Annotated in this window: 49 protein-coding genes (1 of these 49 running past the window's edge); 16 read left to right on the top strand and 33 right to left on the bottom strand. The window is 66.3% G+C overall.

The features are described 5' to 3' along the window. Positions 1 to 555 carry the 3' portion of a methylglyoxal synthase gene (locus IE266_RS15365; RefSeq protein WP_189680990.1) on the top strand. The gene continues 513 nt to the left of window position 1, outside the view, so 555 of the gene's 1,068 nt are visible here — the last part of the coding sequence; the start codon falls outside the window, past its left edge; it ends in the stop codon at positions 553 to 555. A gap of 4 nt (positions 556 to 559) precedes the next feature. On the opposite strand, the gene IE266_RS15360 is transcribed toward IE266_RS15365, so the two are convergent. The 6 genes from IE266_RS15360 to IE266_RS15335 are packed head-to-tail and all read right to left on the bottom strand — an operon-like array spanning position 560 to position 6,206. After that, positions 560 to 1,408, bottom strand: coding sequence for an alpha/beta fold hydrolase (locus IE266_RS15360; protein ID WP_189680989.1), 849 nt, complete (start codon positions 1,406 to 1,408; stop codon positions 560 to 562). Next, positions 1,405 to 2,475 (bottom strand): branched-chain amino acid ABC transporter permease, encoded by a 1,071-nt coding sequence (locus IE266_RS15355; RefSeq protein ID WP_189680988.1) that lies wholly within the window; start codon positions 2,473 to 2,475, stop codon positions 1,405 to 1,407. The genes IE266_RS15360 and IE266_RS15355 overlap by 4 nt, the downstream gene beginning before the upstream one ends. Positions 2,476 to 2,485: 10 nt before the next feature. Next, positions 2,486 to 3,469 carry a branched-chain amino acid ABC transporter permease gene (locus IE266_RS15350; RefSeq protein ID WP_189680987.1) on the bottom strand — a complete coding sequence of 328 codons (984 nt, stop codon included), beginning with the start codon at positions 3,467 to 3,469 and terminating at the stop codon, positions 2,486 to 2,488. Then, complete coding sequence (locus IE266_RS15345; RefSeq protein ID WP_189680986.1) at positions 3,466 to 4,188, bottom strand: ABC transporter ATP-binding protein; 723 nt, start codon at positions 4,186 to 4,188, stop codon at positions 3,466 to 3,468. The genes IE266_RS15350 and IE266_RS15345 overlap by 4 nt, the downstream gene beginning before the upstream one ends. After that, positions 4,185 to 4,949, bottom strand: a complete 765-nt coding sequence (locus IE266_RS15340; RefSeq protein WP_189680985.1) for an ABC transporter ATP-binding protein — start codon at positions 4,947 to 4,949, stop codon at positions 4,185 to 4,187. The genes IE266_RS15345 and IE266_RS15340 overlap by 4 nt, the downstream gene beginning before the upstream one ends. A 51-nt stretch (positions 4,950 to 5,000) precedes the next feature. Further along, on the bottom strand, positions 5,001 to 6,206 hold the full coding sequence (locus tag IE266_RS15335; protein ID WP_189680984.1) for a substrate-binding domain-containing protein: 1,206 nt from the start codon (positions 6,204 to 6,206) through the stop codon (positions 5,001 to 5,003). A 93-nt stretch (positions 6,207 to 6,299) separates the two neighbouring features. On the opposite strand from IE266_RS15335, the gene IE266_RS15330 reads away from it, so the two are divergent. After that, positions 6,300 to 6,896, top strand: coding sequence for a LuxR C-terminal-related transcriptional regulator (locus IE266_RS15330; protein WP_229864158.1), 597 nt, complete (start codon positions 6,300 to 6,302; stop codon positions 6,894 to 6,896). On the opposite strand, the gene IE266_RS15325 is transcribed toward IE266_RS15330, so the two are convergent. From IE266_RS15325 to IE266_RS15310, 4 genes are read right to left on the bottom strand one after another with little or no spacing between them, the layout of a single operon-like run. Further along, a complete protein-coding gene (locus tag IE266_RS15325; protein WP_189680983.1) occupies positions 6,893 to 7,945 on the bottom strand; it encodes a 4-oxalomesaconate tautomerase in 1,053 nt (350 codons plus the stop codon). The genes IE266_RS15330 and IE266_RS15325 overlap by 4 nt on opposite strands. Before the next feature lie 12 nt (positions 7,946 to 7,957). Beyond that, on the bottom strand, positions 7,958 to 8,629 hold the full coding sequence (locus IE266_RS15320; protein ID WP_189680982.1) for a 4-carboxy-4-hydroxy-2-oxoadipate aldolase/oxaloacetate decarboxylase: 672 nt from the start codon (positions 8,627 to 8,629) through the stop codon (positions 7,958 to 7,960). A gap of 36 nt (positions 8,630 to 8,665) precedes the next feature. Further along, positions 8,666 to 9,634, bottom strand: a complete 969-nt coding sequence (locus IE266_RS15315) for a VOC family protein (protein ID WP_189680981.1) — start codon at positions 9,632 to 9,634, stop codon at positions 8,666 to 8,668. Between the two features lie 14 nt (positions 9,635 to 9,648). Then, the gene (locus tag IE266_RS15310; RefSeq protein WP_189680980.1) at positions 9,649 to 10,380 is read right to left on the bottom strand and encodes a PIG-L deacetylase family protein; all 732 of its coding nucleotides are present in this window, start codon (positions 10,378 to 10,380) and stop codon (positions 9,649 to 9,651) included. Between the two features lie 121 nt (positions 10,381 to 10,501). Between IE266_RS15310 and IE266_RS15305 the strand changes: the two genes are divergently transcribed. Next, complete coding sequence (locus IE266_RS15305; protein ID WP_189680979.1) at positions 10,502 to 11,686, top strand: LysR family transcriptional regulator; 1,185 nt, start codon at positions 10,502 to 10,504, stop codon at positions 11,684 to 11,686. 181 nt (positions 11,687 to 11,867) lie between these two features. Here the strand turns inward: IE266_RS15305 and IE266_RS15300 are convergent, their stop codons facing one another. Beyond that, entirely contained in the window at positions 11,868 to 13,379 is a 1,512-nt protein-coding gene (locus tag IE266_RS15300; RefSeq protein ID WP_189680978.1) for a YifB family Mg chelatase-like AAA ATPase, read from the bottom strand. A 144-nt stretch (positions 13,380 to 13,523) separates the two neighbouring features. On the opposite strand from IE266_RS15300, the gene IE266_RS15295 reads away from it, so the two are divergent. After that, positions 13,524 to 14,738, top strand: a complete 1,215-nt coding sequence (locus tag IE266_RS15295) for an adenylate/guanylate cyclase domain-containing protein (RefSeq protein WP_229864156.1) — start codon at positions 13,524 to 13,526, stop codon at positions 14,736 to 14,738. 95 nt (positions 14,739 to 14,833) lie between these two features. Here the strand turns inward: IE266_RS15295 and hisG are convergent, their stop codons facing one another. The 3 genes from hisG to hisS are packed head-to-tail and all read right to left on the bottom strand — an operon-like array spanning position 14,834 to position 18,149. Then, on the bottom strand, positions 14,834 to 15,541 hold the full coding sequence (gene hisG, locus IE266_RS15290; RefSeq protein ID WP_189680976.1) for an ATP phosphoribosyltransferase: 708 nt from the start codon (positions 15,539 to 15,541) through the stop codon (positions 14,834 to 14,836). Continuing rightward, a complete protein-coding gene (locus tag IE266_RS15285; protein WP_189680975.1) occupies positions 15,538 to 16,623 on the bottom strand; it encodes an ATP phosphoribosyltransferase regulatory subunit in 1,086 nt (361 codons plus the stop codon). Before IE266_RS15285 ends, hisG begins: the two co-directional genes overlap by 4 nt. Continuing rightward, positions 16,623 to 18,149, bottom strand: a complete 1,527-nt coding sequence (hisS, locus tag IE266_RS15280) for a histidine--tRNA ligase (protein ID WP_189681104.1) — start codon at positions 18,147 to 18,149, stop codon at positions 16,623 to 16,625. Before hisS ends, IE266_RS15285 begins: the two co-directional genes overlap by 1 nt. Before the next feature lie 145 nt (positions 18,150 to 18,294). Between hisS and IE266_RS15275 the strand changes: the two genes are divergently transcribed. The 3 genes from IE266_RS15275 to IE266_RS15265 are packed head-to-tail and all read left to right on the top strand — an operon-like array spanning position 18,295 to position 20,949. After that, positions 18,295 to 18,888, top strand: coding sequence for a DUF6134 family protein (locus IE266_RS15275; protein WP_189680974.1), 594 nt, complete (start codon positions 18,295 to 18,297; stop codon positions 18,886 to 18,888). A 16-nt stretch (positions 18,889 to 18,904) separates the two neighbouring features. Next, positions 18,905 to 19,582, top strand: coding sequence for a response regulator transcription factor (locus IE266_RS15270; protein ID WP_189680973.1), 678 nt, complete (start codon positions 18,905 to 18,907; stop codon positions 19,580 to 19,582). After that, positions 19,579 to 20,949, top strand: a complete 1,371-nt coding sequence (locus IE266_RS15265; protein WP_189680972.1) for an ATP-binding protein — start codon at positions 19,579 to 19,581, stop codon at positions 20,947 to 20,949. The genes IE266_RS15270 and IE266_RS15265 overlap by 4 nt, the downstream gene beginning before the upstream one ends. A gap of 15 nt (positions 20,950 to 20,964) precedes the next feature. On the opposite strand, the gene IE266_RS15260 is transcribed toward IE266_RS15265, so the two are convergent. After that, positions 20,965 to 21,768, bottom strand: coding sequence for a crotonase/enoyl-CoA hydratase family protein (locus IE266_RS15260; RefSeq protein WP_189680971.1), 804 nt, complete (start codon positions 21,766 to 21,768; stop codon positions 20,965 to 20,967). Between the two features lie 133 nt (positions 21,769 to 21,901). On the opposite strand from IE266_RS15260, the gene IE266_RS15255 reads away from it, so the two are divergent. Next, positions 21,902 to 22,096 carry a SlyX family protein gene (locus IE266_RS15255; protein ID WP_189680970.1) on the top strand — a complete coding sequence of 65 codons (195 nt, stop codon included), beginning with the start codon at positions 21,902 to 21,904 and terminating at the stop codon, positions 22,094 to 22,096. Positions 22,097 to 22,207: 111 nt separating this feature from the next. Continuing rightward, positions 22,208 to 23,593, top strand: a complete 1,386-nt coding sequence (locus IE266_RS15250) for a hypothetical protein (RefSeq protein WP_189680969.1) — start codon at positions 22,208 to 22,210, stop codon at positions 23,591 to 23,593. Between the two features lie 3 nt (positions 23,594 to 23,596). Here the strand turns inward: IE266_RS15250 and IE266_RS15245 are convergent, their stop codons facing one another. Next, complete coding sequence (locus tag IE266_RS15245; protein WP_189680968.1) at positions 23,597 to 24,889, bottom strand: NAD(P)/FAD-dependent oxidoreductase; 1,293 nt, start codon at positions 24,887 to 24,889, stop codon at positions 23,597 to 23,599. 131 nt (positions 24,890 to 25,020) lie between these two features. On the opposite strand from IE266_RS15245, the gene IE266_RS15240 reads away from it, so the two are divergent. Then, on the top strand, positions 25,021 to 25,941 hold the full coding sequence (locus tag IE266_RS15240) for a carbohydrate kinase family protein (protein WP_189680967.1): 921 nt from the start codon (positions 25,021 to 25,023) through the stop codon (positions 25,939 to 25,941). Here IE266_RS15240 and IE266_RS15235 read toward each other — a convergent pair. The 9 genes from IE266_RS15235 to IE266_RS15195 form a co-directional block, all read right to left on the bottom strand. Continuing rightward, entirely contained in the window at positions 25,933 to 27,099 is a 1,167-nt protein-coding gene (locus tag IE266_RS15235; RefSeq protein WP_189680966.1) for a pyridoxal phosphate-dependent aminotransferase, read from the bottom strand. The genes IE266_RS15240 and IE266_RS15235 overlap by 9 nt on opposite strands. 73 nt (positions 27,100 to 27,172) lie before the next feature. Continuing rightward, positions 27,173 to 27,967 (bottom strand): hypothetical protein, encoded by a 795-nt coding sequence (locus IE266_RS15230; protein ID WP_189680965.1) that lies wholly within the window; start codon positions 27,965 to 27,967, stop codon positions 27,173 to 27,175. Between the two features lie 22 nt (positions 27,968 to 27,989). Beyond that, entirely contained in the window at positions 27,990 to 28,361 is a 372-nt protein-coding gene (locus tag IE266_RS15225) for a hypothetical protein (RefSeq protein WP_189680964.1), read from the bottom strand. Between the two features lie 68 nt (positions 28,362 to 28,429). Next, positions 28,430 to 29,374 (bottom strand): dynamin family protein, encoded by a 945-nt coding sequence (locus tag IE266_RS15220; RefSeq protein ID WP_229864153.1) that lies wholly within the window; start codon positions 29,372 to 29,374, stop codon positions 28,430 to 28,432. A gap of 38 nt (positions 29,375 to 29,412) precedes the next feature. Then, entirely contained in the window at positions 29,413 to 31,470 is a 2,058-nt protein-coding gene (locus IE266_RS15215; protein ID WP_229864151.1) for a dynamin family protein, read from the bottom strand. A 138-nt stretch (positions 31,471 to 31,608) separates the two neighbouring features. Then, positions 31,609 to 32,853: a hypothetical protein gene (locus IE266_RS15210; protein WP_189680961.1), complete on the bottom strand. Its 1,245-nt coding sequence runs from the start codon at positions 32,851 to 32,853 to the stop codon at positions 31,609 to 31,611. After that, entirely contained in the window at positions 32,850 to 33,800 is a 951-nt protein-coding gene (locus tag IE266_RS15205; protein WP_189680960.1) for a PP2C family protein-serine/threonine phosphatase, read from the bottom strand. Before IE266_RS15205 ends, IE266_RS15210 begins: the two co-directional genes overlap by 4 nt. 8 nt (positions 33,801 to 33,808) lie before the next feature. Continuing rightward, positions 33,809 to 35,272: an FHA domain-containing protein gene (locus IE266_RS26905; protein ID WP_229864149.1), complete on the bottom strand. Its 1,464-nt coding sequence runs from the start codon at positions 35,270 to 35,272 to the stop codon at positions 33,809 to 33,811. Positions 35,273 to 35,283: 11 nt separating this feature from the next. Next, positions 35,284 to 36,624 carry a serine/threonine-protein kinase gene (locus IE266_RS15195; RefSeq protein WP_229864176.1) on the bottom strand — a complete coding sequence of 447 codons (1,341 nt, stop codon included), beginning with the start codon at positions 36,622 to 36,624 and terminating at the stop codon, positions 35,284 to 35,286. A 541-nt stretch (positions 36,625 to 37,165) separates the two neighbouring features. On the opposite strand from IE266_RS15195, the gene IE266_RS15190 reads away from it, so the two are divergent. The 3 genes from IE266_RS15190 (at position 37,166) to IE266_RS15180 (ending at position 40,898) form a co-directional block, all read left to right on the top strand. After that, entirely contained in the window at positions 37,166 to 38,281 is a 1,116-nt protein-coding gene (locus IE266_RS15190; protein ID WP_189680958.1) for a response regulator, read from the top strand. 210 nt (positions 38,282 to 38,491) lie between these two features. Continuing rightward, positions 38,492 to 39,865 carry a sensor histidine kinase gene (locus tag IE266_RS15185; protein WP_189680957.1) on the top strand — a complete coding sequence of 458 codons (1,374 nt, stop codon included), beginning with the start codon at positions 38,492 to 38,494 and terminating at the stop codon, positions 39,863 to 39,865. Positions 39,866 to 40,241: 376 nt separating this feature from the next. Then, on the top strand, positions 40,242 to 40,898 hold the full coding sequence (locus IE266_RS15180; RefSeq protein ID WP_229864147.1) for an acyl-homoserine-lactone synthase: 657 nt from the start codon (positions 40,242 to 40,244) through the stop codon (positions 40,896 to 40,898). Here the strand turns inward: IE266_RS15180 and IE266_RS15175 are convergent. Further along, positions 40,895 to 41,884, bottom strand: coding sequence for a C45 family autoproteolytic acyltransferase/hydrolase (locus IE266_RS15175; RefSeq protein WP_189680955.1), 990 nt, complete (start codon positions 41,882 to 41,884; stop codon positions 40,895 to 40,897). The genes IE266_RS15180 and IE266_RS15175 overlap by 4 nt on opposite strands. Positions 41,885 to 42,449: 565 nt before the next feature. On the opposite strand from IE266_RS15175, the gene IE266_RS15170 reads away from it, so the two are divergent. Further along, positions 42,450 to 43,196 carry a hypothetical protein gene (locus tag IE266_RS15170; protein ID WP_189680954.1) on the top strand — a complete coding sequence of 249 codons (747 nt, stop codon included), beginning with the start codon at positions 42,450 to 42,452 and terminating at the stop codon, positions 43,194 to 43,196. Then, positions 43,196 to 43,744, top strand: coding sequence for a type II toxin-antitoxin system VapC family toxin (locus IE266_RS15165; RefSeq protein ID WP_189680953.1), 549 nt, complete (start codon positions 43,196 to 43,198; stop codon positions 43,742 to 43,744). Before IE266_RS15170 ends, IE266_RS15165 begins: the two co-directional genes overlap by 1 nt. Before the next feature lie 526 nt (positions 43,745 to 44,270). Here IE266_RS15165 and IE266_RS15160 read toward each other — a convergent pair. From IE266_RS15160 to IE266_RS15130, 7 genes are all read right to left on the bottom strand, one after another. After that, on the bottom strand, positions 44,271 to 45,722 hold the full coding sequence (locus IE266_RS15160) for a biotin carboxylase (RefSeq protein ID WP_189680952.1): 1,452 nt from the start codon (positions 45,720 to 45,722) through the stop codon (positions 44,271 to 44,273). A gap of 22 nt (positions 45,723 to 45,744) precedes the next feature. Then, entirely contained in the window at positions 45,745 to 48,489 is a 2,745-nt protein-coding gene (locus tag IE266_RS15155; RefSeq protein WP_189680951.1) for an aminotransferase class I/II-fold pyridoxal phosphate-dependent enzyme, read from the bottom strand. 56 nt (positions 48,490 to 48,545) lie between these two features. Then, positions 48,546 to 49,499, bottom strand: coding sequence for a carbon-nitrogen hydrolase family protein (locus IE266_RS15150; protein WP_189680950.1), 954 nt, complete (start codon positions 49,497 to 49,499; stop codon positions 48,546 to 48,548). Positions 49,500 to 49,582: 83 nt separating this feature from the next. Beyond that, positions 49,583 to 50,008 carry a universal stress protein gene (locus tag IE266_RS15145; RefSeq protein WP_189680949.1) on the bottom strand — a complete coding sequence of 142 codons (426 nt, stop codon included), beginning with the start codon at positions 50,006 to 50,008 and terminating at the stop codon, positions 49,583 to 49,585. Between the two features lie 13 nt (positions 50,009 to 50,021). After that, a complete protein-coding gene (locus tag IE266_RS15140) occupies positions 50,022 to 52,763 on the bottom strand; it encodes a TRAP transporter permease (RefSeq protein WP_189680948.1) in 2,742 nt (913 codons plus the stop codon). 101 nt (positions 52,764 to 52,864) lie between these two features. Beyond that, positions 52,865 to 53,827, bottom strand: a complete 963-nt coding sequence (locus tag IE266_RS15135; RefSeq protein WP_229864145.1) for a TAXI family TRAP transporter solute-binding subunit — start codon at positions 53,825 to 53,827, stop codon at positions 52,865 to 52,867. A 205-nt stretch (positions 53,828 to 54,032) separates the two neighbouring features. After that, positions 54,033 to 54,602, bottom strand: a complete 570-nt coding sequence (locus IE266_RS15130) for a cupin domain-containing protein (protein WP_229864143.1) — start codon at positions 54,600 to 54,602, stop codon at positions 54,033 to 54,035. Positions 54,603 to 54,804: 202 nt separating this feature from the next. Here IE266_RS15130 and gabT point away from each other — a divergent pair, with 202 nt between their 5' ends. Next, positions 54,805 to 56,172, top strand: coding sequence for a 4-aminobutyrate--2-oxoglutarate transaminase (gene gabT / locus IE266_RS15125; protein ID WP_189680946.1), 1,368 nt, complete (start codon positions 54,805 to 54,807; stop codon positions 56,170 to 56,172). Positions 56,173 to 56,435: the final 263 nt, after the last annotated feature.

Here is a 56,435-nt window from a genome sequence, read left to right as displayed (position 1 = left end):
ATGGCCGGCAGCATCGACAGCGCCGCGCGGGTCGAGGCCGCCGCCCGCGCCGGGGCCACCGGTTTCACCGTCGGCACCGCAGCCCTGGCCGGCGCCTTCCCGGCCGAAGGCGAAGGCTTCGCCGCCCAGGCCCGCGCCATCCTGGCGATCACCGAACGCGCCCGAGCGCAATCCACCGCGCCCCGCCGCCTGGCGCTCGCCGCGCATGACACCCGCAAGGCGCAACTGCGCGCCTGGGTGCTGCGTCACGCAAGGGCGCTCGAAGGCCACCGCCTCGTCTGCACCGGCGGCACCGGCCGGATGATCGCCGAGGCCGCCCCCGCCCTCTCGGTCCGCCGCCTTCAGCGCGGCGCGCGCGGCGGCGACCAGCAACTCGGCGCGCTCATCGCCACCGGCGATCTCGATGCGGTGATCTTCTTCGCCGACCCGACCCTGCCCCACGGCGGCGACGCCGACCTGCAGGCGCTGACCCGCCTCGCAGTGCTGCACGACACCCCGCTCGCGCTCGGCCCCTCCGCCGCCGACATGGTCGCGGCCAGCCTGCTCGGCGGCTGAAGCCTCAGTCCCGCCCGAGGCTCACGAAGAGCCCCGCCACCAGCGCCGCGTCCTCGGTCGAGGCCAGCGCCGGCGCATGGCCGCATTCAGGGAAGACCGAGACCTCGGGCCGCGGCCCGCGTGCAACCATTCGCGCCAGCACATCCTCGGTCAGAAGATCGCTGCGCGCCCCGCGAAATACGTGGCAGGGCGTGGCGATTGCGTCCCACAGGTCCCATGCCTCCAGCGTCTCGGGCCGCCGCGCGATCATGTCGATCACCCGCGCGTCGTAATGCAGCGTCAGCTGCCCGTCGCCCTTCCGCCGCACCGAACTCTCGGCCATCCGCCGCCAGAAGCCGTCCGGCGCCGGCCCGAAGGGCAAATAGACCCGCCGCAGCCAGTCCTCGGCCTCGCTCACCCGCTCGAAGACCGGCAGGTCGGCGGCATAGGTCACGATCCGCTCCACCGCCGCCGCCGGCACCTCGGGACCGATGTCGTTGATGACCAGCGTGCGCAACCGCTCCGGCGCCTTCGCCGCCACATGCATCCCGATCAGCCCGCCCATCGAGGTGCCAAGCCAGTGTGCCCGTTCGATCCCGTAACGGTCGAGCATTTCCAGCGCCATCCGCGCATAGAAGGCCGGGTCGTATTCCACCTCCGGATTGTCCGACCAGGTCGACAGCCCGCGCCCGATGGTATCGGGGCAAAGTACGAAATACCGCCCCGCCAGCCGCACGGCGAGCTCGTCGAAATCCCGCCCGGTCCGCGCCAGCCCGTGCCAGAGCACCACAGCCTCGCCCGCCGGATCGCCCCATTCGGTGACATGCATCTCATGGCCCAGCAGGGGCAGGTAGACGCTCCGCGCTCCGCTCATGCCCCTGCCTTCCTGTCGCCCTTGTCGATGATCGTGCCGGCGATCCCCGCCGGGAAGAAATAGACCAGCAGAATGAAGATGATCCCGAGCCACAGCAGCCAGCGCTCCGGGTTCAGCAGCTCCGGCAGCAACGGCAGCTCCGCCGTCGCACCCGCCGCCACCTCCATCAGGTCGCGCAGGTAGTATTGCGCCATCACCAGCGCCGTCGCTCCGATCACCGCGCCCCACATCGTGCCCATGCCGCCGATCACCACCATCAGCAGGATGTCGATCATGATCCCGAAACTCAGCACCGTCTCCGGCCCGGTGTATTTCAGCCAGAGCGCATAGGCCGACCCCGCCAGCGCCGCCGTCACCGCCGCGATCACGAAGACCGCGGTGCGATAGGCCACGACGCGATAGCCGATGCCCTCGGCCCGCCCCTCGTTCTCGCGGATCGCCTTCAGCACGGTTCCCAGGGGCGAACCGACGATGCGCAGCATCGCCCAGAACAGCACCGCCGCGATCACGAAGACAAAGTAATAGGCCGCGAGCTTGCCGTTCATCTGCACGCCCCAGAGGCGCACCACCTTGCCGGCCTCGTCGGTGAACAGCTTGGTCGCCGGCTTGAACAGCTCGGGCACCTTGTAGGTCATCCCGTCCTCGCCCCCGGTGATCCCCGAGAGCTGCGAGGCCAGCACCAGCACCACGCTCGCCGCCGCGAGGGTAATCATCGCGAAGAAGATCGCCTTGACGCGCAGCGACAACAGCCCGATCGCCACCGCCAGCAGCGCCGTCACCACGACGCCCCCGGCGGTGCCCAGCAACACCGGCCCCCAGCCCGCGCCCATGTGCTTCAACGCAATCGCCACGCCATAGGCGCCGACGCCAAAGAACATCGTATGGGCAAACGACACGATCCCGGTATAGCCGATCAGCAGGTCATAGCTCGCCACCAGCACGATGAAGACCGCGATACGCGCCGCCACCTCGATCTGGCGCACGTCCTGGAACAGGAACGGCGCGAACAGCAGCAAGGCCCAGATCACCAGCGCGGCGGCCTTGACGGTAAGGGTGCCCTTCTTCATCGCCCGCTCCTCACTTCGCCGCCGGGGCCAGCCCGTTGGGCCGCCACAGCAGGATCGCCATCATCAGGATCATGTTCGACGCCAGCGACAGCTTGGGCGCCAGGAACCCGACATAGTTCTGCATCAGCCCGACGATGATCGCGCCCAGAAGCGTCCCCTGGATCGACCCCAACCCGCCGATGATGACGACGATGAAGACGATCACCAGGATCTCCGCACCTAGGTCCGGCGTGATCAGGGTCTGATATCCCGCCCACATCGCCCCCCCGAGCCCCGCCAGCGCCGATCCCAGCATGAACACCAGCACGAACAGCCGGTCGACCCGGAAGCCCAGCGCCTCGACCATCTCGCGGTTCTCCACCCCGGCGCGGATCAACAGGCCCATGCGGGTCCGGTTCAGCATCAGGTAGAGGCCAAGGTAGACCACCACGCCCACCGCCACCGCGAACAGCCGGTAGACCTCGATGGAACTGTCCCCGATGATCACCGCCCCCTCCAGGAAGCTCGGCCGCGGCACCGCCAAGGGCACCCCGCCCCAGGTGGCAAGGATCACCTCGTCTGCCACGATCAGCGCGCCCATGGTGATCAGGATCTGCCGCAGGTGGTCGGCGTAGACCGGCTTGACGATGACCCGCTCGAAGGCCCAGCCCGCGCCCAGCCCGAAGGCCACCGCCGCACCCAGCGCCAGCGCCAGCGCCAGCACCTCCAGCGTCAGGCTCCCCGAGGTCAGCCAGCCGCTCAGCGCCGCAAGCGTCGAAGCCGAGACGAAGGCACCGAAGCTGACAAAGGCCGAATGGCCGAAGTTCAGCACATCCATCAGCCCGAAGACCAGGCTCAGCCCCGAGGCCATGAGGAAGATCATCAGCCCCATCGACAGCCCGGCCACCGTCAGCGTCAGCCAGCTCGACGGCACGCCGATCAGCACGAAGGCGATCACCGCCAGCACAACCGGCAGCCAGAACACGCCCCCGGCCCTCGCGACTACTGCGCTCATTCGTGGTCCTCCTGAAAGGCCGACAGGCTCAGCAGCCGGTCCTGTAGATCCTTGTCCGCGTCGAAGGCGGCCATGGTACCGGTATGCACGATGCGCCCGTCGTCGATCACCGCCACGTCGCGGCCCAGCGAGCGGGCAAAGGCATAGTTCTGCTCCACCAGCAGGATCGTCGTGCTGGCCGAGATCTCGCGGAAGGCCTCGCCCATCGCGTCGACGATGGCGGGGGCCAGCCCCTTGGTCGGCTCGTCGATCAGGATCAGCGCGCGCGGCTCGATGATCGCGCGGGCCACCGAGAGCATCTGCTTCTGCCCGCCCGACAGCGCGCCCGCCGGCTTGTCCCAGAATTTCTTCAGCGCCGGGAACAGCGTATAGACCCGCTCCAGCCTGCTCGCGTCGAACTTGCCGCTGGCGGTCGCCAGCACCATGTTCTCGGCCACGGTCAGCCCGCCGAAGATGCCCATGTTCTCGGGCACGAAGGCGATGCCTCTGCGGGCGATATCCGAGGTATGCAGCCCCGAGATATCCTCGCCGCGAAACCGGACCGAGCCGGGGCTGGGCTTCCACAGCCCCATGACCGCGCGCAGCGTGGTGGTCTTGCCCGCGCCATTGCGCCCCAGCAGCACGAAGACGCCGCCTTCCTGCACCTCGAAGCTGACGCCGTGCAGGATCGAATACTGGCCGATGTCGACCGACATGTCCTTGATGGAAAGAAGGCTCATGCCGCCGCCCCCGCGTGCCCAAGGTAGACATCGCGCACGATCTGGCTCGCCATCACCTCGGCCGGCGGCCCGTCGGCCAACAGCTCGCCGTTGTGCAGCACGATGATCCGGTCCGCCAGCGCGCGCACCACGTCCATCTTGTGCTCGACCAGCAGCACGGTCTTCGAGCGGTCGGCCTTGATCCCGGCGATCAGCTCCAGCACGTCCGGCGCATGGTCGAGGCTCATGCCGGCGGTCGGCTCGTCGAACATGTAGATATCGGGCTCCATCGCCATCAGCAGCGCCACCTCCAGCTTGCGCTGGTCGCCATGCGGCAGCAGCGCCGCCTCGCGATGCGCCACCGCCTCCAGCCTGGTCGCCTCCAGGTAGCGCTCGGCCCGTGCTGTCAGCTCGGTCAGCCGCCCCACCCGCGTGAAGAAGCGCCAGCCGTCGCCGCTCTGCGCCTGCACCGCCAGCCGGATGTTCTCCAGCACGCTCAGGCGCGGGAACAGGTTGGTCAGCTGGAACGCCCGGCCGATCCCGTGCTTGGCGCGCGCCGAAGGCGCCATCCGGGTGATGTCGATGCCATCCTTCAGCACCGTCCCGGCGGTCGGCAGCAACTGGCCCGAGATCATGTTGAAGAAGGTCGTCTTGCCCGCGCCGTTCGGCCCGACGATGACGGTGAGCTCGCCGGGGCGGAAATCGACGGTGACGTCGTTGACGGCGGTATGGCCACCGAAACGGATGGTCAGCCCGCTGGTCGAGAGGGACGGTTGTGACATGGAAATGGCCCTGCACGGGTCCGGGCGCATGGCCCGGACCCGGCCCCTGGGTTAGTTCTGGTTGTTGCGGCCGACGGGAATGTCCATCTCGCTGGCCTCGATGATGCGCACCTTCTCGGGGATCGCCCATTCGACGGCGTCATCGACCTTGATCTTGAAGTGAATCATCGACTGCAGCGCCTGGTGATCCTCGGGGCGGAAGGTCATCTCGCCCTTGGGGGTGTCCCAGGTCATGCCCTCCATCGTCTTGATGAGATCGTCGGTCTCCAGCGAGGGCGACTCCTCCAGCGCCTTGACGATGGCCAGCGCCGCCGCCATGCCGCCGGCGGTGAAGAAATCCGGCGGGCTGCTGAAGCGCTTCATGTGCTCTTCGACCAGCCAGGCGTTCACTGCGTTGTCATAACCCTCGTAGTAGTAATAAATCGCGCCCTCCATGCCGGGCACCCGCTTGTAGGTCGCCAGCGCCGGCAGGATGTTCCCGCCCGTCGACAGTTCGATGCCGAAACGCGCGGGCTCCATCGCCAGCACCTTGCCCATCGGGTCGCCGCCACCGGCGAAATAGATGTAGATGACCTTGCGGCCCGGCTTGTCCTTCAGCGCGTTGAACATCCGCTCGGTCGCGGCGGTAAAGTCGGTCGCGTCCTGCGGCACGTATTCCTCGGTCACGACCTTCGCGCCCTTGGCTTCCAGCGCGGTCTTGAACGCGGCGATCCCGTCGCGGCCAAAGGCATAGTCCTGCGCCAGCGTGGCGACATAGAGGTTCTCGTCCGGCGACAGCGCCAGCGCCTGGGCCTGCGAGTCCATCGACGAATTGCGCGAGGTCTTGAACACGTAGCGGTTGCTGTCCTTGCCGGTCAGGCTGTCGGCCACCGCCGGCTCGACCATCAGGATGCGCTCGTATTCCTCGGCAATCGGCAGCAGGCCCAGCGTCACCCCCGACGAGGTGCCGCCAACCGCGATCAGCGCGCCATCGTCTCCATAGGCTTCGGCCAGCACCGCGCGGGCGACGTCCGGCTTGAACTGGGTATCTTTGAAGATCAGCTCGATCGGGTGACCCTTCACCTTCATCGTGCCCTTGGTCGCGTATTCCAGCCCCAGCTGGAACCCGGTTTCGCTCTGCTGCGAATAGACAGCGAACGAAGAGCCCGAGGTGCCATGCACCAGCGCGATCTTGATCGGATCCTCCTGCGCCACCGCCGGGGCGGCCAGGCCCATGACGAATGTGAGCGCGGCAATGCCACGTGCAATCGGTTTCATCGAATTCCCTCCCTTGTCCCGCACCGGCTTTCAACCGCGGCGGGGCTCATGTAACGTGAGTTAAGGCTGGCAGATCGGGGACTTGGTCTCAAGTTGGGCAAAACACGTATAGACGAGGCATTCGCCTCCGGAGACCTCGACAGCCTCGCGTTCGACCATGCCCCGACCGGGCTCGTCGTCACCGAAACCCGTGTCATCCGCCGCTGCAACCTCGAGTTCGAGCGCATGTTCGGCTATGACCACGGCGAACTCGACAACAAGCTCTTCAACCGGCTCTACCCCTCCGAGGAGATCTTCCAGTCGATTGGCCGGCTCGACCATACCGAGCTGATCCAGAACACCGGCTACTGGGACGAACGGGTGATGCGCCGCAAGGATGGCTCGCTGTTCTGGGTCCGCGTGCGCGGCTTCACCTTCACCCCCGAAGAGCCCCTGCGCCGCGCGGTCTGGAGCCTCGCCGACCTCTCCAGCTACCGCGTCTACCAGCCGATCACCCCGCGCGAACGCGAGGTGGCCAACCTGCTGGCCGAAGGGCTGACCACCAAGGAAATCGCCCGCGCGCTCAAGATCAGCCCGCGCACGGTCGAGGTGCACCGCGCCCGCCTGCAGAAGAAATACGGCGTCTCCAACACCACCGCGCTGGTCAACGCCTTCCTCGGCGTGCCCACCCGCCGCATCGTCAGCACCTAGTCGCGCGGGAAGACCAACCCATCGAACAGCTTGCGCGCCGTCCGCAGCGTCCCCGCCCGCAGCACCTTGCCCGCAACGTCCCGCTCCAGCACCACCTCCGCCGCCCCGGTCGGATGCTCGATCACGAAGGTATCACCCTCCGGCAGCACCGCCACCAGGGCCGCAGGCGTGCCCTCCAGCGTGCAGGCCGTCGCCACGCTCACCGCCGCAAAGACCCCGATGGTCGCATGGCAGCGATGCGGAATGAACGAGCGCGTATTGACCACGCCCCCCGCCTGCGGCGCCGAGACAAGGGTCATCTTAGGCACCGATTTCTCGCGCACGTCGCCCAGGTTCATCAGCGGCCCCGCCACCAGCCGGATCGCCTCCAGCCGCGCCTTCAGTACCGCGTCATCGTCCAGCGCCTCGCGCCCCTCGGTCCCGGTCACGCCCAGGTCGGCGGCCCGCATCACCACGCAGGGCATCCCGTTGTCGATCAGCGTGCACTCGACGCCCTCGATCACATCCACCGCCCGCCCCGTCGGCAAGAGCGACCCGCACATCGACCCGGCGACATTCTCGAACATCAGCGGCACAGGCGCATGGCTCCCCGGCACCCCGTCGATCCGCGCCGCGCCGGCATAGCTAACCCGCCCGCCCGGCGTCGCCACCAGCGCCGTCGCCACCTCGCCGGTATTGACCATGTGGATGCGCACCGGGGTCTCCTCGCCCGCCGCCGCCACCAGCCCCCGCTCGATCGCCGCCGGCCCGACCCCGGCCAGGATATTGCCGCAGCCCTGCGCGTCCGACACCAGCGCCTGGTCGACGAAGACCTGCAGGAACAGGTAATCCACATCCGCATCCGCCCGCGTCGGCGGCGCCAGCACCGCCACCTTCGAGGTCAGCGGGTCCGCCCCGCCGATCCCGTCGATCTGACGCGGGTCGGGGCTGCCCATCACCCGCAGCAGCAGATCGTCGCGCGCCGCCGCCTCGGCGGGCAGGTCACCGGCAAGGAAATAGGCCCCCTTCGAGGTGCCCCCCCGCATCCACAAGCACCGGATCCCGTCCATGCCGCGCTCTCCTCAGAGGTATTTCAGGCCCTTCTCGGCCAGCCGCGCCCGCATCGCATAAATGTCGAGCCCCAGCTCGCCCGCCGCCAGCCGCCTGCGCTTACCCTCTTCCGCCGCCATCCGCGCGCGGGCCTTCTCCAGCACCGCCGCCGCCTCGGCGCGGCGCACCACGCAGACCCCGTCGTCATCGGCGACGATCACATCCCCCGCCTCGACCAGCTCCCCGGCGCAGACCACCGGCACGTTCACGTCGCCCAGCGTCTCCTTCACCGTGCCCTGCGCGCTGATGCACTTGGACCAGACCGGGAAGCCCATCTCTGTCAGCTCGCGCACATCGCGCACGCCCGCGTCGATCACCAGCCCCCGGCAGCCCCGCGCCATGGCCGAGGTCGCCAGCAGGTCGCCGAAATAGCCGTCCGAACAGGGCGAGGTCGGCGCCAGCACCAGGATGTCCCCGGCCTGCAGCTGCTCGATTGCCACATGCAGCATCCAGTTGTCGCCCGGCGGGGCCGAGATCGTCACCGCCGACCCGGCGATGCGCGCCCCGGCCCAGATCGGCCGCATGTAGGGCGCGAGCATCCCCCTGCGCCCCTGCGCCTCGTGCACCGTGGCGACACCCGCCTCGGCCAGCCCGTCGATCACCGCGGCCTCGGCCCGCTCGATCTTCTGTATCACCACGCTCATGCGCCTCTCCTCTTTCGCTCCACCCGGACCGTAGCCCTACCGCTTGACCGGCGGCGTGCCGTGGGTGTGGAAGGTCTCGATGGTCTTCAGCCCCCAGGCCTGCCCCTTCTTGCGGTCGGCCTCGGTCCAGACGACCGGCTCCCAAGATGGATCGAGAAGCAGTCGCGCGCCGGCGTTCGCCAGCTCGATGCGGTTGCCCGCGGGCTCCCAGGCATAGAGGAAGAACGACCCCTGGATCGCGTGCTTGTGTGGCCCGGTCTCGATATGCACGCCGTTCTCCAGGTAGATGTCGGCGGCGCGCAGGATATCCTCGCGGGTGTCGGTGGCAAAGGTGACATGGTGCAGACGCCCCTTGCCGCCGCCACGCTCCTCCGAACACACCAGGTCATAGGTCTTGTTGTTGCACGAGAACCAGCAGCCCCCCATGCGCCCGTTGTCGAGCTGGATGTATTCGGTCACCCGGCTGCCCAGGCAGGTATCCACCCAGTCTTTGAAGGCGCGGACATCCTCGCCCAGCAGGTTCACGTGATCGATCCGGCGCGGGCTGATGCCCTGCGCATGATAGCGCGAAGCCAGGTTCTTCAGCGCCGAGGCATCCTCGGGCGGGGCCTTGTATTTCACCGTGTCCCAATACAGCTCGAAGACATGGCCGAAGGGATCCTCGAAGCGATAGGCCCGGCCATGCGACAGGTCGCCCTCCACCCAGCCGTGCTTGACGTAGTCGCTGGCTTCGATGGCCGCCACCCGACGCGCCAGCGCCTCGGGCGAGGCAACGCGATAACCGATATGGCCAATGCCGGTCTGCTCCGATTTCGTCAGCTTCAACGAACAGAACTCGTAGTCCTCCCAGGCGCGCAGATAGGCGCTGTCGCCCTCCCGCGCCGAAAGCTTCAGCCCGAAGACCCTGGTGAAGAAATCGAGGCTGTCCTCAAACTTGTCGGTCAGCACCTCGACATGTCCCAGGTGGGCCAGGTCGGGCTGCGGCATGGTGGGGATCTGTGCCATCACGTCCTCCTCCCTCAGAGTTCGTCAACCGTGCGCGGGAAGACCGACTGGAAGCCCTCGGCATACTTGCAGTCGCGCCCGCCCGACATGCCGCCCGAATTGCGCTTGAAATGGTTGGCCCGCTGCTGCGCCACGCGGGTGTAGTAATCCCACAGGTGCACCTGGCCGTTCATGTGCTCCATCGCCGCCCGCTTCCTGTCCCAGACCGGCGTGATGTCGAGGAAGGTATCGGGCTTCCAGCCCATCTGCTCGGTCTGATGCGGCTCGAACAGATAAAGCTGCGGCGCGCCCAGCACCTTCTCGCCCGGATTGTGCCCCCAGGCCTGCGCGATCATCCGGCACTCCAGCGCCACCTCGGTCATATACATGTGGTCGGTGTTGTAGGGGTCGTATCTCGAATGGCTCATCATGAAGTTGGGCTGCACCTTGCGGATCACGTCCACCAGCTTCATCTTGTCCTCCCGCTCCAGCTGCAGCGGGTAGTCGCCCAGGTCGAAGCAGACCAGCTCGTGCACCCCCAGCGCCTCGGCGGCGGCCTCGGCCTCGGCCCGGCGGATCGCCTTCACCTCCTCCAGCGCCTTGCCCTCCTTCCAAAGCTTGGCGCTCTCGCCGCGCTCGCCGAAGGACATGCAGGCGACGGTGACCTGATAGCCCAGCTCGGCATGCAGGGCGATGGCGCCGCCACAGCGCCAGACGAAATCGGCGGCATGGGCAGAGAGGATCAGGGCGGTCTTTTGCGAGGACATGGTCTGGCGCTCCGGCAGAGTCTGTTTCGCATTCAGATCCCATATTGCCGCCGGTTCGGCGAATTCGGAAGTGGTTTCCCGGAATAAGAAATTGCTATAGGCGTGGGCCCGGAGGCCCCCCATGCTCTCACGCAACCTGCGCCATTTCCGCGTCTTCCTCGCGGTGGCCGACCTCAAGTCGCCCACGCTCGCGGCCGACCGCTGCCACGTCACCCAGCCCGCCGTGACCCAGGCTCTCGGCAAGCTGGAACGCGAGGCCGGCGGCGCGCTCTTCGACCGCACCCGGCAGGGCTTCTTCCTCACCCCCCGCGGCGAGGTCTTTGAAACCCGCATCCGCCGCGCGATAGACCGGCTCGACGCCGCCCTGGCCGAAATCGCCCCCCGCCTCACCCTCACCGCCTCGGCGGCGCAGCTCCAGGCGATGATCGCCGTCTCCGAGGCGCAGACCTTCTCGCTCGCCGCCCGCACCCTCGGCATCGCCCAGCCCACCGTGCACCGCGCCGTCACCCGGCTGGAAAAGGACGCCGCCCGCCCGCTGTTCGACCGGGTCTCCTTCGGCCTAGCCGCCACCCGCGCCTGCCGCGCGCTGGTCCAGGCCGCCCGGCTCGCCTTCTCCGAGGTCGAACAGGCCGAGGCCGAGCTTGCCGCCTTCGACGGCCGCGAAGTGGGCCGCATCGTCGTCGGCGCCCTGCCGCTGTCGCGCTCGGTCGTGCTGCCCGAGGCGCTGGCCCGCTTCCGCGCCGCCCGCCCGCGCCAGCCCGTCACTATCCTCGACGGCCCCTATACCGAAATGCTGTCCGGCTTAAGGCGCGGCGATATCGACGTCATCCTCGGCGCCCTGCGCGACCCGCTGCCGGCCGAGGACGTCGAACAGGAACCGCTGTTCCGCGACCGCCTCACCATCCTCGCCCGCCCCGGCCATCCGCTGCTCTCCGCCCCGACGATCTCGCTCGAATCCATGGCCCGCCAGCCCTGGACCGTGCCCCGCCACGGCACCCCCTCGCGCGACCAGTTCGACGCACTCTTCACCTCCCACGGCCTACCCCACCCCGAGAGCGTGCTCGAATGCGGCTCCATCCTGCTTATGCGCGAATTGCTCTCGCGCGGCGACCTGCTCGGCTGCATCTCGGAACGCCAGGCCGCCGCCGAGATCGACAAGGGCCTGCTGGCCCGCCTCGAAATCCCCTTCGAGTGGCCCGCCCGCGCCATCGGCCTCAGCTATCGGACCGGCTGGATCCCCACCACCGCCCAGCGCCTGCTGCTCGACATGATCCGCGCAGCCGCGGTCGAACTCACACCGCTATAGCCTGCATTGGGCTAACCTTCGCAGGATTCCATTGGACCGGGCGCCGAAATGCGCAAGTCGTCCCCGGCCCCGATGCCATTCACCTTATTCCCTGGCAGCCGCCAAAAAATCACTCTTCGACTTTTTGTAACAATATCAGCATGTTGACCCCCCGTCCTAGCTGGGACACCGCAAAATCGCCCTAGACGGCCACCTGCGAGACCCGGAAACTCACCGCCTCGGCCACATGGTCCCGCCGCACCGCCTCGCCCCCTGCCAGGTCGGCAATCGTCCGCGCCACCCGCAGGACCCGGTGATAGCCCCGCGCCGAGAGGCCGAAACGTTCGGCCACCTTGGTGAGCAACGCCCGCCCCTCCCCGTCCGGCGCCGCCACCTCCTCCAGCAGCGCCCCCTCGGCATCGGCATTCTGAAACGCCCCGGCATGGCCCGCGAACCGCCGCGCCTGCACCTCCCGCGCCGCGGCCACCCGCGCCGCCACTTCGGCCGAGGTATCCCCCGAGGCCGGCAGGTCCAGGTCTGTGAAGGCAACCGGCGGCACCTCGATCCGCAGGTCGAAGCGGTCCATCAGCGGCCCCGAGATCCGCCCGAGGTAATCCTCCCCGCAGGCCGGCACCCGCGCACAGGCCCGTGCCGGATCGCTGAGGTAGCCGCACTTGCAGTGGTTCGCCGCCGCCACCAGCAAGAACCGGCAGGGGTATCTCACATGCGCATTCGCCCGCGCCACCACCACCTCGCCGGTCTCGATCGGCTGCCGCAGGGTTTCGAGCACAGCGCGCGGAAACTCCGGGAACTCGTCCATGAACAGCACCCCGTTGTGGGCCAGGCTGATCTCCCCCGGCCGCGCCCCGCGCCCGCCACCGACGATCGCCGCCATCGAGGCGGTGTGATGCGGCTCGCGGAACGGCCGGGTCCGGTTGATCCCGCCCTCGTCCAGCAGCCCGCAGAGCGATTGGATCATCGAGGTCTCCAGCGCCTCGGCCGCGGTCAGCGGCGGCAGGATGCCGGGGATCCGCGCTGCCAGCATCGACTTGCCCGACCCCGGCGTGCCGATCATCATCAAGTGATGCCGCCCGGCCGCCGCGATCTCGATCGCCCGCTTGGCCCGCTCCTGCCCCTTGACGTCGCGCAGGTCCGGGCCGTTATAGCCGGTCACCACCTCGCCCGGCTCCGCCGGCGCGATCACCGCCTGCCCGGTGAAATGGCGCACAACGTCGCCCAGCGACCCCACCGCGATCACCTGCGTGCCCCCGACCCAGGCCGCCTCGGCCCCCGAGGCGCGCGGGCAGAGCAGGATCCGCTCCTCCTCCGCCGCGCAGAGCGCCGCCGGCAGCGCCCCCAGCACCGGCACCAGCGTAGCATCGAGCGACAACTCTCCCAGCGCCACCGTTCCCTCCGCCGCATCCGGCGGCACGATCTCGAGCGCGGCGAGCAGCGCCAGCGCGATGGGCAGGTCGAAATGGCTGCCCTCCTTCGGCAGATCCGCCGGCGAGAGGTTCACCGTGATCCGCTTCGACGGCAATGCGATGGCCAGCGCGCTCAGCGCGCTGCGCACCCGGTCGCGCGCCTCGGAGACCGCCTTGTCGGGCAGACCCACCACGTTGAAGGTCGGCATCCCAGGCGCGACGGCGCATTGCACCTCGACCAGCCGCGCCTGGACGCCCTGGAAAGCAACGGTATAGGCGCGTGCGACCATGCTGGCTCCCACCTGCGGTTAACGCGCCATGACTAGCAGCGGAGTCCTTTAGGAATCGTTAACCGCGCTGCCCCACGTTCCATGCGTGTTGAAACAAGCCCCGCGCCGTGCCAGCCTGCACCAGCCCCAACCTGCGGTCGCGCGATGATCGGCTCCAAGCTCCTCGACTGGTTCACCCGCGCCCCGCCGGGCGCGAGCCTGGCCGAGCGGCGCATGTATCCCATCGCCCGTTTCGGCCTGCCGATGGGCCTGGCGGTCCACGCACTCTACGCGGGCCTGTTCTTCCATATCGGGCAGACGGTTCTAGGCTGGTACAACCTGGCGATCCTGCCGATCTGGGCCTATGCGGTCTGGGCCGCCGTGACCCTGCGCTCGATGAAACTGGCGCTCGTCCTCGCCGCGATGATCGAGACCACGATTCACGCCCTGCTGGCGACGCTCTACATGGGCCTGCAGCCCTTCTTCCTCTCATACATGCTGTTCACCGTGATCCTGCCGCCGCTCTTCGCCTACTGGACACGTGCGACCCGCATCGCGATCTCGATGACGGCGGCGGTCCTGATGACGGCATTCGGTGCCTTCGCCGTGGCTTCAGAACCCTGGCAGCCGCTCTCGACAGGGTGGAACCTGTTCTTCTTCATCCAGAACTTCGGCGCGGCCATCGTTTTCGTGGGCATGATGATGGCCCTGCTCGACTACGCGATCCGGACTGCCGAAGCGGGTCTGACCCGCGAATTCGACCGCGCCGAGGGATTGCTGCGCAATATCCTGCCCGACCCGGTCGCCGCGCGGCTGAAGGACAGCCCCGAGGTGATCGCCGAGGAACATGCCGAGGTCTCGGTCCTCTTCGCCGATATCGTCGGCTTCACCCGCACCTCGGCCACCCTGCCGCCCGCCGGGCTGGTGGCGATGCTTGACGGACTGTTCCGCCGCTTCGACACGCTGGCCGAGCGGCACGGCTGCGAGAAGATCAAGACCATCGGCGACGCCTACATGGCAGCCACCGGCCTGCCCGAGGCGCGCGCCGACCATGCACGCGCCGCGGTGGCACTGGCGCTCGACATGCTGGGGGCGGTCGAGGAGTTCACCCGCGCCACTGGAACGCCGCTGGCCGTCCGCGTCGGGATTAACTCCGGGCCGGTGGTGGCCGGCGTCATCGGCCGCCGCAAGTTCGCCTACGATCTCTGGGGCGACACGGTAAATGTCGCGGCGCGGATGGAGGAGATCGGCGCGCCCGGCGCGGTCTGGATCACCGCGCAGACGCGCGCGGCACTGGGGCGGGAGTTCGACTGCCGGCCGCTCGGCGCGGTGACGATACGCGGCAAGGGCGAGGTCGAGGCCTTTGAGGTGACGCGCTGACCCGGCGGCGCGCGGTTGGCAGAGGACGGAGAGAGTATTTGGAAAGAAGAGAAGCACAGGGCGCGCGCCTGCTGGCTTCTTCTCTTCTCAAATACTCACGAAGCGGCGGCGCCGCCCGCGATCCGGTCGAGCAGCTGCGCCAGCGCCGCCTCGTCCTCGGGCGCATAGGCCGCCACCCGGCTTTGCCACAGCGTCGCCTGGCTTTGCAGGATCAGCCCGTCGGCCAGGATCTTGAGGTGGTTGGCACGCAGCGTCTCGCCCGAGGAGGTGATATCAGCGATGACCTCGGCGGTCTCGTTCTTCACCGTGCCCTCGGTCGCGCCCTGGCTGTCGACCAGGGCATAGTCGGCCACGCCGGCGCCCTGCAGGAACTCGCGGGTGAGTCGGTGATACTTGGTGGCGATCCGCAGGCGATAGCCGTGGCGGTCACGGAAGGCGGCGGCGGCGGCGTCGAGATCGTCGAGCGTATCGACGTCGACCCAGAGCCGCGGCACCGCCAGCACCAGGTCGGCGTGGCCGAAGCCCATCGGCGCGATTTCGGTCAGCTGCCGCTCCCAGAGCGCCAGCTTCTCGTGGATCAGGTCGGTGCCGGTGACACCGAGGTGGATCCGCCCCGCCGCCAGTTCGCGCGGCACCTCGCCAGCCGAGAGCAGCACCAGCGCGATGCCCTCGATCCCCTCGACCGCGCCGGCATATTCCCGGTCGGAGCCAGTGCGCGACAGGGCGACGCCGCGGTCGGCGAACCAGTCGAAGGTCTTCTCCATCAGCCGCCCCTTGGACGGCACGCCAAGCTTCAGAGTCATGACCGCGCCTCCAGCTGGAGCATCAGGCCCGGCCGCAGCACGCCGCCCACCGCCGGGATTTCGGCCCCGTTGCCGAGGCGGCGGGTCAGCGCGTCATAGCGCCCGCCCGTGGCCACGGCGGGCAGGTCGTCGCGGCCCGGCGCGTAGAAGCCGAAGACGAAGCCGTCGTAATATTCCATCGAGGTGCGCCCATAGCTGGCTTCGAAGTCGAGCGTCGCCGTGTCGATCCCGCGCGCGTCCAAAGCGGCGAGGCGGGCGCGGGTGCGCTCGAGCGCCGGGCGGATCGACGGCAGGTCGGCGGCCAGCGCCTCGATCCGGGCCAGCGCCTGCGGGGCGGGGCCACGAACCTCAGCCAGGGTTTCCAGCGCCGCGAGCTGGGCGCCGTCGAGCGGCGGAGCGGCGGCATCGGCGCGCAGGGTGGCGATGCGGGCCTCGATCTCCTCCCGCGTGCGCACGCCGATATCGGCCCCGGCATCGGCGAAGGGGTCGGCGGCGGCCAGCAGCGCTGCGCGGGTCGGCGGCACCGGGGTGCGGCCGGCGAAACGGTCGATCAGGGCGCGGAAGCGGCGCGGGCGCCAGATGTGGCGCAGCAGCGCGGCCTTGCGCGCCCCGGTGGTGTCGAGACCAGCGACCGCCGCCATCAGGATGCCGATATCGCCGGTCGCGGCGCGCAGGTTAAGCCCCGACAGCGCCTCGGCGAAGAGGGCGAAGACCTCGGCATCGGCGGCCGCAACGTCGGTGCGGTCGAAGACCTCGTAGCCGACCTGGACATATTCATTGGCCCGCTCGGCATCGTGTTCCTGGCGGCGGAACACTTCGCCCGCGTAGGTATAGCGCGCCGGCTCGGCCCCCTGCGCCATGTGCATCTGCACCACCGGCACGGTGAAGTCGGGGCGCAGCATTTGCTCGCCGCGCAGCGCGTCCGAGGTGACATAGGCGCGGGCACGGATGTCCTCGCCATAGAGGTCGAGCAGCAGCTCGGCCGGTTGCAGGATCGGCGTCTCGACCGTCAGCGCGCCCTCGCGCTCGAAGCGCTCGCGCAGCGCGGCCGCGCGGGCCAGGACCTCGGCGCGGGTCGGCATCAGTCCTGCCCGTCCAGGATGGCGCGGACCTTGGCCACCAGGTCGGCGCGGGCCACCTCATATTGGCTCGGGCGGTCCTTCCACTCTTCCAGGGTGGCGTTCTCGGCGATCTTCGCGCCGAGGATCAGGTCCTTGATCTGCACCTTGCCGGCGTCGAACTCGTCACCGCCCGCGATCACCGCGACCGGGCTCTTGCGGCGGTCGGCATATTTGAGCTGGTTGCCGAAGTTCTTCGGGTTGCCGAGATAGACCTCGGCCCGGATGTCGGCATTGCGCAGCTCGGCGACCATCGCCTGGTAGTCGGCCATGCGGTCGCGGTCCATCACGGTTACGACGACCGGGCCCTGTTCGACGTCCGAAATGCGGCCCTTGGCGCGCAGCGCGGCGAGCAGCCGGTCGACGCCGATGGAGATGCCGGTGGCCGGCACTTCCTGGCCAGTGAACCGCTTGACCAGGTCGTCGTAACGCCCGCCACCGGCAACCGAACCGAACTGGCGCTTGCGGCCCTTCTCGTCGAGGATCTCGAAGGTCAGCTCGGCCTCGAAGACCGGGCCGGTGTAATAGCCGAGGCCGCGCACGACGGAACTATCAACGACAATACGGTCCGTTCCGTATCCCTGCGCAGTAAGAAGGCGAGCCATGACTTCAAGCTCGTCGACGCCTTCATTCCCGATCTTGGAGCCACCAACGGCTTGGCGCATGGATGCAATTCGGCGCGCATTGAGTTCCCCAAGTTCTTCAGATTTGTCGGCCATTTGAGGAACGGACTTCTGTGTCAGATACTGGACAATTCGCCAAGCAACCATGTCATCCAATAATACACCGTCAATCTTGGCTCCGGATTCGTCGATACGTCCAAGGGTCAACAGTTCCATGACGCCTTGTTCGCCCACCTTGTCGAACTTGTCGATCGTCCGCATAACGCTTGGGCGACGCGGATCATCGCTAGAAATCCCAGCAAAATCGAGAACGCCTTCTAGGACCTTGCGGTTGTTCACCCGGATCAGGTAGTCGCCCCGCGCGATCCCAACGGCCTCGAGCGTATCGGCCAGCATCGCGCAGATCTCGGCGTCGGCGGCCATGCTGGCCGTGCCCACCGTATCAGCGTCGCACTGGTAGAACTGGCGGAACCGCCCCGGCCCCGGCTTCTCGTTGCGCCAGACGGGCCCCATCGTGTAGCGGCGATAGGGCGTCGGCAGGTCGTTGCGGTGCTGGGCATAGACGCGGGCAAGCGGCGCGGTCATGTCATAGCGCAGCGCCAGCCAGTCGCCCTTCTTGTCGCCCTCCTCGGCCTCCTGCCAGGCGAAGACGCCTTCGTTCGGGCGGTCGACGTCGGGAAGGAACTTGCCCAGCGCCTCGACCGTCTCGACCGCGCTCGATTCCAGCGCATCGAAGCCGTAGCGGTGATAGACCCCGGCGATGGTGCGCAGCATCTCGGTGCGCTGTGTCACCTCGGCACCGAAATAGTCGCGGAAGCCTTTCGGCGTCTCCGCCTTGGGGCGAGGCTGCTTCTTGTCCTTGGCCATGACGGAGTCCCTGCGTTTCATTCGCCGCGCGTCTCTATCCCAAGGTCCGGCTCGGGGCAAGCGAGTGCGGCCGGCCGCCCAGGCCTGTAAGGCTGTGGTAAGCCGCACCTGTCAGGCGACGTCCGTTCAAGCAATGGAGCGTCTTATGCGACATCCGGCCTGGGCCATCGCCCTCGCCTTTGCCATCGCGGCCCCCGCCAACGCGGCCGCGCTGCCCCCGAACAGCGCGCTGAGCTTCGACGTCATGCGCAAGGGCAGCGTCATCGGCGGCCACAGCTACCGCTTCTCGGGCTCGGCCAGCAGCTTCTCGGTAACCGTCGATACCGAGATATCGGTGCCGATCCCGCTGGACCGCAGCACGCTCTACAGCTTCAAGCAGCACAGCACCGAGCAATGGCGCGACGGCACGTTTCAGAAGATCTCTTCCACCACCAGCGAGGGTGGCGCGCCGAGGCAGCTGGACACCAGCTCGAAGGGCGCGCTGCCGGCAAGTTTCTGGACCGAGGATACCGTCCACACCGGCAAGCTGATGAACACCGCCGACGGCAAGATCATGTCGGTGCGGGTTGCCGATCTCGGAACCGAGGATGTCGACACCCGGCGTGGCAGCATCAATGCGCATCATTACCGCCTGTCGGGCGACCTGGTGCGCGATCTGTGGTTCGACGGCGACGGCAATCTTGCGCGCGCGGCCTTCAAGGCCGATGATGGCTCGACCGTGACCTACGTGCGCAAATAGACAGGACCGGGGGCCGATGCGGCTTCTCTACGTGGAAGACAATGAAAAGCTGGCGTCGAACACCAGCGCCAGCCTGCGCGACAACGGCTTTGCCGTGGATGTCGTCCATACCGGCGAGGACGCGGTGCATTCGGCGCGCAGCTACGACTATGACGTCATCGTGCTGGACCGGGGCCTGCCCGATATCGACGGGCTGTCGGTGCTGGACGCGATCAAGCGCGACAAGCCGCAGACCCCGGTCATTATCTGCACCGCCCGCGACACGCTGGATGACCGCATCGAAGGGCTGAATGCGGGGTCGGATGACTACTTGGTGAAACCCTTCGCCGCTTCCGAACTCATCGCCCGGATCAAGGCGCTGATGCGCCGGCCCGGGCAGGCGCATGGCGTCAAGATCACATCGGGCAACATCAGCTTCGACACGGTCGACCGGACCGTCCAGATCGACGGGTCGATGGTCAAGTTCTCCAAGCGCGAACTGGCGCTGCTCGAACTCTTCCTGCGCCGTGCCGGGCGGGTGCTGTCCAAGGACACGATCGAGAACGCGCTCTACAGCTTCGACGAACCGCCCACGATGAACGCGATCGAGGTACTGACCCACCGCCTGCGCAAGAAGCTGGCCGATCACAATGCGACCGGAACGATCCACAACCTGCGCGGGATCGGTTACGTCCTGCAAGAATGCGCGCGATGAAGCTGGCCGACGGCGTCATCGGCCCGGCACGTTCGCTGCGCCGCCGGCTGACCATCAACATCGTGGTGGCCATGACGATCTGCGTGGCGCTCGCCGGGGCGATCATGATCGCCGAGTTCTACGAGCACCTCGAAGAGAACACCCGCGCCGCGCTGTTCTACGAATCGCGCGAGTTTCTGGGACAGGTCGACCCGGACAGGCCGAACTACGGTCTGGACCCGGATGCCCTGCGTATCCGCGGTATCGAGGGCAGCTACCGCTACACCCTGTTCAACGGCGAAGGAGATGCCATCGTCGGCGGCGAAACCTCGCGCAGGATCCAGGAACAGCTGGTGCAGTTGCGCCTTGGACAGGCCGCCGAGATCGACCTGCCGGGTGACAGGGTCGGCGTGGCCATCCGGGCGCGGATCGATGGCGAGGATGTCTACGTCCTGGCCTCGACTTTCCCGCCCGGAACCAACGAGTCGCGTTTTCACCAGTTGATGCACGAGATCCGCGAACAGCTCTGGTGGGTCGTGATCGGCTTCGTGCTGATCATCACCGCCGCCTGGCTGGCCACCCGCCGGGCGCTGGAGCCGCTCGAGGCGCTGTCGCAGCAAGCCCATGCCATCGGCCCGACCGAGACCGACAAGCGGCTGACCTCGCAAGGCGTGCCGAGCGAGATCCGCCCGCTGATCCAGGCCGTCAACAGCGCCTTCGACCGGCTCGAACAGGGCTTGAACGCCCAGCGCGACTTCTCCTCCAACGTCGCGCACGAGATCCGGACTCCGCTGGCCGTGCTGCGGTCGAGCATCGACAGGATCACCGACCCCGAACTGCAGGCGAGCCTGGCCGAGGATCTCTCGCGCCTCGACCTTATCTTCGAGCAGCTGATCGACCTCGCCCGCGCCGACGCCTCGCGCGGGGCCAATTTCACGCCGGTCCACCTGCGAGAGGTGGTGTTGGAACAGGCCGTCGAACTGGGCGCCGAGGCCCTGCGGGCCGGGCGCCCCCTGGCGATCAACGGCGAGGAGGATTGCCCCGTGGAAGGCCACGCCGGTCTGCTGGGCATCGCCGTCAAGAACCTTGTCCGCAACGCGCTGCGTTATGCCCCCAGGGACACCGAGGTCGAGATCGAGGTATCGGCGCATCCCCCCGCGATCCGGGTGCTCGACCGTGGTCCCGGCGTGCCCGACGCACTGAAGGCCGGACTCTTCGAGCGCTTCAACCGGGGCCGCGCCTCGCCGCAGTCGAACGGTTCGGGCATCGGCCTGGCCATCGTCCAGTCGGTCGCCCGCGCTCATGGGGCGCAGGCGTCGGTCAGCGACCGGCCCGGCGGAGGCAGCATCTTCGCCATGACCTGGCCGCCGGACGCCGACAAAGGCTAGGACAGCCCCGCGCCCTCAGATATCGCCGAATCCGCCACCCCGGCCCTTGCCCGCGGCGAACCGCGCCGCGCCCGCCTGCCCCTCGGCCGCGAAAATCCCCGCCGAGCGCCATTCCCGCCTGAGCGCCGCCGCCAGTTCCGCCGGCGGCATCCGGGCCGAGAGATGATCGGCGCGCATACAGCCCTGCGGGAAACGGACGAGACCCCGCGCCAGTTCCTGCGCCACCGCCAACGCCTCACCCCGCGGGCAGGTGCGGCTGGCGAAACCCAACATCAGGGCCTCAGCCGCCTCCACCGGCCGGCCGGTCAGCACCAGATCGTTGGCCCGGCCCTGCCCGAGGATCCGCGGCAGCCGCACCGTGCCGCCATCGATCAGCGGCACGCCCCAGCGGCGGCAGAAGACGCCGGTGACCGCGCCCTCGGCCATCACACGCAGGTCGCACCAGGCCGCCAACTCCATTCCGCCGGCCACCGCCGGTCCCTCGATGGCGACGATCACCGGCTTGGAGAGCATCAGCCGCGACGGCCCCATCGGGCCGGGGCGCGGGGCGCCCACCGGGTCGGTCCAATTCTCCGGGATGCCCACCGCCGCGATCCAGTCCGTGGCCGACCCGCTGGCCGCCGACTTCAGGTCGAACCCTGCGCAGAAGTAGCCGCCCGACCCGGTCAGCACGGCGACATCCGCGCCCTCATCCGCCTCGAAATCGAGAAAGGCCCTGTACAGAGCCTGCGCCGTCATCGGGTCCACTGCGTTGCGCGCCTCAGGGCGGTTGATCGTCACCGTGGTGACGCGCCCCTCCGTTTCCACCAATATTGTCATATCCGTTCCTCCCTGCACCCAGCCTGCGCCCGCCCGCACGCCCTGCCAAGCTGGCGCGCGTTCTGACGTTACGGCGCGAAACCGGTTCCCCCGCGCGGCGTTGCGCTCTATGCCATCCGCGAAGGAGCGCCCGATGCAGCATCTCGAAGAACAGATCGCCCACCTGACCCGCACCATTGACGAATTGAACGAGGTGGTGACCCAACAACAGCGCGACATCGACCGCCTCCTGCGCCAGGTTCAGATGCTGCTCGACCGCGAGGCCCAGCGCGAGGCCGAGGGCGGCGGCGGCGTCATCATCGGCGACGAACGCCCGCCGCATTACTAGGCAGCGCCGCCAGCAACCCCGATCTTCGGGCAGCGCATGGCGTGGCGCCTTGCCTCTCGACCCGCGCTGAGGTCAAAGGGACCAGCGGACAACGGGCGGAAGGGGCCCTGGATGACCGAACGCAGCATTTTCGAACGCGCTCTTGGGCCCACGCTGGTGGCCCTGACCGCCATCGTCATCCTGCACGAATGGGGTGCCACCTGGGCCGGAGACGCTGCCGCCCTGCTGACACTTGTCGCCATCGCCCTGCTCGCGACCATGTCCACCGGCAGCAGGATCGCCTTTCTTCTGGTCGCCCTCGCGCTGACCATCGCGCTCGCTGCCCGCTCGCCCGACTGGCTGGACACGGTCCGCCGCGCGCTGTCGACCACCGCCTTCATTGCCACCTTCTTCACCGCGCTGTCGACGCTGCGCCGGGCGGCGCAGACCTCGCCCGCAATCCAGGCCTCGGGCCGTTATCTCGCCTCGCAGCCGCCAGGGCGGCGCTACCTCGCGCTGACCTCGGGCGGCATGATGTTCGCGCTGCTGCTGAACTACGGCGCCATCGCCCTGCTCGGCACCCTGGCCACGACCAGCGGCCAATCCGAGCCCGACCCGGTCCGGCGGAACCTGCGCACGCGCCGGATGCTGATCGCGATCCAGCGGGGGTTCATCGCCACGCTGCCCTGGTCGCCGATGTCCTACGCGGTGGCGATTTCGACCGCCCAGGTGCCGGGCAGCGCCTGGGCGAACCTCGTCATCCCCGGCCTCGTGACCTCGGTGCTGATGGCCGGCACCGGCTGGGCCATCGATACCATCTTCAAGCCCCGCCTCCCCGGCCCCGCACGCTCCTTCACTCCCGAAGGCACCTGGCACCGGCTGCTGCCGCTTGCGATGCTCCTCGCCCTCCTCGTCGGCCTCGTCTCGGTTCTGCACCTTGTGACGGACGTTCGGATCGTGGGCGTGGTCATGGCCCTGGTGCCGCTGATCGCCATCGTCTGGCTTGTCATCCAGACGCGCGACCTGGGCGAGACTCTGGTCCAGTCGGGCCGCTACCTGGCCGAGGAGCTCCCCAGTTACCGCAAGGAACTCGTCCTGCTGATGATGGCCGGATATATCGGCACCGTCGGCTCGGCGCTCTTGGTGCCGATGATCACCGCCGCCGGCTTCGACCTCTCCGGTGTGCCCGGCTGGGTCGTCCTGGCCGCGCTGGTCTGGCTCATACCGCTGACCGGGCAGATCGGCATGAACCCGATCCTCACCGTAACACTCTTCGCGCCGCTGATCCCCTCGGCCGCCGCGCTCGGCACCTCGCCGACTGCGATTGTCGTGGCCATCACCTCGGGCTGGGCGCTCAGCGGCATCACCTCGCCCTTCACCGCGACAACCCTGCTGATCGGCTCCTTCGGCGGCATCAGCGCCTTCCAGGTCGGGACCCGCTGGAACGGGGTCTATTTCCTGGTCACCTCGGTCCTGCTGACCGGCTGGGTGCTGGCCTTCGCCGCCCTCTCGGCCTGAGCGCTACAGCCCCAGCCCGTCGAGCAACTGGTTCTTCAGAAGCGCCGCGCGCACCCCGAGCCGGCGCAACCCGTGCATGGGGATCGGCCGCAGCGGCGTCACCGGGAAATCCAGCGCCTCCTCGGGCCGGCCCAGCGCCCAGTCGGCCATCACCCGGCCCATCACCGTCGCCGTCGCCACCCCGCGGCCGTTGTAGCCCAGCCCGGCGAGGATACCGTCCCCGACCCGGTTCAGATGCGGATAGTGGTCGAGCGTCATCGCCACGAAGCCGCCCCAGGCATGGGCCCATGTCACCGGCCCGAGCTGCGGGAACATCGTCTCGGTCGCCCGGCGCAGCGCCTGGAACTGCCGCCGCGTCCCCGCCTCGTCATAGGCGCCGCGCCCGCCCATGATGAAACGCCCCTGCGCGTCGAGCCTGTAATAGAGCAGCAACCGCCGCGTGTCCGAGGGCGCCTGCCGGCCCGGCAGAACGCTGCGCAGAACATTGTCCCCCAGCGGCGCCGTCGCCACCTGGACCGAGCGCACCGGCACCACGCTCTGCGCTAGTCCGGGAATGAGATCGCCGGTATAGCCATTGGTGCAGACCAGCACCCGCCGCGCCCGCACGATGCCCCGCACGGTCGAGACACGGTATCCGCCGCCCTCACGCGTGACCGCGCGCACGCGGCTCTGCCCGTGGATGCGCGCCCCCGCCGCCTGCGCCGCCATCGCGAGGCCCAGCGCATAGTTCAGCGGATGCAGGTTGCCGCCCCGCGGATCGATCAGCCCCCCGCAGTAGACGCCCGTCCCGATCATCGCGGCGATCTCTTCCCGATCAAGCATCCGCAGCGGCGCCCCGCGCGCCTGCCATTGCCGCGCCGTCTCGCGCAGCGCCTCGAGCGCGCGACCATTATGCGCCGCCCGGATCCAGCCCGCGCGTACCGGGTCGCACCTGATGCCCAGCCGGTCGATCAGGTCGAAGACCGCCTGCCCGGCCTCGCCCGAGGCGCGCACCATCCGCGCGCCCATCTCGGCGCCAAAGCGGGCTTCGATGGCCTCGGGGTCCTCCTTCAGTCCCGGATTGACCTGCCCGCCATTGCGCCCCGAGGCCCCCCAACCAGGACTTTCCGCTTCGAGCAGTGCCACGCTGCGCCCCGCCTCGGCCAGCCGCAGCGCCGCCGAAAGGCCGGTATAGCCGCCACCGATCACCACCACGTCGGCATCGGTCTCGGTGACCAGCGGCGGGCAGTCGGGGGCCGGGTTGGCGGTGGCCGACCAGAGGCTGTCGGCGATGACCGGGATTTCGTTGGCGATCATGTCGGGATGTCCTTCGATATTGGCGCGATCCTCCCCGCAGCCCGTCCGTTTTTCAAGACAAACCCTGGCGCAAAGCTTGAAATCACGCGGAGCGCAGGTGAGAAGACGGCAAAACGGAGAGGCATGCGGCGATGATCCTCTGCTGTGGCGAAGCATTGATCGACATGATCCCGACCGCCCTTCCCGATGGGACCCCGGCGCTGGTGCCCCATGCCGGCGGAGCGGCGCTGAACCTGGCGATTGCGCTTGGCCGCCTGGGGGCGCCCGCCGGCCTCTTCACCGGCCTGTCGCGCGATCTGTTCGGGCGGCAACTCGAAACGGCCCTGCGCGCCAGCCACGTCGACCCCACGCTAGCCATCCGCAGCGACCGCCCCACGACGCTGGCCTTCGTCGAGGTGGTGAACGGCAGCGCCCGCTATACCTTCTACGACGAGAATACCGCCGGACGGATGCTGTCCAAGGCCGACCTGCCCGATCTGCCCGACGCCGTCAGCACGCTGACCTTCGGCGGCATCAGCCTGATCCACGCCCCCGCCGCCGAGACCTATGCCGCCCTTGCCCGACGCGAGGCCGGCCGGCGCTGCATCGTGGTCGACCCGAACATCCGCCCCGGCTTCGTCACCGACGAACCCGCCTATCGCGCGCGGCTGAGCGGGTTGCTCGCGCAGGCCGATATCGTCAAGGTCTCGGACGAGGATCTGGACTGGCTGCTGCCCGGTGCGCAGGACGGGATCGCCGACCTGCTGGCGCAGGGTCCGGCATTGGTGATCGTGACCAAGGGCGACAAGGGCGCGCTGGCCGCGCATCGCGCTGGCTGGCAGGTCGCCGTCGCGGCCCCCAGGGTCCCGGTCGTCGATACCGTCGGTGCGGGCGATACCTTTCTCGCCGGCACCCTGGGGCGGGCGCACGAAAGTGGCCTGCTGTCGCGCACCGCGCTGAACCAGGTCACGCCCGACGCGATGACCGAGATCCTGGCCTTCGCCACGCAGGCCGCCGCCGTCACCGTCGCGCGCGCCGGGGCGAACCCGCCCTGGCGGCACGAGCTACTTTGACAGGAATTCGTGCATCCGCCCCAGCGCGCGGCGGATGTTCTCCTCGGAATTGGCATAGCTGATGCGGATATAGCCCTCGCCCAGCGTGCCGAAATCCGGCCCGCCGATGGTGGCAACCCCGGTCTGTTCGAGCAGGTCCGAGGCCAGCTTCTTCGACTTCCACCCGGTATCGACGATATTCGGGAAGGCGTAGAAGGCCCCCTTCGGCACCACGCAGCTCACCCCCGGCATTGCGTTCAGCAGCTCGACCACCACCTTGCGGCGCTTGTCGAAGGCCGCGCGCATCTCGGCAACGGCGTCCTGCGGCCCGGTCAGCGCGGCGATGGCCGCATATTGCGAGGGCGTGTTGACGCAGCTCCAGGCGTTCACCGCCAGCTTGCGCAGCTTGTCATAGAGCGACTCCGGCCAGACAGAATAGCCCATCCGCCAGCCGGTCATGGCATAGGTCTTCGACCAGCCGTTCAGCAGGATCAGCCGGTCCCGGATCTCGGGATAGTTCAGCAGCGTAACGTGTTCTTCACCATCGTAGAGCAGTTGATCATAGATCTCGTCCGACATAACCGCGACTTGCGGGTGCTTCTCCAGCCCCGCCACCAGCTTGTCGATCTCGGCCTTGGGCGTGACCCCGCCACAGGGGTTCGCGGGCGAGTTCAGGATCAGCAGCCGCGTCCTGGGGGTAATCAGCGCCAGCGTCTCCTCGGCCGAGACGGCAAAACCCTTCTCCTCGCGGATCGGCACCGGCACCGGGGTCGCTCCGGTAAACTCGATCATCGAGCGGTAGATCGGAAAACCCGGATCCGGGTAAAGGATCTCGGCCCCCGGCTCGCCGAACATCAGGATCGCGGCGAACATGGTGATCTTGCCGCCGGGCACCACCGCCACCAGGTCGGGGTTCACCTCGGCGCCGAAACGACGATGCAGGTCGCCCGCCACCGCCTCGCGCAGCGCGGGGATTCCGGTTGCAGCGGTATAGCCGTGCTGCCCATCGCGCAGCGCCTTGATCGCGGCTTCAACAATATGCGGCGGGGTCGGAAAATCGGGCTGGCCGATGCCGAGGTTAATGACATCCATCCCCTTGGCCGCCAGCGCATTGGCCCGCGCCAGCACGGCAAAGGCGTTCTCCTCGCCGATACGGTCGAAATTCTTCACGGTCTGCATGATGCCCTCCCCGACAGGTCAGGGTCTTTCAAACCGCATATCGCGCCTGCTTGGCAAGAGGGGCCGCGCCAATTCAGCCGGCGGCAACCCCGAAGACCTTGCGCCAGGCGTCCATCGCCGGGGCTGCGGCGTCGCGGGTGAGCACCGCCAGCACCTGGTCCGACCCCACCGTCGCGCGCAGCACGGTGCGCCCGTCCGGCAGCGGCAGCAACAGGCAGCGCGGCCGCGCCGCGCGGATGCTGGCCATCGACGATTTCTGCTCGACCTCGCGGAAGGCACGCAGCCCGGCGATCAACGCCTCGGGGCCGCGGTGATGTTCTTCGCCGGTCTTCCCGGCCACCGTCATCCAGGCCAGCATCAGCGTCTCGATCCCACGCAGGAAGTCGCGCAGGTCGCCGGTCCCGGCACTTGGCGTCAGGCTCAGCCCGATGCAGGCCGCCAGGTTGCGGGCCGAGCAGGACAGCCCGTCCGGGTCGGCCGGCGGCATCTTGCGGTCGACCCGCAGCCGCATCCGGCCCGGCCGGTCGAACAGCGCCTGCAGACGATGCGCATAAACGCGGGCAGCCGAGGTCGGATCGCCCGGTTCGCTGCCCGGCGTTCCCTTGCGTTCGCCGACAATCTGAAGCCCGCTCAGCCGGCGGTTCGACACCGCCATCTGAGCCACCTCGCGGCCATCGACCACCAGCACGATACGCCGCGGCAGCACGGTTTCGTCGATCTCGCGCAGCAGCATCACCAACATGCTGTCGCCATCCGCCGCCCGCGCGCGCCGCGTCCGCGCCAGCGCCGGGCTTTCTTCCACCAGGCGCTCGATCACATGCGCCAGCCGGGACCCCTCTGCCGTGCCGCGTGATGCCTGGAGTTTCATGGCTTTCCCCATCCCGCGCCCCTCAGAGAATTCTTACCGTGTCGCGGGCCAACCGCTCGACCCGCTCGAAATCGCCGACCGAATGGCAGACCACGCAAAGCAGGTCCGATTCCTCTTCGGGCGCGCGCAGGAACAGGCGCACTTCCGAGGGCTCGAGCAGGATGGCCTGGTCGATCCGCGCGCCTTCCTCAAGGAAATGCTCGGCGACACCCGGCGAATCCGCGCTGGCAAAGCAGCGGGCCGCCTGCATGCACAACTCGTCCAACCGCTCCTGCGGCCAGGGCCGCGCCGCGCTGGTGCGCAGCACCAGCCGCGTGTTCAGGTCACCAAACGCGGCAAGGCTGCAGCCGGGGGCCGCAGCGCGCAGGGAGTCCAGTTTCTCGACGATACTCATGGCCGCCCCCCGCAGGCAGGGGCACGGGCCGCCCGTTGCTCTGTCATGTCACCATCCTCATGTATTCGTCAGACATATGCCCCATCCTCGCGATGGGGCAGACGCTCGGTCCGGCTGCCGGTGCCGCGCGCCCGCACCCGCTTGGGAATCACCCGCTCTTCGTCGGAAACCGCGTCGACAGGAGGCTCTGCAGCAGCCTCCTCGCGCTCGTCGTTCTCCTCGAAGCCGCCGGACATAGCCTGCGCCGTCTCACCGTCTTCCTCCGCCGCATAGGGCGTGTCACCGAAGATCCGCGCCAACCCGCCGTCCTCCTCGGGCATCTGCGACAGCAGCAGGTCGACCATGTGGTTGGTGAAGGCAGCCGCGCCGCTGGCCTCCCATGCAGCCACGTCGTCGCCCGCCTGCAACGCCTTCAGCAACGAAACCGGGTAGACAGCCGCGAACTGCCCCTCGGTCTCCTTACGGACGCGCGCCAGCACCCGCGCGCGGTCACGCTCGTTTACCAGTTTGTCGAACTGGGTCACCAGCAACAGGTTCTCGCCCCGCGTCAGCTCGCGCAGGCTCTCCCAGGTCGCCGCCTCCGACTGCCGCCAGGCCTGCGTCGCATGGGTGCACCAGATGACGCTGTCGGCCAGGTCGAAGACCGACTGCCAGACCTCAGAGGACATGTTCGGGTCGGAGATCCCCGGCATGTCGATCAGGTCGCAAAGCTCCAGCAGCTCGGAGTCTAGGAACAGGCGGATCAGCCGCGTCTCGGCCAGGTCGATCGAGTCGAGATCGTCCAGCGTGATCTCGCGCTCGCTGCCGTCGTGGCCCACCGCAAAGACCGCATCCTCGCCCCGCGACATCCAGACCGGCGGCAGCCGAGTCGCGGTCACCCGCGTCGGCAGCGGCGAACGGCCCAGCAGCAGGTTCGACAGCGTGCTCTTGCCGGCGCTGAACTCGCCCATCAGCGCAAGGCGCGGCCGACGCGTCGCGCTGCCGGTGTCCGTGTCATGTGCCGCTCCGCTCATGCCCATTCTCCGTTCTGCCCCGGTTCCGTTCTGCCCCGTCACGCCGCATACCGCGTCAGGGTGTCCAGCGCGTCCTGCAACGCGCCACGCCGTTCAAGCTCGCTACGGTCGAGGAACAGCTCCTGCACATCCGTCACTCCGCCGGCGTGCGAGCCGAGTTCCAGCAGGATGTCCTTCTGCTCCTCCATGAAATCATGCAGCGCCCTGAGTGCGGCGTCCTTCACCTCGGCGGTCTGCACCACCTTGAGCTGGTGCATGAAATCCTCGGTCTCGGCGGCGATCAGCAGCTGGAACTTCTGCGCGAAGGCCTTGTAGCCACGGGTGCGCCGCCACCAGGACTTCCACCAGCCGTCCCGGAAATCGAGCGCGATGGTCTGGCCCAGGGCCACCGGCGAGGGGATCTCGGGCGCCATCGGCAGGCCGATCTGGATGCCGCCAACAACCGAGCCGAAGGCCGCGTAGTAGAGTTCCGCGAGGTCCGTCACGGCGGCCTCGAAGCTCTTGACCGCCAGCGCATGGGCGCGCGTCCCGAAGACGTTGTAGGCCGAGCGCAGCAGCATCCGCAGGCCGGTCGGGCTGTATTCCCAGACCTCGCGTTCCCCGTGACGTTCCAGGTGCTCGACAAGCGAATGCGTCGCGCGCTCGATGAAATTGGCATGGGCCCGGTCCGCGCGCGTCTGGTATTCCGCGATCATCGCGTCAAAATCCTGGCCGAGCTTGGTCAGGTGCCGGTCGGCCAGGTGATCGAAGCGCGAGCGCACGTCATACATCGACAACTCTTCCGGCGCGTCCTTGCCCTCGATGGTGATGCTCTCGGCCACCTTCTGGCTCGACGCGATGGTAACGGCCGAATTGGCGATCTTGCTCAGTATAGCCTCGCCGCTGTCGGCCACGATGCGTTCGCTCAGGTGGCGGAACAGGTTCGGCAGGCCCGAAAGCTCCCAGACCATGTCCGCCGGCGAACTGGCGGTCGCGGAATCATCCAGCGCCGTGGCCGCCCAATCGAGCAGCGCGTGCGAGCTGAGCTCCGACATCGTCTCGATCCCGCCGGACAGCACCTTGTTGGCCCAATAGGCGCTCCCGAAGATAATCGCCGCGCCGGTCGGGCCGTTCTGGTCGACCAGTGTCTGCCGGATGCTCGCCTCGATCTCGGGGATCTGGTTCTGCGGATCGGCCAACTCGTCGATCCGGTTCACGAAGATCAGCACGTCGCGCGACTTGAGGTTCGAGATCAGGCGGATCAGCCCCATGTCGACCGAGGTCAGCGCCTGGTGCGCCGAAAGCACGACGACGCAGATCCGGCTCTCGCGGATCGCCTGGATCGTCACCTGCTCGCGCATCATGAAGGTGTCGTTCACGCCGGGCGTGTCGCGCAGGCACATGCGGAACGGGACCGTAGGGCTATTCATGTAGAGATCGGCCGAGCGGGTGATATCGGCAAAACGTCCCTGGTCCTCGGGCCCGCCCTCTTCGCCCTCGACGTCGAAATCATCGCCCAGGCAGATGTAACGCTCGACCAGGTTCTTGTCGAAGAACCCGTATTCATGCTCCTGCCCCAGCAGCAGCTCGAACTTCTTGCCGAGCCGCTTGCGGGACTTTTCCCGCATCGTCTCGATCTGCTCGCGGATCTTCTCCAGCTCGCTTTCCGCCCCGGCGCGGCCCGCCAGCTCTCCGATCCGTCCGCCCTTGGTCAGCAGCCGGTCCCATTCGCGTTCCGTCATGAACTTGAACCGCGCGCCGATCTCTGCCCGCTTGCGGCCCGGCGTCAGGTGCAGCGAGGTGACAACCGAAGTCCAGGGGTTCACGTCCGAGGGCAGCAGATCGGCCCAGCCGGCCATGGCGTTGACCAGCGCGGTCTTGCCGGCCTTGACCTGGCCGAGAATGGTCACCGTCGGCTCGTAATCCGCCAGCGACTTGCGCAGCCGGTCGACCGAGCGCGAGGTGCTCTCGCCCGTTACCGAGCAGAGCGACTCGAGCGTCCGATCCAGGTGTTCGACCCGCTCGGCGAATTCAACCATACCTTCGAGACCCGCGCCAAGGTTGCAGGGCGCGGCAGGCGCGCGCAGCTGGGTCGCGGACTCTAGGTTGGTTTCCATCTTCATTTGCTCATGGCCCTCTGCGTCTGTCGGTCTGCCAGTCCTCCCGATTCCGGCCGGACCGGCGGCTTCACCGCATGGTTGAAAAATCGGCGGGGAATGTGGTCAAAGTTGGGCTGATGCAAGGCGCGGCCCAATTCAATGCCCCGGATTTGACGTTGTCTTGTCGCCGATCTCTTTCTTGAGCTGCAGCAGCAGCGTGACCGCATCCACCGCCGCATCCTCGTCCTTTTCCAGCTGGAACAGCAGCATCATCTCGGCCCCTTCCTGGGTATCCGACTGGATGCTGCGGCTGATTACTTCACTGCCCCCGGCGGCCTGGAAAAGCTCGGCCAGCTGGTTGGCGGTGGCCACGCAACGCTCCAGAATATCCGCCGGCTTCGGATCACCGGCCGAGGCAAAGCTTGCCACCATCTCGTTGGCCTGCGCCTGCAGCAGTGACAGCGCCTCGCCGAAGGCCTCTCCGCCATTCGGCGCGGTGGTCGCCGCCTCTGCCGCCTCCGGGGAAACGGCCAGCAGGTTCGTCACCTCCGGCTGCGCGCGGCGCGCGGCGGCGTCGATCTGCGGCGCGAACTGGTTGAGCAGCATCTGCGCCTGGTCCATGTCGGCCGTGCGCCCGTTGTCGACCTGGCGCAGCAGCCCGTCGAACAGCTCCTTCCCGCCGCTCGAACGCCATAGCGCCGTATTCACCTGCTGCGACGCGGTCCGAGCGGTGATCGCCTGGATCGTCGCGATCGGGTAGAGCCCCAGGAATTCCTCGGCCACCAGCGGCTGCAGCGCATTGATCCGCTCTTGCAGGATGCCGCGCATCATCTGCCGGTCGGCCATCGTCAGCACGAGGAACGAGTGATCCTTAACCTCTTCCGGCACCCCGGCCCAGAGCTTCTGCTCCGAAGCGTCGAAATCCTCGGTACACCAGAGCACGATATCGGCCCATTGCGCGACCCAGTTCACCATCGAGACCTGGTGCCCGAAAGCGCCGTTGAGCGAGACCTCGACGAAGTTCTGCCGCGCCAGGTCGCCCACGGGCATCTCCACGCGCGCCCGCACCGCGCCCGCCGGGACGTCCCCGGCGGTCAGCGCGCCGTTGCCGCGGACGTATTGACCGTCTTGCAGCTCGAACGAGGTGCGCAGCTTGGACCCATGGGCAATCTCGACCACAGGCACCCCGGCCAGCGCCGCGACCGAAACCTCGGGCAACATCATGTTGATGAGTGTCGATTTCCCGCTGCCAGGCAGACCGATCACCGCCACCTGAACCGGTTTTCTAAGGTGATCCAGCAGCCGAGCGCCCCACTGCTGCCATTCGGAGGGGAACAACTTGCGGTCAAGCGCAGTCTGCAACCGATCGACGACCGGTTCGATGGAAGTGGCAAGAGTCACGCCGATTGCTCCATGGATATCCGGTAGGTGGTGCCCTTGCCGCCCTTCGGCTTGCTGGTGGCGGTGGCGACAAAGGTCATCGTCTTCCGCTTGCGCGTCGGAGCGGGCAACAGCTCGCTTGCAAGCGGTGTCGCCGCCAGCACCGCGGCCTCCCGCACCGCCGACTCGACCTTGATCACGCAGACGCTGATATTGTCCTGGTCGGGATCGTCCAGATCCGACAGGCAGCGCAGCAGATCGGCGATGATCTCGGTACAGGGCCTGTCGGCATTGGCCTCCAGCACTTCGGCGATTTCCTCGTCGGCAAGGAACTGCAACCCGTCGCTGGCGGCCACGACGATATCGCCAGGCCGCAGCCGCACCGGCAGCGCCGGGCAGTCGATCTGCGCGATCTCGTCACCGATCAGCACCGAGGTCAGGCTGTTGCGGTCGGGATGGTTCATCGCCGCCTCCCAGCTCATCGCGCCGGAGTTGACCAGGTATTCGATCTGCGGCCCCATCGAGTGATCCTGGTTGAGCCGCCGCAACTCGCCATCACGCATCAGGTAAAGCGGCGAATCCCCAACCGAGATCCAGTAGAGATTGGACCCGAACAGCACCGGCACAACCAGCGTCGAGCCCATCCCGTAGGTATGGGGATTGTCCTGGGCGTGCATCCGGATGCATTCGTTCGCGCCATGCACGGCATCGTGCAGGACCGCCGCGATCTCGGCCTCGAGCGCGCCGGGATCGCCTGTGCGCATCTTCAGCTCGCTGAAGATCTCGGTCGCCACGATCTTGGAGGCGACATCGCCTGCCGCGTGACCGCCCATTCCGTCGGCAAGGACGGCAAAGCCCATGCCGGCCCCTGCCGGAAAGTCGGTCACAACGGCGTCTTCCTGATGCTCGCGCCGGCCCTGATGCTGGGCGGACGCAGCGTCGTATCTGATTTCAGCCAGGGGCAGCATCTCTGGTCCTACACCTGGGCCCAATCGAAATCCGCCCCGCAGAGCGCCACGAAGCGCAGCGTGGTCTCACCGATCCGGATGATATTGCCCGAGGACAGCTCTTCCGTGCTCAGCACCGGGCGGTTGTTCAGGCGCACCAGGTTGGCCTTGCCGCCGTGGCCGAGGTAGAACTTGCGCTGTTCGGCGTCATAAGCGATGGCCGCATGGTTCTCGCGCGAGATCGAGTTGTCGCCTAGGTCGAGCCGGATTGCCTGGCCGACACCGCGACCGATCTGCGCCACGCCCGCAGGCAGCGGGAAGGAGGCACCCGTGCCAGGGCCTGCGACGACCACCAGCCAGCCGACCGGGAACATCACCGGCGCTTCGGCGGCGGCCTCTTCTTCCTCGACAACCTCGGTCACGGCCTTGGCAGCCGCAAAGGGATCGACACGCGCCTGCCCGCCGTTGAAGCCCAGCAGCCGGGTCTTCACACGGCCAGCGCGGCGGCTGCCCCGTCCGATCGCCGGCGCGGGAACATCGACCGAGGCGACCTCTTCAGCGGCCTGCGGCGGCGCAACCGGCGCCTGCGGCTCCGGCATCGCCGGGCGCGGCGCGGCGGCCACCGGCATCGGCGGGCGTTCCGGCATCACCGGGCGCTCGGGCATCACCGGACGGGTGGCCCCGCCCATCGGCGGCATCGCCCCGGTCCAGAGGCCGGTCGCAGCCGGCGCTTCGTCCTTCTCGGCTGCCGCACGTTCGGCCGCAGCGATAGCCGAGAAGATGCTCGCATGCGACTCGGGCTCCGCTTCGGGCTCTTCCTCGATGGCCTCCGCTTCGCTCATGTCGTCGAAATCGTCTTCGAACTCAGCCGAGTCGTCGTCGAACGCCTCGGCTGCAAACTCCGCTTCCGGCTCTTCCTCGACCAGTTCTTCCTCGACCTCGACCAAGGCCGAAACGCGCCGGAAGGACAAGTCGTCGAAATCGGGTTCGTCCTGGTCGGTGGCGTCTTCCGCTTCGCTCGCCGCCATTTCAGGCCCGGCACTCAGTGCGGCCTCGTCCTCGGCCGCGACCTCCGCATCTGCCGCGTCGAACTCTTCCAGATCCTCATCGTCCATAAGATCCGCTCCGATGGCGACGTCGTCGTCCTCGTCGTCCGCAGCCGCGGCCTTGTCGAAACCACGGCTGAACCCGAAGTCGAAATCATCCGCCGCGATTGCCTGGTCGGCGACCTCGCAGTCCGCCTCGTCCATCGGGTTGAGAACGTTCACGAGATCGTCGTCATCACTCACCAGTGCCGACAGCGGCAGCTGGAAGGCCGGTTTGGCCGAGGCCCCGCCGGCCGGCCGCGCGGCGACCAGCACGTCCTGCGGCAGTGGCGGCATGGCCGGCGTCTCGTCGTGCATCTCGACCTTCGGCGCCGGCTCGACCGGAGTACGGGCGTGCCCGAAAGCCTGCGAGCGCTTCTCGGAGATGATGTCCCTGATGAATTTCATATCCGTCTCCTTCAGTTCTGGAGGGCCGAGGCCGATGAATCACGGCGGCTCGGGAGGCAGGCCGCTATGAACCTGCCTATGGTCGACTTCTTTGCCGGGCGTTCTGCGTCGGACTTCTGAGTATCGGTCTTGCGGTTCGCCTCGTCGCGGCGCACGGATTTGGGCTGCGAACGCAGCGCGCGTTCCTGTTCGCGCATCCAGGCCTCGACGTTCTCGACCGGGTTGCCGAAGATGTCGACTTGCTGGGCCGGAGCTTCCTTCTGCCCGTAGTCGGTGGCGCGGTTGCGGCGGTTCTTCAGACGCTGCTCGGCAAGCTTCTTGGCGTAGCCGGGCATACCCTGCTGCACGTCCTTGTTGGTCGATTCCACCAGGCGCGAGATCGCGAATTTGAGGTCGCTTTCCAGCGCAGGCGATTCGGCCTGCGGTTTGACGCGCGGGGGCGCGGCCAGCAGGTCGAGCCAGTCACGCGCCGAGGACAGCCGGTCTTTCGGCAGCACCGCCAGCGCCAGATCGATCGCCAGCAGGAAGTTGCCATCGAAAGCCCATTCGCCATCCTCGAGCGGGACGTAGGGATCGGGCTGGTTGGCCGCCAGCGCGGCAACGCGGTCCTGGCTGTTTGGCGGCGCCTCGCCGGTCACGAGGTGATAGAAGGTCGCACCCAGCGAATAGATGTCCGAGGCCGGCGTCTGCTCGACGTCGGTCAGGTAGAATTCATGTGGCGAGTAGCCGTCCTTGACCGCCAGCAGAACCGAGAGTGCCCGGCTGTCGCGCCCCGCCTGCTCGCGCGCCGCGCCGAAGTCGATCAGAGTCAGGTGGTCATTGTCGTCGAGCATCAGGTTGTCGGGCGAGATGTCGCGATGCAGGATTCCCAGCCCGTGGATGTAATCCATCGCGCTCAGCGTATCCTTGAGCGCACCCACCAGCACGGCCGGCGTCAACCGCTCTGGCTCGTTGTCGGACAGGCTCAGCATGTCTTCGCCATCGACAAAGGCCATCGCCATGTAGGCGGTGTTGTTCTCCTCGAAGACCTGGTGGACCTGGACGATGTTCGGATGGTCCAGCCGTGCCACCCGGCGCGCCTCGCTCAGGAAGTGCTTGAGGACCGAGCCATACTGCTTTTCATATTCGGCCGAGAGCGGGTGCACCTTGCCGCCCGACCGCCCGCAGAGTGCACCGGGAAAGCACTCCTTGATGACATACTGACGATCCAGCGAATCGTGCGCCAAGTAGGTGATTCCAAAGCCGCCGCGCACCAGATAGCGCTCGATCTCGTATTGACCGAGCAGCAACGTCGCGCCGACCGGCAGCTCATCCTGCTGCCGCTCTTCTTCCAGGATGCTGTTATCGAACACTTCCGGCAACTTTCTTTCCAGCGTTACTCAGGACACGGACCCGCAGAACGACGTCTTCATGCACGCGCGGGTAGAAGCACACTGGCCGTCAATTGTGTTAAGAAGTTGTTGGAAACGGGCCAATCGGGTGGCCCGACCAGCAAAGTTTTTTCTCACTGGATTTTCAACAAATTAACCGATTTTCTCAAGGGACCTGTGGCACCCGTCGCGACCGCCCTCGAGCGCCCCTGCGGCGTCGCCACGGTGATTGTGGCAATTGTTGGGCGATACACCGCCCAGGACCCCAATCCGGCAGTTCACGGTCCGAGTCCGAATCTATATGCGCGCCAGCGATTGCGCACGGATTGGAAACACTGCGTTCACCCCACGGCCCCCAACCTGCCCTTTCAGCGCGTTTTCGGGGGTTCTTGACACAAAGACGGTCACTAATGTCCGGAAAAAGCGCCGAAAAATCCCCGGACATTCCCCAATTTGCCACTTTTTCGGCAAATTTCCTAAGTATCCGTAACCAACGATTGTGTGTGGCAATGGGAGTCAATCGGTGAACGCTGAGAACAACATCGGCAGCTCTTTTCAGGAAAAGCTGACTCGCCGTGCGCGCCTTCAGGAAGAGCTGAGGGTTCTTGCCGTCGACGACGACCTGAACATCCTGCAACTGCTCAAGACGGCGCTGTCGGCTCTGCACTTCGACATATCCATCTCCGACTCCGCCGCGAACACGCTGAAGCTGCTGGCGCGGCAGGAGAAGCCCTTCGACTGCTTCTTGCTCGACATCCAGATGCCGGGCATGAACGGGATCATGCTTGCGAAGGAAATCCGCAAGATGCCCGAGTACAAGCACACCCCGATCCTGATGCTGACGGCCATGTCGGATCGCGAGTATGTCGACCTCGCCTTCGTCGCCGGTGCCACCGACTACGTGACCAAGCCCTTCGACTTCCTCGAGCTGCGCAGCCGCATGTCCGCCGCCCAGCGGCTGGTGCAAGAGCGTCGAATCGCCGAAAGCAACGCACAGCAAAGCCAGGCGGTAGATCCCAAGGCCAAGTTCCCTTTGGATGAACCGATCTCGATCGACGGCATCGACCGGGTTCTGCGCTACGCGGAATTCGACAACTACATCATGCAGCTCTCGCAGGGCCGGCTGTTCAGCACCCATGCCACCGCGATCAAGCTGGTCGACGCCAAGCGGCTGCATAAGGCGCTCTCTGCCGACGAGTTCCAGTTGCTGCTGCGCGATGTCGCGACGAGCCTTGCTAAGGCGACCAAGAAATCGGGCGACATCATCTCCTATCGCGGTGACGGCGTCTTCCTGACCGTCCGCCACGGCCGCAACGCCGCCCATGACGCGCCCGAGGAAGAGACCTTCAACCGCCTCCTGCTCACGCTGCAATCCCAGCGCCAGGCGCGCACCGATGCGCAGGTCATCCTGGGCGACAGCGTCTCCTTGCGCTCGCTTTCCAAGTCCGGCTCGCTGATGTCGATCAGCCGGGCCATCGAGAATGTCGAACTGCGCGACCAGATGGCCCATGTCGAGCCGGTGCGCCGGCGTGCCTCGGGCCAGGACGGCAGCGCAGAGAGCGAAACGGTCAAGAAGCGCGCCTACGAGACCGTGCTGCGCGACCTTTTCCGCGAGGATCCGTCGCTGCGCAACGACTGATGCGTCAGACGTCCAACGTCATACCAGGCCGGACCCCAGGGTTCGGCCTGTTGCTTTGGCATCCCGAGCGCGGTTCGGTCAAACCCACCAAAGCCGTCTCGGGCGTGTATCTTTTGCCCCAAATTTGTCATCAATCGCGCCTATTACCTCCCGATTTGCATAATAGTTGAAAATTAAGAAACCCATTCGGTGGTCTTGATGGATAATTTTATGGACGACGCGCCCTCCGACATGGATGTGACAGAAGAACCGGTCAGCCGTGCCGAACAGCAGATCCGGGACTACTACAACGGTTCGAAGAATCTCGTGTGGCAGCGCCAGGCGATCTTCCTCGCCGCCACCGTTCTAACCATGTTCTATTTCGACCCGATCAAGTCGCTCGCCTGCTACGGCTGCGTGCTGCTGACCGAGTTGATCGATTTCGCCATCTCCCACCGGATCGACCGCCAGCATCGGCTGGACGACCGGTTGGTGCGCAATTTCCGCGCCTGGATCATCGCGGCCACAGTGCTCAGTGCCGGCGCCATCTGCCTTTTCGCAATCCTCATCGCGCTGCAGGAGCCGACGGGTGGCCACTTCACACCGCTCTTTTTCCTGCTCTCGGCGGCAATCTTCGCCGCCATGAACAACCACCAGATCGTGAGCGCCCTGGCGGTGCGCCTCGCCATCTACGGCGCAACCTTCCTGTTCATAGCGATGCTCGACATCCTGCGTGAATCGCCGCCGATGAGCTCCGATCACTGGCTGCAATTCTTCACGGTGCTGTTCTCGATGTATTTCATCGTCGACTGTTCCTTCGTCTTCCTAAGGAACTACCGCAAGAATCTCCGCCAGATCGAAGTCCTGCGCGAAGAGCACGAACGCACCAAGGTCGCCTACCGGGCCAAGTCGCAGTTCGTCTCGGTGGTCAGCCACGAATTGCGCACGCCGCTGACGTCGATCAAGGGCTCGCTCGACCTCATCAATACCGGCATTCTCGGCCCGATCCCGGACCAGTTCCAATCCGTGCTCCGCATCGCCGGACGCAACGCGGAACGCCTCAGCGATCTCATCAACGACATTCTCGACCTCCAGAAGATCGAAGCCGGCGAGATCACCTACCGCTTCATCCAGATCGACGTGCAGGACCTGGTGCTCGAGGCTGTCGAGGCCAACAAGGGCTTTGCCGACAAGATGGACATCACGCTGCTCACGGACGCTGAGGAAGGCAAACCGCTGCTGATCCGCGGCGACGAGCGCCGCCTGATGCAGGTCATGTCGAACATGATCTCCAACGCCCTCAAGTTCAGCCATGCCGGCGATACCGTCCAGGTCAGATACAAGCAGATCGGCGACAAGGTCCGCATCGAAGTGGAGGACCAGGGTGTCGGGATTCCCGAGAACAGCCGCGACAAGGTCTTCGGCAAGTTCACTCAGGTGGACTCGACAGACCAGCGCGCCTTCGGCGGCACCGGACTTGGCATGAATATCTCCAAGAAGATCATCGAACAGCACGATGGTCAGATCGACTACGACAGCCAAGTCGGCGTCGGCACCACCTTCTTCATCGAGCTGAAGATACTCGACGAGGTCCGCGCGGCCTGACCCTGCTAGGCATGGCAGGCCCTTCCCGGCACTGCCACCGATTCGCGCATTGATTGCACAAACCCGGATTCACTCGCCATCACTGGCGGACAACCGCCGAAATTTGCCGCTGCTTCAAAGGTGACGCAGCGGCATTTGCCTTGTAACCGGTGCATTCGGGGAACAGCTTTGAAATTGTGGCAAAATTGTGTGGACTATCTGGCAAAAGTATAGCTAGCCTTCATATAAAAATGCTTTGAGGCAGTTAATGAAGCATTCCAGAACCACGGTTCCGGCCACCCCTGCGTGGTCGGCATTTCCAGAATTGGCGCCTGCCGGCGAGATCGCGCATGTACGCGGTACGCCGGGCCAGGCGCATGTACTGCCAGGCCAGAAGATGTCCGACCGCCGGCCACATCTCAAGGAATTGGGCGGCGCCCGCGCCAGTGTTTTGTCCTTTACCAACATGCATACCTATGGCGATCTTCTTGTGCGCTATCTGAAGGCGCGGAAAGATGTCTTTATCGATCGCCTGCATTGGGAACTGCCCAATGTCGACGGCATGGAATTCGACCAATACGACACGCCGCTCTGCCGTTGGGTCATCATCCACGAATTCGGCGAGATTCTGGCCGGGATCCGCCTCGTCCCGACCACCGCCAAATGCGGCACCTATACCTACATGCTGCGCGACGCCCAGCACGGGTTGCTGAGCGACATCCCCTCCGACGTGCTGTTCTTTCCCGCCCCGGTCGAGGACCAGATCTGGGAGGCCTCACGCCTCTTCATCACCGAGCATGTCACCGCCCAGCGGCGCGCCGTGGTGCAGTTCCTGCTGATGCAGCACATGATCCTGACCGCCACCGGCGAAGGCGCGCGGCACGTGATCGGGATCGTGCCGGCGGTCTGGTCGCGCTGGCTGCGGCGGCTCGGGCTCTATGCCGTGCCGGTCGGGCCGCGGTTCGAGATCGAGGGCACCTCCAGCCAGGCCGCGCTCTTCAACGTCTCGGACCAGCTGACCTGGGCCCAGCCCGAAGTGCAACTGCCGGTCTAGAAGGCCGCCAGTCCGACCGAGCCCGGAAAGGTCAGCACCAGGCTGTCCTCGGTGAAATCGTCGAACCCCTTGCTCCAGACCTGGCCCGGCCAGTGCCATTCCGCGCGGCCGTGTTTCGGGCGGTAGGCGGCGGTGAAGATGGTGCCGAATCCCGCGGCGAAGGCGGTGGAATAGAGCGGCGGGCGCAGGAAGGCGCGGATGAACTTCTCCTGCGTGTCGGGGTGCAGCGAGAGGCGCTGCAGCAGGTAGCGTTCGCGCTCTACCGTGGCGGTGAGGCGGGCGTGCGAGGACCACTCCACCCGCTCCTGGTGATTGGTGGCCACCGGGGTGTGGGTCAGCACCGGCGCGCGGTCGGGGGCGAGGTAGGCGGTGATGACGTGGCGGTGCCGGTCCACGACGGTCACGTTGTAGCTCATGTGGCAGGGGATGCGCGACAGGGCGGCGGCGGCCTCGTCGGTGGTGGTGCAGGTCTGCAGGACATAGCGCAGGATGAGGGGGACGCCGAAACCGGAGCCCACCTCGCGCCGGCCGCCGAAGGTGAGCGAGACGGCGAGGCCGGCGTCGTTCATCCCGTCCACCAGCCCGAAGAGGCCGTCGGTGGTGCCGATCACGCCGCGCCCCTGCCAGTTCGTCTTCAGGACGATGCCGTCGAAGGCGGCGGGGTCGTAGTCGTAGTTCCTGACCAGCAGCGGGTCCTTGCCGGGCCAGAGGGCCTGGCTGCAGCCCGAGAGATAGGCGGGCGGACAGAAGAAGCTGAGGAACCGGCTCTCGAGATCGCCGCCGCCGACCAGCTCGCAGAGGGTGGAGTAGAGGGGCATCAGCTCGGGCATGTGGGTCTCGAGCGCGCGGCGGCATTCGAGCCAGGTGGGCCGGTTCGACAGGCCCTCGCGGGCCCACCAGCGGGCGTAGGCCGGCCAGTAGTCGCGGAACAGGGCCGCCCATTTGGGGCCGGGTTCGTCTTCGGATATGGCCCGGAAGGTGAGCATCCCCTGTTTGTAAACCGATCCGGCGGGGAGGCAAGGGGAAGGTGTCCCAGCTAGGACGGGGGGTCAAGTTATTGATTTCATGGGATTATCGGAGGGAGTGGATCTGGGACGGGGTTGGGACGGGTGGAAACGGGGGCGTTTCGGGCGAGGGCGAGGTGTGGATTTTGGGCGGGAGGGGGAGCCTCTGGTTGTACGCCGATCCGGAGAGGAGGCGAGCGGGAGGTGTCCTAGATATGGCGGAGGGGCAAACGGTGGGGATTGTTAGGGATGGCGCAGACAAGAGAGTTGGGGCAGGTGGCAGGAAGTTTCTGTCCCAACTCCGATTATCAAACTTACCGAGGGCGCGTAGACATGCAGGACGAGAGCATTCCCAGATGACGCACGCCGTTGATCTTTGCCCTAACACGCCGCACATGAGCCGCCTAGGTCAACGGACGACTCACAACAACTTGAAATCGCACCGGTTTTCCTAAGGCTCTGTGTTCATTGAATTTTATTGCATATACACTATATCAAGTGATAGGCTACCACTAAATGCGTTAAGCTACGCGAACAGGCGGACGACATGAATACAAAATATACGTTTCATATCGGCGCCTATACACCCGAGACGATTCCCATGGCCCGACTGGCGCAGTATATGCATGCGCTCGCCTCGCTTATGGGGAATGGAAACGCTGTTCACTTTGACCATCTCGAGACAGGAAGCACTAAGCTCGTCACCAAAGTCGATAATGAAGATGCACCCAAGGTGGCCACGAACCTGCGACTAGTCAGAAATGGCGAAGGCAGTGTCGATGCGACGAAAGCTGCGGCAGAGATAAACCGCTTATTAGCCGAAGACAATGCCGCTGGACGGCTGTACGAGGGCGACGACACCACCGCTGAGATAATAGCTTTCCCAGGCGTTAACAAAGTTGCTGAGGTCGTGTTTGGCCCCTTCAACCAAGAAGGCACACTGGACGGGATATTGATAAGCGTAAGTGGTGCGGATGAAACTGTGCACATCCAGCTGCAGAATGGAAGCACAAGATTTACGGGTATCGATACTACTCGCGATGTCGCACGCCGCATGGCAAAACACATGTACGAGCCAGTTCGAGTTGAGGGTGTCGGTAGGTGGCTGCGGGATCACGACGGGAAATGGCTACTCAAACGATTTCGCGTAAGCGAGTTCACGATTTTGACAAATGATAGCTTGAAAGATACAGTAAGAATGCTGCGCGAAATTGACGGCAGCGAATGGAAAGACTTGGATGACCCTCTGGCCTCGGCTAGACTTATGAGAGATAAGGGCAACGGACTGCATTGATGGTTGTATTGGATACTTCGGTGCTCCTATTAATTTTGGAGCCTAGCGCAAGTCCGCCGAAAGATCCCTCAACCGGAAACCCCGTTGAAAATGCATCCGAACGCGTCACCTTTTTGGTGGACACATTGTCTAACGACAAAGAGAAGATACTCATTCCCACTCCAGTATTGAGCGAAGTTTTGGTTCACGCTGGCCGAGCCGCGCCCAGATACCTCGAGATTCTGAACAACCAGGCTACCTTTCGGATTTCCCCCTTCGACCAGAAAGCAGCGATAGAAGCCGCGCTTGAAATGAGTGACGCCATCAAAAGAGGTGGCCATCGTGTTGACGCAGCAAATCAAGATGCGACAAAAACCAAGGTTAAATTCGACAGGCAAATAGTTGCGATAGCCAAAACTGAAGGCGCACATACGATTTACTCAGACGACGAAGACGTCTGTAAATATGCCCGCCGCGCAAAAATTAACTCGATTTCCACGCACCAGCTAGCGCTACCTCCAGAAGATCTTCAGCTTTCAATAAACTTCGGCCAGCCTCCCAAAAGTTAATTCGAAAGTCACAAGCCAGCGCCCGACCGCGGGTGGGCGCTGCGCGTATTGCGGCCCGTGGTTTATGGCTCCGCCCCACCATACGCGTGAGCGCGGGGAGGCTGGAGAAGCGCCCGCCCGATGGGACGGTCGGGCGCGGCGCGGGGCGCCGCATGGGTGGTGCGGGGAAGGTGCGCCGTGAAGGCGCACCCTACGGGGTGGGGGCGGCCCCTCGCCCTGCCCCCTGCGTCTCCCTCGGTCACATCATCATGGCGCTTGCCCGGCGCGGCTGGCAAGGGGTTTGCGGGGCGCAGCATGGGGCGATGCGGGTGGTGGTGCGCCGTGAAGGCGCACCCTACGGGGTGGGGGCAGCCGCTTCCCCTGCCCGGTGCCTACGGCTTGAGGATGGGCGCGGTGCGGGGTGGCCCATGGACGGTTCGGGGAATGGTGCGCCGTGAAGGCGCACCCTACGGGGTGGTTTGGGTGGTGGGGGTACCCCTCCCCCTGCCCCCTCCCCCAAGGGGAGGGGGAATGCGTGGCGAGGGCGTTACATGATCTTGAAGGCGTGATCCGCCAGGGCGCTGGCGCTCGGCAGCGGCCGGGCCGAATAAGCGGACTTGATGCCCTCGATCCATTTCTTCGACTTGGAGGTCAGCTGGAACGAGTTCGTCATCGACCGCCCGCGCGTGACCAGGATGCCGAGGTCGGCGCCCTCGTAGCGGTAATCGCCGACGTTGGAGATGCGCAGGAAGAAGGCCTCGTCCTCGTTCTCGACCGCGCGGCGGTGATAGTCGAAGCGGTCATAGACCACGCGGCCGTCGGGCAGCATCCGGTAGATGCCGGACTGCGGCGCGTGGGTGATGATGTCGACGTTGTCCTCGGTGTGCTTGATGACCATCTGGGACCACGAGTCGATCATGTCCGGGTCGGCCCAGCGGGCGTTCAGCTCCTCGACATTCAGCTTGAAGGGTTTCCTGGAGAACTCCAGCAGGTGGAAAAGGAAGAGCGGCGCGTCGGCATGGGCGAAGGCGGCGTGGTTGGTCATCGAGGAGGCGCCGGTGATGCGCGGGTTCAGCTCGCCCAGCCAGATGTCGCCGTTCTTCTTCTCGATCAGGAAATCGAGCTCGAAATACCCCCGGTAGCCTTCCTTGCGGAGCTGTTCGCCGAAGCGGAAGGTGAGTTCGCGGGCCTTCTGGCGGGTCTTGGGCGGGAAGGCGGTCGAGAAGATCTCGTTCCCGCACCAGCCGCCGCGATAGGGGGTCAGTTCCTTGAAGCCGACGAGCTCGGTCATCAGCGGGCCGACGATGGTGCCCTCGTCGGTGCAGCAGGCCTCGATGGCCGAGCCGCGGCAGTCGATCCGGCGCATGATCTTGATCTCGCCCTGGCCGACGATCTCGTGCTCGTGCTTGCGGAAGTCGGCCTCGGACTTGATGAAGAAGGTGGTGTGGCCGCTATCGCCGAAGGCCGATTGCAGCACGAGGTCGTCACCGATGCCGGCCTTCTTCGTCAGCTCCTGGAGGTGCTTGTAGTCCTTGACCTCGGAGAGGGTATTGGGGACCGAGGGCACCTTGGCCTTGTTGCCGACGCGGACCGTCTCGATCTTGTTGTCCATCGCCTGGCGCAGCTTGGCCTTGGGGAACCAGACCTCGCCGCCGAGTTCCTTGACCAGCTTCTCGGTCTTCTCGTCGAACATCAGGAAGACGAACTTGGGCTTGCCGCCGCGCGCCTTGACGTAGTCGATCACCTCCTTGTGCTGCAGGAGGTAGTTGTTGATGTCCTCGATCGACTGGAATTCGTCGTGGGGCAGTTCCGAGGGGCAGAGCACGTTGGGGTGGCGGCCGTCGAAGCAATCCATGTAGCAGATGTATTTGAAGTTCTTCACCCATTCGTCGAGGCCGAGCAGGTTGAAGTTGGTCGCCGAGACGAAATAGATCGGGTCCTTGTTGGTGTGGAAATAACGGCGGATCTCCGAGATGTTGTTCAATACCTTCTTGGCCATGGTTGTTTTCCTTTAACCCCTGTTATTTCGCCGCTTTTTGAAGTGCTGCGGCTGTGAATACGCGCAGGCCCAGGTCGGGCCGGAAGCCGTGGATCTCGCTGACGTCGAGGGCCCGCATGAAGGTCATGATCTCGGGGGATATCACCTGCCCCGGCACCAGGATCGGGAAGCCCGGCGGATAGGGGATGATGAAGCCGGCCGAGACCAGTTCCTCGCCCGCCTTGAGGCGGTCCACGAGGGCGTCGTCGAGCGGGAGGTAGTCGCAGTTGTCCTCGTCGTAGGCGAGGAAGAAGGCGGTTCGCATGTCGCCTTCGGGTGTGTCCCTGCCCTGCCGGAAGCTGTCGTGGAAGCGCGAGAAGTCAGGCAGGGGCGGGACGTGTTCGACCAGCGCGGCGACGCGGTTCTCGAAGCTGCGGCGCTCCATCTTCGAGGCGTCGTCGAGCAGGTCGTCGAGGTCGCGGGCGATTTCGACCAGCACCTCGATCAGGTAGGCGACCGAGCTGCGCGTGGTGCCGATGTTGGTCATGAACAGCACGGTGTTGCGCGAGGTCTTGTTGATCTGGATGCCGTATTTGTCCATCAGGATGCGGGTCTTGAAGGTGTCCCCGTCCCAGCCGGTGCCGCCCACGGCCAGCGTGATGCGGGTGGCGTCGAGCACGAATTCGTCGCGGCTCCAGCAATCCCAGATATCGGTCCAGCCCTGTTCGGCGTCGTAGTAGCTCTCCACCCCGCTCTCGCGGTATTTCTCGGGGATCATGTCACCGGCGGCGAGCACCTTGAAGTATTTCTTCAGCAGCGGGTGGGTCGAGACGGCGCGGCGGATCGCCATGGCGGTTTCGACCTGGCGCTGCACGAATTCGAAGCCTTCCAGCTCCACCTGCCGCCGCCCCACGTCGAGCGAGGCGATGATCTGGTAGTTCGGCGAGGTGGAGGTATGGGTCATGTAGGCTTCGTGGAAGCTCTGTTCGACCTCGCCCTTGAAGTCCTGGTCGTTGACGTGGATCATCGAGCCCTGGCGCAGCGACGTCAGCGTCTTGTGGGTCGATTGCGTGGCGTAGACCCGCACCCGGGCGTCGGGCGGCGGGACCAGGCGGTTGCTCAGCAGCGTCTCGTCGTCGGCATCCTTCAGCCGGGCCTGCTGCTTCTCGTATTCCTTCGCGTGCTCCTCGGTCCGCAGCCGGGTGCGCAGGTTGTTGGCGACGTTCATCGCCGTGCGCTGGCGGTAGGTCGGGCCGAAGCGGGCGAAGGCGAACCAGGCCTCGTCCCAGAGGAAGATCAGGTCCTTCTTGATGGCGAGGCATTCCTCCATGACCCGTTCGACGTTGTAGACGATGCCGTCGAAGGTGCAGTTGGTGAGCAGCACCATGCGCACGCGGTCGAGCTTGCCGTGGGCCTTGAGGTTCAGCAGCGTGTGCTTGATCTCGTGGATCGGGACCGCGCCATACATCGAGTATTCGTTGAGCGGGTAGCTGTCCATGTAGACGACATTCGCCCCCGCCAGCACCATGCCGTAGTGGTGCGACTTGTGGCAGTCACGGTCGACCAGCACGATGTCGCCGGGCCGCACCAGCGCCTGCACCACGATCTTGTTGCAGGTCGAGGTGCCGTTGGTGGCGAAGAAGGTCTGTTTCGACCCGAAAGCCCGCGCTGCCATGTCCTGGGCTTCCTTGATCGGCCCCTTGGGTTCGAGCAGCGAGTCTAGCCCGCCCGATGTGGCCGAGGTTTCCGCGAGGAAGATATTGGGGCCGTAGAAGGCGCCCATGTCCTGGATCCAGTGGCTGCGCGAGATCGACTTGCCGCGGCTGATCGGCATGGCGTGGAAGACGCCGGTGGGCTGCTTGGAATATTCGACCAGCGCCGAAAAGAACGGTGTCTTGAAGCGGCGCTGCACGCCGCGCAGGATGTTGAGGTGCAGCTCCAGGAAGTCTTCCTGGTTGTAGAAGACCCGCCGGCAGCGCCCGAGGTCCATGCCCGCGATATCCTCGGCCGAGCGGTCGGTGATGAGGTAGGCGTCAAGCTCGGGGCGCACCTTGGCGATCAGGCGGCAGGCCTCGGGGCCGAGATCGCCGGGGGCCAGCCCCTCGACATCCTCGTCGTCGCCGACGCGGTTCAGGTATTGCTTGAGGATCGGCAGATCGTTCTTCGACTTGAGCACCAGGCCGGGGCGCACCACCACGGCCTGGACGTTGTGGTTGAAGAGAATGCCCATCAGCGCGTCTTCGAGGCTGGGCACGATCACCGGCTCGTAGATGAACGGGTCTTCGGCGCGGCGGACGCGGTGCAGGTTCGAGCGCAGGAAGCGTTCCTGATGCTCGTTCACGCTGTCGACGATCAGCACCTCGAAATAGGGCCGCCCCATCGCCCGGGCTTCGGGCGGGAGGTTGCTCTCGTCCTCGTAATCCTCGCTGTCGATGTCATCGGTCGAGAGCGGGATCGAGCGGCGGCGATAGGCGCCCGAGGTCAGCGCGCGGGCAATGCGGCGGATCGAGACGGCAAGCTCGTGGATATTGCGGGCCTCGAGCTGGCGGCGCAGCATGTCGAAGGCATGGTGGCCGGGGAAGGCCCAGTAGGCCTCGATCGGCGCCAGCGAGGCAAACAACGCCTCGGCGGTGGACAGCAATTTCTTGCCCTGCCGCGTGTCGATGCCGTGGATGCTGAGGGATTCCGTGGTCTCCCTCAGCGCACTCCATCGGTCGGCGCGAAGTTGCGTGGCGCTGTAATAGTCGCCCACGGAGGAGATATTGCCAGGGTGGTTCTGCTGGTTCATGTCTCTTCCTCTCCTTCACGCCGTTTTCGGCCGGCGCCGTCCTTATTGATGGGCGGTCAGTTGCGCCCCTTGAACATCGGCACGGCAGCCGGGCTGAGCTGGACCTCGCGCGAAAGCGCCGTGCGAGGGTCGGATACGTTCACACCGGCCTTCGAACCCTGGTGCTGGGCCTGAAGCGGTCCGAGCGTGTGCAGGTAGGCGTCGGTGCCGCTGGTGCGGTCATAGACCGGGAAATCGGCCTCGCGGTCGCGGAAGGACTTGAGCACCTGGCCCAGGCCCTTGAGACCCGCCTCGCGCTGGCGGCGGACCAGGTCGAGGTCGACCTCGATGGGGAACATGTCCTCCTGCCCCGCCGACTGGTGCAGCACGGTGGCCGAGGGGTCGACCACGAGGCTGCGCCCCACCCCGCCTGCGGCAAGGCCGTTGACGTCGAAGACGTAGCACTGGAACTGCGCGGCGGTGGCGCGGGCGATGGCGATTTCGGCGTCGCGGTCGGTGGTGCCGGTCAGCACCGGGTGCAGCAGCACCTCGACGCCCATGCTGGTGAGCTGGCGCGTGGTTTCCGGGAACCAGATGTCATAGCAGATCGTCAGGCCGAAGCGGCCGACCTCGGGCACGTCGAAGACGCAGAAGTCGGTGCCGCCGCTGATGCCGTGTTCGTAGGGCCGGAAGGGGAACATCTTGCGATACTTCGCAACGATCTCGCCCTGCGGGTTGATCACGGCGGAGGTGTTGTAGATGCGGCCGTCCTCGGTCTTCTCGAACATCGAGCCTGGGATCAGCCAGATGCCATAGCGGCGGGCGTCTTCCTGGAACTGGGCCAGCGCGTCGTTCATGAAGGGCTGGGCGAACTTGTCGAGCGGGCCGTAGGGCGACAGCTCGGAAAACAGCACCATCTGCACCCAGGGGAAGCGGGCCATCAGGATGTCGATCCGGTGGCGCATACCTTCCACATTGGAATTGAGCGCGGCGACGTGCATCTGCACGCCCGCGATCGCGAAGGGGGTCATGTCGTCAGGGTCTCCAAGTTAGAGTCTCCTCCCCTGTTGCGTTCCGCCCCTGTCGGGACGGGCGGCATGTCATACTCCTGTACTCAGCGAACCACCAGCACCGGTCGGTCGGCGTGGCGCACCACCTTGTCGGCGTTCGAGCCGACGAGCAGCGTGCCGAGGTCGCCATGCGGGTGCGAGGCCATCACGATCAGGTCGGCGTCGAGCTTCCTGGCCACCTTGAGGATGGTCTCGGGCACATGGCCGTGGCCGACGTGCAGCTGCACCCGCGGGTCGCCGGCGAGGTGCTTGGCCTGGAACTCCTCCAGCGCGGTCTGCATGCGGGCGATGGCCTGTTTCTCGAAGTCGGCGGGCAGGAAGGAGGCGACCATCGCCGAGCCGAGGTCGTGGACGATGCCCAGCAGGTGCACCTCGCCGCCGGTGCCGGCGCATTTCAGCGCGGCGGGCAGCGCCTTGTCCCAGCTCTCGGGATAGGTCAGGTCGATGGGAAGCAGAACCTTGTCGAACATGGGTATCCCTCCTTCAGGCCGCTGCCGTTTCGCGGCGGCCGGTCCGGCCGCGCTGCAACATCACCACCAGTGCCAGCAGGATCAGCGCGGGGATGAACATCCAGTATTTCGACGGCGGGTCGGCGGGGACCATGACCGACTGGATCTTCTGATCCCAGTCGAAGCCCGCCTCGGCCGCCGGGCTGCCGAAGGCGACGTTGTCGATCACCACCTCGTCGCCGTTGACGACGTATTCGATGCCGGCGGCGTTCAGCTTCTCGGCCCCCGTGGTCCCCTCGCCCAGCGGCAGCAGGGCGACGAAGGTCACCGGGTCGCCGACCGCATTCACGCCGGCCACCTGCAATCGGATGTCGGTGCCGGGCGGCACGTCGGCCACCGCCTGTTCGATCTGCGCCGGGGCGATGGTGTCGAACGGCGGATAGATCATGTCCATCCAGAAGCCGGGGCGGAACAGGGTGAAGGCGACCAGCAGCAGGGCGATGGATTCGTAGAACTTGCTGGCGGTCAGGAACCAGCCCTGCGTCGCGGCGGCGAAGAGCAGCATGGCGACGGTGGCGATGACGAAGATGAAGATGCCATGCACCCAGTCGACGTTTATCAGCAGCAGGTCGGTGTTGAAGATGAACAGGAAGGGCAGCGCGGCGGTGCGCAGGCTGTAGAAGAAGGCCACCACGCCGGTCTTGATCGGATCCCCGCCCGAGACCGCCGCCGCCGCGAAACTGGCGAGGCCCACGGGGGGCGTCACATCGGCCATAATGCCGAAGTAGAAGACGAAGAGGTGCACGGCGATCAGCGGCACGATCAAGCCGTTCTGCTGGCCGAGCGTCACGATGACCGGGGCCAGCAGCGCCGAGACCACGATGTAGTTCGCGGTTGTGGGCAGGCCCATCCCGAGGATCAGCGAGAGGATCGCGGTCAGCACCAGAATCGCCATCAGGTTGCCGCCCGACAGCACCTCGACCACATCCGCCAGCGCCGAGCCGACGCCGGTCTGGCTCACCGCGCCGACGATGATGCCGGCGGTGGCGGTGGCGATGCCGATGCCGATCATGTTGCGGGCACCGGCGACGAGGCCCTCGATCAGGTCAGTGACACCGGCCATGAAGGTGCCGCCCTGCCCTTCGCCCCGCAGCATCGCCATCAGCGGGCGCTGGGTCAGCAGGATGAAGACCATGAAGGCCGCCGCCCAGAAGGCCGAGAGGCCGGGCGAGAGGCGGTCGACCATCAGCGCCCAGACCAGCACCACGACCGGCAGCAGGAAGTGCAGGCCGGCGCGGATGGTCGGCCCAGGCAGCGGCAGCCTGGTCACAGGCGCATTGGGGTCTTCCATCTTCAGCGGCGCCTCGCGCGAGGCGACCCAGAGCAGGCCGACATAGACCGCCACCAGCAGCGCGAAGATGATGTAGCCGGCAGTTTCCGGGAAGGCCGGGCGGATCCAGCCCATGCCGTAGTAGACCGCGAAGGAGAGCGCGCAGATCACCGCGATGGTGAAGGCGAGGCTCATCAGCCAGAGCAGCAGCGGCTTGGGCTCGGTGGCGCGGGGCAGGCCCTTCATGCCGGCCTTCTGCGCCTCGAGGTGCACGATGTAGACCAGCGCGATGTAGGAGATGATCGCCGGGATGAAGGCGTGCTTCACCACGTCGAAATAGGGGATGCCGACATATTCGACCATCAGGAAGGCGGCGGCGCCCATCACCGGCGGCATGATCTGGCCGTTGACCGAGCTGGCCACCTCGACGGCGCCCGCCTTCTCAGAGGAGAAGCCCACGCGCTTCATCAGCGGGATGGTGAAGGTGCCGGTGGTCACCACGTTGGCGATGGAGGACCCGGAGATGAGACCCGTCATCGCCGAGGAGACCACGGCGGCCTTGGCCGGCCCGCCGCTCATATGCCCCATCAGCGAGAAGGCGACCTGGATGAAGTAGTTGCCCGCCCCCGCCTTGTCCAGGAGCGAGCCGAACAGCACGAAAAGGAAGACGAAGGAGGTGGAGACGCCCAGCGCGATGCCGAAGACGCCCTCGGTGGTGATCCACTGGTGGTTGACGATCTCGGCCAGCGAGTTGCCCTTGTGGGCGATGATGTCGGGCATCCAGGGCCCGAGCACGGTGTAGAGCAGGAAGATGCTCGCCACGATCATCAACGCGGGGCCAAGCGCGCGGCGGGTGGCCTCGAGCAGGATCAGGATGCCGATGACGGCAACCACGTAATCCTGGGTGATCGGCGCGCCGACCCGGTTGGCGATGTCACGGTAGAAGAAGAAGAGGTAGAGCGCGGCGAGCGCGCCGATGATGGCCAGCGCCCATTCCCAGACCGGGATGCGGTCCTTGGGCGAGCCCAGCACCACGGTGGCGACCACGAAGAGCGCCGGCAGCGGGATCCACCAGACCGGCGTGCCCTCCTTGGCCGAGATCATGAAGAGCACGGCCAGCGCCAGCGGCACGATCACGCCCAGCGCCAGCTGGAACGTGCTGCGCGCGGCCGGGAAGGCGAGCACGCCGAGGAAGATGGCAAAGCCGAGGTGGATCGAACGGGCCAGCGTGTCGTTGAACAGTCCGAAGGGCGAGGCGATGTAGAGCTGGAACAGCGACCAGGCGAGCGCGACGACCAGCAGGAGGGTTCCGATCGCCCCCTTGGGGCTGCGTCCGCCGGTATCGGAGGAAGCGACGAGTTCGTCGAGTTCGGCCTGGCTGAGGCCACCCTTCCCGGCGGCTTCGGCCTCGACGGCCGCGGCCTGTTGCTGATCCTTGTCGGTCATGATCGGTCCCCGCTGTTCCCTGTTGCGGCGTCTTCTGCGCCATCCTGGGGCGGTCCCGCCGGGGCGGAACCGCCGGTCTTGTCAGGCCAGGCCGGACCGGATCACTTGATCCAGCCGCGTTCCTTGTAATATTTCTCGGCGCCCGGATGCAGCGGAGCCGAGAGACCGTCCGAGATCATTTCCTCTTCCTTGAGGTTGGCGAAGGCCGGGTGCAGACCCTTGAAGCGGTCGAAGTTGTCGAACACCGCCTTGACCACCGTGTAGACCACGTCGTCGGCCACATCGGCCGAGGTCACGAAGGTGGCCTTCACGCCGAAGGTCTCGACGTCGGCGTCGGTGCCCTTGTAGAGGCCGCCGGGAATGACCGCCTTGGCATAGTAGGGGTTGTCGGCGACCAGCTTGTCGATGGCCGGGCCGGTCACCGGGATCAGCTTGGCATCGACGGTCGAGGTGGCTTCCTGGATCGAACCGTTCGGGTGGCCGACGGTGTAGATGATCGCATCGACCTTGTTGTCACCCAGCGCGGCCGACTGCTCCGCCGGCTTCAGCTCGGAGGCCAGGGCGAAGTCCTTGTCGGACTTGCCCATGGCGTTCAGCACCACGTCCATCGTCGCGCGCTGGCCGGAACCGGGGTTGCCGACGTTGACGCGCTTGCCGAAGAGATCGTCGAAGGTGTTCACGCCGGAATCGGCGCGGGCCACCACGGTGAAGGGCTCGCCATGCACCGAGAAGACGGCGCGCAGCTTGTCGAACTTCTGGCCTTCGAACTGCGAGGAGCCGTTGTAGGCGTGGAACTGCCAGTCGGACTGGGCGACGCCCATGTCCATGTCACCCGCCTTGATGGCATTGATGTTGGCGATCGAGCCGCCGGTCGAGGGCGCGGTGCACTTGAGGTTGTGCTCGGCGGTGCCACGGTTCACCAGGCGGCAGATCGACTGGCCGACGACGAAGTAAACGCCGGTCTGGCCGCCGGTGCCGATGGTGATGAACTTCTCCTCGGCCGAGGCGGATTGGGCGCTGAGCGTTGCAGCCAACGCAAGGCCCGTCATATTCAGAAACTTCATGTGTTTCTCCCTTTGCACTTGTGATTTTTTGTCGTCTCCAGCGCGGGCCCTGACGGGCCCCGGCGCTTTTCGCATGGCTAGAGCCTAACAGATTCGGCCTTTGACACAACCGCTTGGCGGATTCTACCGGCGCGAAGACCAAAAGCGACATTACTTGACGGAAATCGTCATGCGCTTTGCTCATACCTGTACGGGGAGTACCGGTTCAGAAGGTCGGCGGGGTACAGGCGCTGACGACGACGCAATCCGACTCGCCGATATTGCGGAATCGGTGCGGCAGGCGGCTGTCGAAGAGATAGCCGTCGCCGGGATTGAGCACGCGGACCTGCTCGCCCACCGTGACCTCGATGATGCCCGAGATGACGATCCCGGCCTCTTCGCTCTCATGGCTCAGCATGTCCGGGCCGGTGTCGGCACCGGGCGGATAGGTCTCGTGCAGCACCATCAGCGCGTGACGGGCCGCATCGCCGAGCTGGCGCAGCGAGACGCCGCGCGCGCCGGTGCCAAGGCCGATCGACTGCGGCGCGAGTTCGGTGAACTCGCCGGCGCTGTAGAAGTATTTCGGCGATTCGCTTTCCTCGACCTCCGAGAAGAACTCGGACATGGTCATCGGGATCGCGTCGAGCAGGCGCTTCAGCGAGGCGACCGAAGGGCTCGACTTGTTCTGTTCGATCAGCGAGATGGCGCCATTGGTGAGGCCCGCCCGCCCGGCCAGGTCGCGCTGCGACAAGCCGCGGGATTCGCGCACGGATCTCAGTCGGCCGCCAATGTCCACGCCATGCCCTCTCATCGCCTGCTTGAAATTTTCAACACCAGAGCGGAGGTCAGGTCAAGCCGAAAAGTTATGCGATTATATCTAGATAGCATGAATACGCGCAGGGGCCCGCCGCCCTGCCGATTTCCAACGCAATCCTTTTGACAAGAAAAATAAGCGCCAGTATTATTATTCTAATCGCTCGCAGATAGAGGTTCTTACGATGCCCGCGAAGTCCAAGACCCCCGCCAAATCCGCCAAGACCAAGGCCACCGCCCCGGCCGGCTCGAACGCCGCGCTGCTGGCCCGCCGCGAGGCCGCCGTGGCCCGCGGCGTCGCCTCGGCCGCGCCGATCTTCGCCGCCCGCGCCGAGAACGCCGAACTCTGGGACGTCGAAGGCAAGCGCTACATCGACTTCGCCGGCGGCATCGCGGTGCTGAACACCGGCCATCGCCACCCGGGCGTGATCGCCGCCGCCAAGGCGCAGGAAGACCTCTATACCCATACCTCGTTCCAGGTCGTACCCTACGAGCCCTACGTTGCCCTCGCCGAGAAGCTGAACGCGCTGGCGCCGGGCGACTTCGCAAAGAAATCGCTGCTGGTGACGACCGGCGCCGAGGCGGTCGAGAATGCGGTGAAGATCGCGCGGGCCTATACCAGGCGTCCCGGCGTCATCGCCTTCAGCGCCGGCTACCACGGCCGCACCCTGCTCACGCTGGGCCTGACCGGCAAGGTCACCCCCTACAAGAAGGACGTCGGCCCCTTCCCCGGCGACATCTGGCGCGCGCCCTTCCCGGATGCCCGCAACGGCATCACCGTGGACGATGCGCTGAAGGCGCTCGATACGCTGATGAAAACCGACGCCGATCCGGACCGGGTCGCCGCGATCATCCTCGAGCCGGTGCTCGGCGAAGGCGGCTACCACCCGGTGCCGACCGAGATGTGGCAGGCGCTGCGCGCGATCTGCGACAAGCACGGCATCCTGCTGATCGCCGACGAGATCCAGTCTGGCTTCGCCCGCACCGGCGCCTGGTTCGCCATCGAACATTCCGGCGTGGTGCCGGACCTCATCACGGTGGCCAAGTCGATGGCCGGCGGTTATCCGATCGCCGGGGTGATCGGCCGCGCCGAAGTGATGGACGCGCTGGCCCCCGGCGGGCTTGGCGGGACCTATGGCGGCAACCCGGTGGCCTGCGCCGCCGCCCTGGCGGCCATCGAGGCGATCGAGACCGAGGGCCTGCTCGCACGCTCCACCGCGATGGGCGAGTCGCTGCGCGCGCGCTTCGCCGATATGGGCGCAAGGGTCGCGCCCTTCCGGATGTGGGACATCCGCGGCCTCGGCGCGATGCTGGCGGTCGAGTTCGTGACCGACTTCGACAGCGCCACGCCCGATGCAACGCTGACCAAGGCGGTGGTGGCCAACGCGCTGAAGCGCGGCCTGATCCTGCTGGGCTGCGGGATGCATGGCAACGCCGTTCGCATCATGGTGCCGATCACCGCCTCGGACGAGATCGTCGCCGAGGGCATGGCGATCTTCGAGGCCGCCCTGGCCGAGGCAATCGCGGCAGAGCAGAAACTCGCCGCCGAGTAAGCCGCGCAGGATGCGATGGAAAAGGCGCCCCGAGGGGCGCCTTTTTGCTGCCGGCGCGGCGGGGCAAGCCCCGCCCTACCCCTCACCCCAACCGCCCGCCGGCGGAGAGGGCGCGGGACGCGCGTGCCGCGCGTGGCCTTCGGCCGGAGTATTTTTGAAGAAGAGAAGCCAGGCACCGCGCCCCTGATTTTCTCTTCTTTTTAAATACCTCCGGCAACTGTATTTTTTCACGCCGTTGCGGCGAAGTCGGTGCCGTCGCGGAT

This window comes from Seohaeicola zhoushanensis (genome assembly GCF_014656415.1).
In the GTDB taxonomy this organism is placed as follows: Bacteria; Pseudomonadota; Alphaproteobacteria; order Rhodobacterales; family Rhodobacteraceae; genus Seohaeicola_A; species Seohaeicola_A zhoushanensis.
Note: the sequence above shows the minus strand (reverse complement) of the source record. Positions and strands in the feature narration are given on the sequence as shown.

What these genes read in the sequence shown, in the direction of transcription:
- IE266_RS15315 (WP_189680981.1), bottom strand. Translation starts at nt 9,634, where the DNA reads ATGGCACAGATCCCCACCATGCCGCAGCCCGACCTGGCCCACCTGGGA.
- IE266_RS15240 (WP_189680967.1), top strand. Translation starts at nt 25,021, where the DNA reads ATGATCCTCTGCTGTGGCGAAGCATTGATCGACATGATCCCGACCGCC.
- IE266_RS15355 (WP_189680988.1), bottom strand. Translation starts at nt 2,475, where the DNA reads ATGAAGAAGGGCACCCTTACCGTCAAGGCCGCCGCGCTGGTGATCTGG.
- IE266_RS15140 (WP_189680948.1), bottom strand. Translation starts at nt 52,763, where the DNA reads ATGACCGACAAGGATCAGCAACAGGCCGCGGCCGTCGAGGCCGAAGCC.
- IE266_RS15325 (WP_189680983.1), bottom strand. Translation starts at nt 7,945, where the DNA reads ATGGACGGGATCCGGTGCTTGTGGATGCGGGGGGGCACCTCGAAGGGG.
- hisG (WP_189680976.1), bottom strand. Translation starts at nt 15,541, where the DNA reads ATGACTCTGAAGCTTGGCGTGCCGTCCAAGGGGCGGCTGATGGAGAAG.
- IE266_RS15205 (WP_189680960.1), bottom strand. Translation starts at nt 33,800, where the DNA reads ATGCTGCCCCTGGCTGAAATCAGATACGACGCTGCGTCCGCCCAGCAT.
- IE266_RS15160 (WP_189680952.1), bottom strand. Translation starts at nt 45,722, where the DNA reads ATGGCCAAGAAGGTATTGAACAACATCTCGGAGATCCGCCGTTATTTC.
- IE266_RS15215 (WP_229864151.1), bottom strand. Translation starts at nt 31,470, where the DNA reads ATGGAAACCAACCTAGAGTCCGCGACCCAGCTGCGCGCGCCTGCCGCG.
- hisS (WP_189681104.1), bottom strand. Translation starts at nt 18,149, where the DNA reads ATGGCCAAGGACAAGAAGCAGCCTCGCCCCAAGGCGGAGACGCCGAAA.
- IE266_RS15360 (WP_189680989.1), bottom strand. Translation starts at nt 1,408, where the DNA reads ATGAGCGGAGCGCGGAGCGTCTACCTGCCCCTGCTGGGCCATGAGATG.
- IE266_RS15285 (WP_189680975.1), bottom strand. Translation starts at nt 16,623, where the DNA reads ATGCCGACCCGCGCCGAGGTCCTGGCCCGCGCGGCCGCGCTGCGCGAG.
- IE266_RS15155 (WP_189680951.1), bottom strand. Translation starts at nt 48,489, where the DNA reads ATGAACCAGCAGAACCACCCTGGCAATATCTCCTCCGTGGGCGACTAT.
- IE266_RS15150 (WP_189680950.1), bottom strand. Translation starts at nt 49,499, where the DNA reads ATGACCCCCTTCGCGATCGCGGGCGTGCAGATGCACGTCGCCGCGCTC.
- IE266_RS15225 (WP_189680964.1), bottom strand. Translation starts at nt 28,361, where the DNA reads ATGAGTATCGTCGAGAAACTGGACTCCCTGCGCGCTGCGGCCCCCGGC.
- IE266_RS15180 (WP_229864147.1), top strand. Translation starts at nt 40,242, where the DNA reads ATGTCCGACCGCCGGCCACATCTCAAGGAATTGGGCGGCGCCCGCGCC.
- IE266_RS15185 (WP_189680957.1), top strand. Translation starts at nt 38,492, where the DNA reads ATGGACGACGCGCCCTCCGACATGGATGTGACAGAAGAACCGGTCAGC.
- IE266_RS15340 (WP_189680985.1), bottom strand. Translation starts at nt 4,949, where the DNA reads ATGTCACAACCGTCCCTCTCGACCAGCGGGCTGACCATCCGTTTCGGT.
- IE266_RS15270 (WP_189680973.1), top strand. Translation starts at nt 18,905, where the DNA reads ATGCGGCTTCTCTACGTGGAAGACAATGAAAAGCTGGCGTCGAACACC.
- IE266_RS15250 (WP_189680969.1), top strand. Translation starts at nt 22,208, where the DNA reads ATGACCGAACGCAGCATTTTCGAACGCGCTCTTGGGCCCACGCTGGTG.
- IE266_RS15220 (WP_229864153.1), bottom strand. Translation starts at nt 29,374, where the DNA reads ATGAGCGGAGCGGCACATGACACGGACACCGGCAGCGCGACGCGTCGG.
- IE266_RS15295 (WP_229864156.1), top strand. Translation starts at nt 13,524, where the DNA reads ATGATCGGCTCCAAGCTCCTCGACTGGTTCACCCGCGCCCCGCCGGGC.
- IE266_RS15165 (WP_189680953.1), top strand. Translation starts at nt 43,196, where the DNA reads ATGGTTGTATTGGATACTTCGGTGCTCCTATTAATTTTGGAGCCTAGC.
- IE266_RS15345 (WP_189680986.1), bottom strand. Translation starts at nt 4,188, where the DNA reads ATGAGCCTTCTTTCCATCAAGGACATGTCGGTCGACATCGGCCAGTAT.
- IE266_RS15305 (WP_189680979.1), top strand. Translation starts at nt 10,502, where the DNA reads ATGCTCTCACGCAACCTGCGCCATTTCCGCGTCTTCCTCGCGGTGGCC.
- IE266_RS15145 (WP_189680949.1), bottom strand. Translation starts at nt 50,008, where the DNA reads ATGTTCGACAAGGTTCTGCTTCCCATCGACCTGACCTATCCCGAGAGC.
- IE266_RS26905 (WP_229864149.1), bottom strand. Translation starts at nt 35,272, where the DNA reads ATGAAATTCATCAGGGACATCATCTCCGAGAAGCGCTCGCAGGCTTTC.
- IE266_RS15260 (WP_189680971.1), bottom strand. Translation starts at nt 21,768, where the DNA reads ATGACAATATTGGTGGAAACGGAGGGGCGCGTCACCACGGTGACGATC.
- IE266_RS15265 (WP_189680972.1), top strand. Translation starts at nt 19,579, where the DNA reads ATGAAGCTGGCCGACGGCGTCATCGGCCCGGCACGTTCGCTGCGCCGC.
- IE266_RS15135 (WP_229864145.1), bottom strand. Translation starts at nt 53,827, where the DNA reads ATGAAGTTTCTGAATATGACGGGCCTTGCGTTGGCTGCAACGCTCAGC.
- IE266_RS15335 (WP_189680984.1), bottom strand. Translation starts at nt 6,206, where the DNA reads ATGAAACCGATTGCACGTGGCATTGCCGCGCTCACATTCGTCATGGGC.
- gabT (WP_189680946.1), top strand. Translation starts at nt 54,805, where the DNA reads ATGCCCGCGAAGTCCAAGACCCCCGCCAAATCCGCCAAGACCAAGGCC.
- IE266_RS15230 (WP_189680965.1), bottom strand. Translation starts at nt 27,967, where the DNA reads ATGAAACTCCAGGCATCACGCGGCACGGCAGAGGGGTCCCGGCTGGCG.
- IE266_RS15175 (WP_189680955.1), bottom strand. Translation starts at nt 41,884, where the DNA reads ATGCTCACCTTCCGGGCCATATCCGAAGACGAACCCGGCCCCAAATGG.
- IE266_RS15170 (WP_189680954.1), top strand. Translation starts at nt 42,450, where the DNA reads ATGAATACAAAATATACGTTTCATATCGGCGCCTATACACCCGAGACG.
- IE266_RS15245 (WP_189680968.1), bottom strand. Translation starts at nt 24,889, where the DNA reads ATGATCGCCAACGAAATCCCGGTCATCGCCGACAGCCTCTGGTCGGCC.
- IE266_RS15235 (WP_189680966.1), bottom strand. Translation starts at nt 27,099, where the DNA reads ATGCAGACCGTGAAGAATTTCGACCGTATCGGCGAGGAGAACGCCTTT.
- IE266_RS15320 (WP_189680982.1), bottom strand. Translation starts at nt 8,629, where the DNA reads ATGAGCGTGGTGATACAGAAGATCGAGCGGGCCGAGGCCGCGGTGATC.
- IE266_RS15275 (WP_189680974.1), top strand. Translation starts at nt 18,295, where the DNA reads ATGCGACATCCGGCCTGGGCCATCGCCCTCGCCTTTGCCATCGCGGCC.
- IE266_RS15310 (WP_189680980.1), bottom strand. Translation starts at nt 10,380, where the DNA reads ATGTCCTCGCAAAAGACCGCCCTGATCCTCTCTGCCCATGCCGCCGAT.
- IE266_RS15300 (WP_189680978.1), bottom strand. Translation starts at nt 13,379, where the DNA reads ATGGTCGCACGCGCCTATACCGTTGCTTTCCAGGGCGTCCAGGCGCGG.
- IE266_RS15350 (WP_189680987.1), bottom strand. Translation starts at nt 3,469, where the DNA reads ATGAGCGCAGTAGTCGCGAGGGCCGGGGGCGTGTTCTGGCTGCCGGTT.
- IE266_RS15255 (WP_189680970.1), top strand. Translation starts at nt 21,902, where the DNA reads ATGCAGCATCTCGAAGAACAGATCGCCCACCTGACCCGCACCATTGAC.